Consider the following 56153-nt stretch of genomic DNA (forward strand, 5'->3'; position numbering starts at 1 on the left):
GCCCACCACAGGGGCTTCGGAACGAATCAACGGCACGGCCTGACGCTGCATATTCGCACCCATCAGAGCACGGTTGGCGTCATCATGCTCCAGGAACGGAATCATCGCCGTCGCCACCGACACCATCTGCCGCGGCGACACGTCCATGTAATCGACCTCGGTGGCCGGGACGAATTCCATTTCCTCGTTACCGCGGCGGCACAGCACCCGGTCCTCGACGAAATTGCCGTCGGCGTCGACCGCGGAGTTGGCCTGGGCCCGGACGTGCCGGTCCTCCTCGTCGGCGGTGAGGTACACGACCTCATCGGTGACGCGGCCGTTCTCCACCTTGCGGTACGGGGTCTCGATGAACCCGAACGGATTCACCCGCGCGTAGACCGACAGCGAACCGATCAGGCCGATGTTCGGGCCTTCCGGGGTCTCGATCGGGCACATGCGGCCGTAGTGCGAGGGGTGCACGTCGCGGACCTCGAGGCCCGCGCGCTCACGGGACAGACCGCCGGGGCCCAGCGCCGAGAGGCGGCGCTTGTGGGTCAGACCCGAGAGCGGGTTGTTCTGGTCCATGAACTGCGAGAGCTGGGAGGTTCCGAAGAACTCCTTGATCGCGGCCACGACGGGACGGATGTTGATCAGGGTCTGCGGCGTGATGGCCTCGACGTCCTGGGTGGTCATCCGCTCGCGGACCACACGCTCCATCCGGGACAGGCCGACCCGGATCTGGTTCTGGATGAGCTCACCGACGGTACGCAGACGACGGTTACCGAAGTGGTCGATATCGTCCACCTCGACCGGCACCTCGACGCCGCCGGGGGCGGTCATCGTACGGTCACCGGCGTGCAGGCGCACCAGGTACTCGATGGTCGAGACGATGTCCTCGCGGGTCAGCACGGACCCGTCGATCGCCTCGCCCGGGTGCAGACCCAGTTTCTTGTTGATCTTGTAGCGACCCACGCGCGCGAGGTCGTAGCGCTTCTCCTTGAAGAACAGGTTCTCCAGCAGGGTCTGCGCGGACTCCTTGGTGGGCGGTTCGCCCGGGCGTAGCTTGCGGTAGATATCGAGCAGCGCCTCGTCCTGGCCGGCCGTGTTGTCCTTCTCCAGGGTGGACATCATGATCTCGGAGAACCCGAAACGCTCGGTGATCTCCTCGGTGGTCCAGCCGAGCGCCTTGAGCAGCACCGTCACCGGCTGACGCCGCTTGCGGTCGATCCGCACACCGACGGTGTCGCGCTTGTCGACGTCGAATTCCAGCCACGCGCCGCGCGACGGGATGACCCGCACGCTGTGCAGATCCTTCTCGGTGCTCTTGTCGACGGAGTGATCGAAGTAAACACCCGGCGAACGCACCAGCTGGGAGACCACGACACGCTCGGTGCCGTTGATGATGAAGGTGCCCTTGTCGGTCATCATCGGGAAATCACCCATGAAAACCGTCTGGCTCTTGATCTCGCCGGTGTTGTTGTTGATGAACTCCGCGGTGACGAACAACGGCGCCGCGTAGGTCATGTCCTTGTCTTTGCACTCGTCGATCGAGGCCTTGACCTCTTCGAACCGAGGATCGGAGAACGACAGGGACATGGAGCCGGAGAAGTCCTCGATCGGCGAGAGCTCCTCGAGCACCTCCTCGAGCCCGCCGACCAGCCCGCCGTCACCGCGAGCGGCAGCGCGCTCACGCCAATCCGGCGTGCCGACCAACCAGGCGAAAGATTCCGTTTGTAGATCGAGAAGTCCGGGCACCTCCAGCGGCTCCCGGATCTTCGCGAAAGACACCCGCAACGGAGCCCCGGGGATACCCCCGGAAACTCCCAGCTTCGTATTGGCGCTTGTCTGGGTGGAGACTGCCAAGATGCGTCCTTCCAGCACCTCACGCGCGTCGCGTGGTGGTCCGCGACCGTCGCTTGTCTGCTACATTTTGGGATTCTCGCTGGTCACGACCCGAACGAGACTCGAACAGCAAACAACGGAAGCAACACCGGAAGGGTGGGACTTTCGTAGTGCGATCAAGGAATGGACAGGAGGCAGCCAGCGCAACGTCCAAACCTACACCTACCTACACGGAGGTGTCAAAGTACCACCCCGGCGAAGCGTTGCGTGGCTGACGCGCCGGGCCGGTTCCGCTGGCTGCGTTCCGGTCCACGGGCGGAGCCTCCGACAACGAATTCGGCGCTGGCGGTCGTCCACTACCGACGGCGGCCGAAGCCGCCACCAATAGCGTGACTGGTCCGGCGAAACTCGTCAAGTGGCCGTGCCGACCTGGCGTCCTTCGGAAGGGCGGCCGCAGTACAAGATCACCAACGCGTCGCCGCATCGGCCCTGTTCCGGCCGGATACGGCGGCCGCAGCGGCCCGGGAACACCCACCCCGGACACGAAACAGCGCGCCGGGTACGAACCCGACGCGCTGCTTTCGGAAACAAGCTTTCTTACACCTTGGGGTACTGCGCGGTGTCGAAATCCGACCCGGGGAAATCGTTACCGCGGTCGCCGGCGCGCTGGCCCGAGTTGTAGGACATGGCCATCGTCTCGTCGTTCTGATCGAGCGACTCGCGGATGGCCACCTGCGCGGCATGCGGCAGAGTGTGCATGATCTCACGTACCCGGTTCTTCCGGCGTTCCACCGCCTGGCGCACCGGCATCCCCGGCTGGGCCTTCATCTGCGGGATGATGCCCTCGACCTCTTCGGCGCCACCGTGGTGATGGCCGGCGTCCACCATCGCCTGCTCGCGCGCCATCTGGGCCTCGTCCTTCTCCTCGGACATACCGATGGGGCCGATCATGCGGCCGTTGAGGAACTGCTTGACCACCGGCTCCTCGCTGGTGAGCAGGACCTCGCGCGGGCCGAACATGACCAGCTGCCGGCGGAACAGCATGCCGATGTTGTCCGGCACGGTACGGGCCAGGTTGATGTTGTGGGTCACGATGAGGATCGTGGCGTCGATCTGGGCGTTGATATCGATGAGCAGCTGGCTCAGATACGAGGTGCGCACCGGGTCCAGACCGGAGTCGGGCTCGTCGACCAGGATGATCTGCGGGTCGAGCACCAGCGCCCGGGCCAGGCCGGCTCGTTTGCGCATACCGCCGGAGATCTCGCCGGGCAGTTTGCCCTCGGCACCGAGCAGACCGGTGAGCTCGAGCTTCTCCATGACGATCTTGCGGATCTCGGATTCGGACTTCTTCGTGTGCTCGCGCAGCGGGAACGCGACATTGTCGAAGAGGTTCATCGAGCCGAACAGCGCGCCGTCCTGGAACAGCACGCCGAAGAGCTTCCGGATCTCGTAGAGCTCCTTGTTGGAGCAGGTGGTGATATCGGTACCACCGATGAAGATGGAGCCGCGCTCGGGCCGGAGCAGGCCGATCAGCGACTTCAGGAATACGGACTTACCGGTACCCGACGGGCCCAGCAGCGCGCTGACCTCACCGGCAGGCAGGGTAATAGAAACGTCCTGCCAAATCCGCTGTGAACCGAACGACTTGGTTACACTCTCGGTCCTGACCTCGACGCCCACGCCAACCTCCACATTTCTCAGCGAGCTACCCGCTTTGCACCACAGACCCGGAAGCGGTGCGTCACGTCACAGCGAGTCCGGCCACTGTAACCCATGGCACGCCCATAGCACACCCGACCTGACCGAAGAGTAACCATGCTTGCCGAGTTCGATACCGCAGAACCGCCGTTAACCAGCGCACGAGAAAAGCGGTCGTAATACGAAGAAAACGGGCGGTCCCCCGTGGGGAACCGCCCGTTTCCGGCAGTGCCGGTCGGTATTACTTGACCGAAACCTTGGCGCCGGCGCCTTCCAGCTTCTCCTTGGCGGCCTCGGCGGCTTCCTTGGCCACCTTCTCCAGGATCGGCTTCGGGGCACCCTCGACGAGGTCCTTGGCCTCCTTCAGGCCCAGGCCGGAGACGATCTCGCGGACCACCTTGATGACCTGGATCTTCTTGTCGCCGGCACCCTCGAGGATGACGTCGAACTCGTCCTGCTCCTCGGCGGCCTCGGCGGCGGCCGGGGCGGCACCCGCGGCGGCGACGGCGACCGGAGCAGCAGCGGTGACCTCGAACTTCTCCTCGAACTTCTTCACGAAGTCGGAGAGCTCCAGCAGGGTCATGTTGCCGAAGGTTTCGAGCAGCTCGTCAACGTTGGCCATTGATATTTCCTTTCGATAGTGAATGTCTGCGCGGGCGAGCCGGAGTCGACCGTTCCGCGAATGAGGACGCGGGTCTTACTCCGCGGCGGCTTCGCCGCCGTCGGCCTGCTTCTTCTCCTGCAGCGCGGCGGCCAGGCGGGCCACCTGCGAGGCGGGAGCGTTGAACAGACCGGCGGCCTTGGCCAGGTTGCCCTTCATGGCACCGGCCAGCTTGGCCAGCAGGACCTCGCGGGACTCCAGATCGGCGATCCGCTCGACCTCGGACACGGACAGCGGAGCGCCGTCCATGTAGCCGCCCTTGATGACGAGCGCCTTGTGGTCCTTGGCGAAGGTCTTCAGCGCCTTGGCGGCGTCGACCGGCTCACCGGAGATGAACGCGATCGCGGTGGGTCCGACGAACAGATCGTCCAGACCCTCCACGCCGGCCTCGGCCGCAGCGCGCTTCACCAGGGTGTTCTTGGCGACGGAGTACGTGGCGTCGGCACCGAGCGCGCGACGCAGTTCGGTGAGCGCGCCGACGGACAGGCCACGGTATTCCGTGACGACTGCGGCCGTCGATTCCTTGAACTGCTCGGCGATCTCCGCGACCGCGGCAACCTTTTCGGGTTTCGCCATACTTCGCCTCCTCTCTGATGTCGGTATGGATATGCCCTACCGAATCAGGGGCCGGCAAAAGAACAAGCGCCCCGAACGCAGAGCGTTCCGGGGCGCGAAAAAAGTATAGGCACGGATGAGCGTGCACATTCTCCAGCCTCGGCTCTCCCTGCGTGGGCCGCCGGCACTCTTGCCGGACCTTCGACCGATTTCAGACGAAATCGGCGACCAACGGTCTTCGGTAGAACGGATTGGTGGTGCCGAACTGGTCGACAACCTGATCGAGCATAGCCGGACACTGCCTCATCTGGCAAAACGGATGCGATAGCCGGATTGACCGGAGCGCGCCGGCTCCCGTCCGCCTAGCGGATACCGGACTCGATGCGGTCGGTGCCGGAGTCTCGACGGCGCGCGGCCAGCCGGCGCACCACCTCGGCCGCGTCGGTCCGGAACACCGGGGAGACGACGAGCCCGTCTTCTCCGATATCGGTCCGCGAGAGGGGCAGGCGCACACAGCTCTGCTCGTCCACTTCGGCCCCGACATAGCCGAGCACACTCGCCAGCGTCGCCGCGGCCCCGTCACCCCGGCCCGGCGCCGCGACGGTGAGCCAGGCGGCCGGCTTTCCGTAAAGATCGCCGGTACCCACGGTCCAGTCCAGGAGGTTCTTGAGACTGCCCGGCAGCGTGCCCGCGTACTCCGGGGTACAGAACAGCACCGCGTCCGCGGCCGCCAGCTGCTCTCGTAACTGCCGCACTGCGCCATGGGCGGGCTCGGGGGCCTCGGGCACGAACGCGGGCAGATCAGTCAGACCGCCGTACCAGCGTGTCTCGACCCCCTCCGGCGCCACGGCCTGCACTGTGCGCAGCGCGGCCGTATTGGTCGACCCGGCGCGTGTACTCCCGGAGATCAGCAAAACCACAGTCACGCAATGCGGCAACCGCCGGCCGCACGAAAATAGTCCGTGCCCCGACGGCCGGGTAGCCGCGGCCGACGGCGACGCCCCGGCATCGACCGGCCGCCCGGACCCACAGCCGCCACCGGAAACGGCGCGGGGGGCGCCCGGATACGCGAAACGGCGGGAGCGTCGGATGACGCTCCCGCCGTTTCGCGGTTCTGTATTCCGGAGAGCGCTTACGCGTCCTCTTCCAGGAGGTTGCGGGTGCGGTTCGGGTCCACCGGGATGCCCGGTCCGGTGTTCGTCGAGACCGTCACCTTCTTGACGTAGCGCCCCTTGGCGGTCGACGGCTTGGCACGCAGGATCTCGTCCAGCGCGGCGCCGTAGTTCTCCACCAGCTTGCTGTCATCGAACGACGCCTTACCGATGACGATGTGCAGGTTGGCCTGCTTGTCGACCCGGAAGTTGATCTTGCCGCCCTTGATGTCGTTGACCGCTTTGGTCACATCGGTGGTGACCGTGCCGGTCTTCGGGTTCGGCATCAGACCGCGCGGGCCCAGGACACGCGCGATACGGCCGACCTTGGCCATCTGGTCGGGGGTGGCGATCGCGGCGTCGAAATCCAGCCAGCCGCCCTGGATCCGCTCGATCAGATCCTCGGCGCCCACGGCGTCGGCACCGGCGGCTTCCGCCTCGGCCGCCTTCTCACCGGCCGCGAACACGATGACGCGGGCGGTCTTACCGGTGCCGTGCGGCAGGTTCACGGTGCCGCGAACCATCTGGTCGGCCTTACGGGGATCGACGCCGAGCCGGATGGCGACCTCTACGGTCGCGTCCGTCTTGGTGGTGGAGGTCTCCTTGGCCAGCCGCGCCGCGGCCAGCGGCGAGTAGAGCTTGCTGCGGTCGACCTTCTCGGCGGCGGCGAGGTACGCCTTGCTTCGTTTTGCCATGTTTCTCTGTCCTGTTTCTATTGGCGGCGTTCCCGGGGCGCTTCGTGGTTACGCAGGCTACCGCCTACGCGCCCGGCGCTCACGCCGCAATGTCGTGGTTCAGCTGTGGTTATCGGGCCTGGCCGGCCCTCCCACCGGAAGCGGGATCGGCGAAATCAGCCGTGTGTGCTGTCGGGTGCGCACACCCGTCGGCGGCACACTCAGCCTTCGGTGCCGGATGGAAGGCTTCGCTACGCCTACGTGGTTACGCTGCGCTACCTACTCCGGCGCTGACGCTCAGCCTTCGACGGTGATACCCATCGAACGCGCGGTGCCCGCGATGATCTTGGCCGCCTGATCGATATCGTTGGCGTTCAGATCTTCCTGCTTGGTCTTCGCGATCTCGCGCACCTGGTCCATGGTCACCTTGGCGACCTTGTTGCGGTGCGGCTCGGGCGAACCCTTCTGCACACCGGCGGCCTTCAGCAGCAGCTTCGCGGCCGGCGGGGTCTTCAGCTTGAAGTCGAAGGACCGGTCCTCGTACACCGAGATCTCGACCGGGATGACGTTGCCACGCTGCGACTCGGTCGCGGCGTTGTACGCCTTGCAGAACTCCATGATGTTGACGCCGTGCTGACCGAGCGCCGGACCGACCGGCGGAGCCGGGTTCGCGGCGCCGGCCTGGATCTGAAGCTTGATGATCCCGGCGAGCTTCTTCTTCTTGGGGGGCATCTTTCTTTCCTAGGGTGTGGTGTTCCTTGCTCTCTGCAAGCTCCGACCCGGGACCCACGGCCCCGGGAAACACAGGCGCCGCCTAGATCTTGGCGACCTTGGTGAATTCCAGCTCGACCGGGGTCTCGCGTCCGAAGATGGAGACGAGCACCTTGAGCTTCTGCTGTTCGGCGTTGACCTCGGAGATGGTGGCGGGCAGGGTCGCGAACGGACCGTCCATCACCGTCACCGATTCGCCGACCTCGAAATCGACCTCGATGGTGGGCTTGGCCTTGACCTCGCCGCCGACGGTCTCGGTACCGGCCGCGGCGGCGGCCGGCGCGGCCGCCTTCTTCTGCTGCGAGGCGGGAACGAGGAATTTCACCACTTCGTTGATGGTCAGCGGCGAGGGGCGCGAGGTCGCGCCCACGAACCCGGTGACGCCCGGCGTATTGCGGACCGCACCCCAGGACTCGTCGTTCAGATCCATCCGGACCAGGATGTAGCCCGGCAGCACCTTGCGGTTGACGCTCTTGCGCTGGCCGTTCTTGATCTCGGTGACCTCTTCGGTGGGCACCTCCACCTGGAAGATGTAGTCCTCCAGGTCCAGGTTCTGCACACGGGTCTCGAGATTGGTCTTCACCTTGTTCTCGTAGCCGGCGTAGGAATGGATGACGTACCAATCACCGGGAGCGCGCCGCAGGACGGCCTTCATCTGCTCGACCGGGTCCGGCTCCTCCGCGTCGGCGGTTGCGGGTGCGGCCTCGTCGGCAGCCTCGGGCTCGGCGTCGGACGCCGGCTCCTCGACGGATACGGCGGCCTCCTCGGCCGTCTGATCGTCGACCGGGAACTCGTCGGTGGTGTCGTTCTCCGGGGTGCTCACTGGGCACTCGCTTCCTGTGTCGTCACGTGCATCCTCTGCGTGCCGGGTTCGGGCGCGGCGGGGACTTGCGTCCGGCCCGCGGCGCGGATCGGTTCACGGCGCCGGTGTCACCTGGCTAACCGAACAACCAGTCGACACCCTTGATGAACGCCAGATCCAACCCGCTGATGAACGCGACCATGAAGATCACGAACACCAGAACAACGGTCGTATAGGTGACCATCTGCTTCCGGTTGGGCCAGATAACCTTCCGCAGTTCCGCGATCACCTCACGCAGGAACTTGAACAAACGCACGAACGGATTGCGTGACCGTTCGCGTTCGCCGCGGCCGGACTTCGTCTCGGCCTTGCGGGTGGGCCGATCCAAGGTCGCGAGCGAACCGGTATCGGACGCGGAGGACGAGACGGATCGACCACGGCGAGCGGAACGCTTTCCGCTCGGCCGCTGCACGGCGGCGGTGTCATCGCCGTCGTCGGCGCCATATCCGCCGCGGCGCGTGTCCCGCTCGTCGGTCACGTCGATCCTCTCTCGTCGCCGTTATCCAGGGCAGGGGCGACAGGACTTGAACCTGCAACCTGCGGTTTTGGAGACCGCTGCTCTGCCATTTGAGCTACGCCCCTTCGGCTGAACCGGACTGTCGTAGGGTCCAGCCACATGCGATATTCAGTTGTCGGTGCTGGTGTCACACAACACGCGCGCCGCCCCGGCAGGTGCCGGCCCCGTCGGCGGGGCCGGTGCGACCCGTCGGTCCGAGCCTACTCAGCCGGTACGGCCACTGGTCGGAAACCCCGCCTGGAACCAGCCTTGCAGAGCAGCGCGCATCGGCTGGTGACCCCAGAAACCCGAGTGTACGGCACGGTCGGCGGCAGAAGCCAATCAGGGTCGCTCGACCAGGTCAGGACAACCGGACGGTCGCGGTGGCCCGGCCGAAAATCTTGCGCCCCTCGGATTTCGCCACGATGGCGATCACGGCGGTCTTCGTTTCCGGATCCATGGACTTGATCTTGCCGGTGAACTCGACCTCGGCCGGCTCGGTGGCGCTCACGAACACGGGACTGGTGAACCGGACGTTGTACTCCGTGACCGCGCCGGGATCGCCCAGCCAGGATGTGATGAAACCGCCACCCAGGCCCATGGAGAGCATGCCGTGCGCGACACAGTTGTCCAGATCCACCATCTTGACGACCTCGTCACTCCAGTGGATGGGGTTCGCGTCGCCGGAGACACCGGCGTAGTTCACCAGGTCACCACGGGTCAGCTGGACGATGCGGGTGGGCAGTTCGTCACCGACGGAGACGTCGTCGAAGCGCCGGGCGAACCGGGTCGGCACCACGTCGCCGACGGCGGGCGCCGGAACGACGTGCCGGGTGCGCGGGGTGTGATCGGGGACCGCCGCGTCCATTCCGTGCATGAGCACCTTGCGGACTGCCTCGTTGAGATTCGGGTCGATATCGCCGCCACTACGGCCGACCAGAGTCGTGTAGGTGGTGAGCACGAGCTCGTCGTGCTGGTCGGTGACAATGTTCTTGGTGACGATGATGTCGCCGCCGAATGCCTGCCGGAAAGAGTGCAGGTGCACATCGCAGATCAACTGGTCGCCGACCACGATCGGGCGGTGGAACTCCAGGATCTGGTCGGTCTGCATGATCTGGCTCAGGTCGTAGCCGGTGACGACCGTCTCGAACAGTTTGCGCTGTGCCAGGATTCCAACGAGGGAGATGAAGGTGAGTGGGGCGACCAGACCGTCGTAGCCGTACTCGAGGGCGACATCTTCGTCCCAGTGCGCCGGATGGCCGTCCTGTACGGCGCGCGCGTATTCGCGCACCTTCTCGCGGCCGACCTCGTAGTAGTCGTCGACACGATAGTGGTGACCGACCATGGCGGCCGCGTGGGCGGCGGGATCGAAATCCGTATCCGTCGCGACCGCTTCGTCTGTACCGGTGTTGATTGTCACGGGAGGACTGTACCTATCTGACCCCGCAGCACGGAGTCTGCACGGCGGCTGGGCGTCGGGCCCGTAGATAGAGTCGGCGTGACCGAAAGGGCCGAGCAGCCGCCTGATCATCACCGCGACCGGCGATCGGCCGCAGTGTCGGTGGTTCGCGCAACCACCACAGGACCAGGACGCCGCCGTCGAGTAGGAATACGAACCCCGCAGCGCCCCGGCCGCCGGACCGGGGTCCGGCGAAGACCTACCACCGTGGTGCTGTGAACATCCGACACGCCGTAACCGCGCGCGGACGCTCGGGACCCGCTGCTACCGCAGCGGCCTCACGCGAGGATCAGCGAGATTCGCGATGCGCCCGGTGCGTACCACAGTTCGGGCAGAACTTCTTCAGTTCCAGCCGGTCCGGGTCGTTGCGCCGGTTCTTCTTGGTGATGTAGTTGCGATGCTTGCACTGCTCGCAGGCCAAGGTGATCTTTGGCCGGACATCGGTGGACTTCGCGGCCACGATATGCCTTCTTTCCGGTCAACCAGAGGGTCAATCAGTATGGGTAGCGATGGCCGGACTCGAACCGGCGACACAACGATTATGAGTCGTTTGCTCTACCGCCTGAGCTACACCGCCTTATACGCCATCTGCGACGGCGACGCCGCGGCTTGGAGTGCCGAGTCGGGACACCACCGGCAATCCGGCGAGCCCCCTAACGGAATCGAACCGTTGACCTTTTCCTTACCATGGAAACGCTCTGCCGACTGAGCTAAGGGGGCACGACCTCTCGGCAGCGGGAACCGACGAAGTCCTACCCGTTGCCTCGAAGACTTGAACGAGAGTACACACTGACCACCGAGAGCACCAAACCGGGTGGTCAGAGCTTGTTTCTGACGAGCGAACCTGCTTCCGCCGAAGCCCGGACCACTCCGGACGAAGAAAACCCCCGCCGGTTTTCACCGGCGGGGGTTTCCTGGTGGCAGGTGTAGGATTCGAACCTACGTAGGCTTTCACCGACAGATTTACAGTCTGCTCCCATTGGCCGCTCGGGCAACCTGCCTCGTACCGCACTTTCGATCTTCCGATCACTTTCCCAGTGCGCAGAGCAGGATACAACGAACCCGCACCCCGAATGCAAACCCGCTGGCCAGATCCCCAGAACTGCCCCGATCACCATGGCCGCACAGCGGCGCCGCACCGACCAGGTAGCTTGCGTAAGCACCCAGGGTGATCCAACAGTGAACAGGAGCGCAGTGTGGCCGATTCATCATTCGACATCGTCAGCAAGGTCGAGCGGCAGGAGGTCGACAACGCCCTGCACCAGGCCGAGAAGGAACTGAACACCCGCTACGACTTCCGGGGCACGGGCGCGGGCATCGAATGGTCCGGCGAGGACAAAGTGGTACTCACCGCGGAATCGGAGGAGCGGGTGAAGGCCGCGCTCGAGGTGTTCAAGGAAAAACTCATCCGCCGCGATATCTCGCTCAAGGCCTTCGACGCCGGCGAACCCGTCGCCTCCGGTAAGATCTACAAGATCACCGGGACATTGGTCCAGGGCATCGATTCCGAGCACGCCAAGAAGATCTCCAAGAAGATCCGCGACGAAGGCCCCAAGGGGGTCAAAGCGCAGATCCAGGGCGATGAATTACGCGTCACCAGCAAAAAACGTGACGATCTGCAAGCCGTCATCGCACTGCTGAAGGGCGACGATTTCGGAATCGCTCTGCAATTCGTGAACTACCGCTAGCGGGCCCGCCTTCAGCGGCCGGCCATCTGCTCCAGACGGGCGATCCGTTCCGCCATCGGCGGGTGCGTCGAGAACAACCGGGCCATCCGATCACCGGCCCGGAACGGATTGGCGATCATCAGATGCGACTGCGCGGTCAGCCGGGGTTCGGGCGGCAACGGCGCCGCCTGCACCCCGAGCTCCAATTTGCGCAGCGCCGACGCCAGCGCCAGCGGATCGCCGGTCAGCTCGGCGCCTGATTCGTCGGCCTGGTACTCCCGCGACCGCGACACCGCCAGTTTGATCAATCCCGCGGCGATCGGGCCCAGCAGAGACACCAGCAGAACACCGAAGATATTCGGCCCGGAATCACCCCGATTCCCGCCGAACGCCGCCGCGAAATACGCGAAATTCGCCAACCCGGAAATCACCGCGGCCATAGCCCCCGCCACCGAGGAGATCAAGATGTCCCGGTTGTAGACATGGGAAAGTTCGTGACCCAGCACGGCCCGTAATTCGCGCTCGTCCAGGATCTGCAGAATACCGCTGGTACAGCACACCGCCGCATGCCGGGGATTACGCCCGGTGGCGAACGCGTTCGGGGCATTCGTGGGACTTATGTACAGCCGCGGCATGGGCTGTCGCGCAGTGGTCGCCAGCTCACGCACTATCCCGTAGATGGCCGGCGCCTCGATCTCGCTCACCGGCTGCGCCCGCATGGCCTTCAGCGCGAGCTTATCGCTGTTGAAATAGGCGTAACCGTTCATCGCCACGGCGATGAGTACGGCGACGACCAGAATGGTCGTGTTCCGGAACGCTGCCCCCGCCAGGACTATCAGCGCGGAGAGCCCGACCATGAGCCCGAACGTTTTCATCCCATTCGCAAACCCGTGCCCGTGCATAGCACTCCTGTATACGTGGCGCGCGACCGGACGCGCGAGTTTCGGCCAGAACCGCTACAGGAGGAGAACGAGCTCTGGCCCTACGGAGTTCCTGCTGTGTTTTTTGGCGGCGCCTTCGGCGCCGCGGGGTCGAGGCCCCCTCGGTCCCGCCGTTCAGACCTCGAGACTTGCGATGTGCGGTGGGCCGTCCATAGAGCGCGACCATTGAGCACCTTCGGCCAAGGAGCGACGGGACTCGCCACTTTCCCGGCCACGCCGAACTCGGCACCAAGAGGGTGCTGCTACTGGTGAAAGCGATCGGACGCCAGGCCGCCTGAGCGGTCGAGTCGGCATCCGTTCCGGACATCGAATGCCGACGCAACCCCATGTGTCGAGTCTTACGAGACACCTCAAAGGGTTGAGGCCCGTCTCGCCGTTTCGGCCTCGAAAGCGCCCGCGCGAAGCGCAAGTCTCGAGGCCGAAACGGCGAGACCAAGGGGGCCTCAACCCCGCGCGCGCCAGCGCGCCAAAAACACAGCACCTTCGCGAGCGAGCCCACCTCTCACCTTCACGACCGAGCCCACCTCTCACCTTCGCGAGCGAGCCCACATCCCACCTTCACGAGCAGCCCACATCCCCACCTTCACGGACGTTCCCGCGCCAGGCACCGAATATTCAGCCGACCCGTTCGATGGTGTACTGGACCAGCTTGACCAGGGCGTCGTTGGCGGGCCCCGCGGGGAGGGCCTTCAGTTCCGTGTGAGCGATGTCGGCGTATTCGCGAAGCTTCTCCTTGGCCCGGGTCATACCCGGCGAACGACCGAGCAGTTCCAGAGCCTCGGCCACCTCGGCATCCGATTCCAAAGGTTTCGCCAGCAGGGTGCGGAGACGGTCGCCGTCGGGGCCCTCGTCGCGCAGGGCGTACAGGACGGGGAGGGTATGGACGCCCTCGCGCAGATCGGTGCCCGGGGTCTTGCCGGACTGGGCCGATTCGGAGGAGATATCGATGATGTCGTCGGAGATCTGGAAAGCGGTACCGACGGCGTCACCGAGGCGGGCGAGGCGCTCCACATGGTCGGTGTCGGCCCCGGAGAAGGTCCCGCCGAAACGGCCGGAGGCCGCGATCAGCGAACCGGTCTTCTCCCAGACCACGCGCAGATAGTGGGCGACGGGGTCGCTCTCTTCGCGGGCGCCCATGGTTTCGCGCATCTGGCCGGTGACCAGTTCGGCGAAGGTTTCGGCGATGATGCGGACGGCGTCGGGGCCGAGGGTGGAGGTGAGCCGGGAGGCGTGCGCGAACAGGTAGTCCCCGGCGAGAATGGCCACACTGTTGCCCCAGCGGGAGTTGACGCTCGTCGCGCCGCGCCGCATGGTGGCCTCGTCCATGACGTCGTCGTGGTAGAGCGTGGCCAGATGGACGAGTTCGACCACGGTGCCCGCGGTGACGAGGTCGGGATCACCGGGACGGGGGCCGAGCTGGCCGGTGAGGATGGTGAACAGCGGCCGGAATCGCTTGCCCCCGGCCTTGGCCAGGTGCAGCGCGGCCTCCTGGAGGAAGGCCGCCCCGGAGGACAGTTCCTCTACCAGCAGTTTCTCTACTTCGTCGAGGCCGTTGCGTACGGTCTCGGCGAGCGCGGGGTCCCCGAGGTCCACCCCCGCCACCACCGTGCCGGCTTCGCTCACAGCAGATGTGCTCATACCTTCTCCCAAGGATGCGTCCGACCCCACGGTGATGAACCTAGCGTGTTCACGTCGGAACGCCCATGAACACCATCACTGTATTGCTCGAGCATGAGCGTGGGCCCTGCGTGGTCACACTGCGCTACCGCCTCCGGGCCTGACACGCTCATGCAGTGCACCGTACCGCCATCGACATCACCGTCGGCGACCTGTAACTATTGACCGCATGGGTGCACCCGAAGCCACACCTTCCGAAGCCGACCGGGACGCGCTGCCCGCCCACGTCGAGGTGCTGGTGGTGGGGGCGGGCCCCGCGGGTTCGGCGGCCGCGGCGTGGGCCGCGCGCGCGGGTCGCGATGTGCTGCTGGTGGATTCCGCGATCTTCCCCCGGGACAAGACCTGCGGTGACGGCCTGACCCCGCGCGCCACCGCGGAACTCGAACATCTCGGGCTGGGGGAATGGGTGCGCGCGCACACCGTCAACCACGGTCTGCGGATGACCGGTTTCGGAGCCGAGGCATTGCTGCCGTGGCCGGGTGGTTCGTTCCCCACCTACGGCAGTGCGATCCCGCGCACCGAACTGGACGACAAACTACGCGATACCGCGGTGAAATCCGGGGCGCGGATGCGCGACGGCGCGAAGGTCGTGGCAGTGGCGCGCGACGGCAACCGGGTGACCGGGGTGACCGTGCGGGTCGGCGCCGCTGCACACGAGATCGGCTGCCGGACCCTGCTCGTGGCCGACGGGGTGCGCTCCCCGGTCGGCAAGCTGCTCGGCCGCACCTGGCATCGCCGCTACGCCTACGGGGTGGCGGCGCGCGCCTATATCTCCTCCGGCCGCAGCGACGATCAGTGGATCACCTCACATCTGGAGTTGCGCAATGCCGAGGGTGACCTGGTGCCCGGTTACGGCTGGGTTTTCCCACTGGCCAACGGCGAGGTGAATATCGGCGTCGGCTCGCTGGCCACCGAGCGCAGGCCCTCCCATATCGCCTTGAAACCGCTGCTCGAGCATTACACGGAGCTGCGCCGCGACGAATGGGAACTGAGCGGCTCGGTGCGCGCGGTCTCCTCGGCGCTGCTGCCGATGGGCGGCGCGGTCTCCGGTATCGCGGGCCGCAACTGGGCGCTGCTCGGCGATGCCGCCGGCTGTGTGAACCCGCTGAACGGCGAGGGCATCGACTACGGCCTGGAGGGCGGGCACATGCTGGCCGGGCTGTTGGACGAGCCCGACCTCACCCGGGTGTGGCCGGAACTGTTGCGCGCGAAATACGGCCGCACCTATTCGGTGGCGCGGCGGATCGCCGGTCTGGCCACCCACCCGCGGATGGTCCCGCTCGGCGGCCCGCCGGTGATGCGTTCGAAGTTCCTACAGCGCACCGCGGTCCGGGTGATGGGCAATCTGGTCACCGACGAGGATGTGGATTTCACCGCCCGCGCGTGGCGCACGGCAGGCCGGGCGTCGATGCGGTTCGACGACCTCGCGCCCTTCGGCTAGGCCGCCGTGGTGGTGCGGCCGGTACCGCGGGATCTGCTCCCGCATCTGCGGCGGGCACGTGATCTCGTCGATCGTGAATACGCCCGGTCGCTGGATCTGGACGGTATGGCCGCGGCCGCCGGGGTGTCGAAATACCATTTCCTGCGCTGTTTCGCGGCCACCTACGGCAGGACCCCCGCGGTGTATCTGGCCGAACGCAGGATCGAGCGGGCGCAGGATCTGCTGCGGGCGACCAACACCACGGTGACCGAGGTCTGTCTGCTGGTCGGCTACAGCAGTCTGGGTTCGTTCTCCCGGAAATTCACCGAACTGGTGGGTGTCTCACCCTCGGAATACCAGGCGAAATTCGCCGACGGAGCACCTCGTATCCCGGGCTGTTACATCTTCATGCACGGGTTGTCCGACCGCCGGCGCGATACCGCAATTTCGGAGAAGCCGGGCGGCCCGGCACGCCCATAGTCTCGGACCATGCCTCCGATCATTTCGAATATCTCGCTGGTCACCGTGTACGTGACCGATCAGACAGCCGCCAAGAACTGGTACATCGACACCCTGGGCTTTGTGGAGACCGCCGATATCCAGATGGGGGACAACGGTTTCCGCTGGGTGACCGTCGCGCACCCCGATCACCGGGAACTCGAGGTCACACTGATGCTGCCCGGACCGCCTTTGGACGAGAACCTCGCCGATGCGATCAGCCGATCGCTCGCCAATGGCAGCCACGGCTCGCTGGGGCTGAATACTCAGGACTGTCGCAAGGCCTATGCGGAACTCACCGCGAAGGGCGTCGATTTCGTCCAGCCCCCATCGGAACGGCCCTACGGTGTGGAAGCGGTGCTCCGGGACAATTCGGGGAACTGGCTGGTGCTGGTCGAGCCGAAGGAGTTCGATCCCACGGCCGCCGCGGCGGAGGACGCTCCCTGCGCCGCATCCTGATCCCGGGCGAGCCGCCGTGCTCGAACGCCGGGGTATGTCCGGGGCCGCGCGCTGCCGCGCGGCCCCGGAGAGCTGTCAGACCTGGGCGCGATCTTCGAACCATTTGATGATGTATTTGCGTTCGCTTTCGGCGACCCGCCGCTGCAACTGCTCGGCGAGCGGTTCGATGGCCCCGCCGACCAGCGGGACCTTGACCTTCACCGAACCGGAGATCACCACCTCCGAACCCTCGGCGGTAGGGCGCAGTTCATAGGTGCCCTTCATCTCCGAGGAGATGGCCGAGGAGGTGCCCTCGAAGGTGCCCGCGGCAGTCGTCCCGTCGAGGGTCTGCCAATTATCGATGCGGGTGACGATCAGTTCGCTCTTGAGCACCTTGCGCACGATGCCGGGGATCTTGTCCTGCCGGATCGTCTCGCTCATCTGGATCCGGGCGGTGCCCGGGCCACCGGGGTGCGACAGATCGAGGGTGGCCGTCGGTGCGCCGGCGAACCGGTCTCGCCACAGTTCTTCTCCGGTGAGCGCGGCGTGCAGATCGGACACCGGGATCGGATAGGACAACGTGAAGCCGAATTTTCGGGCCATGAGCGCTCACCCTAGCCGACCCCGCTAGCCTGTTGCGGTGCCGGAAACCAGCCGCCGCGGACCGCGCGACCCCGGTAACCCGGGCGACGATGGTTGCGTCGGCGCAGCCGCCCCGGCCGCGAACGATTCCGGAGGAGGCAGCGTGCCCCAGCAGGCAGAAATGGTCGCGCCGCCGGTCGCGGCCCCGGAACCCGGGGTCGAACCGGTACGTGCGGCGCCCCCGGCCGCCCGGTCCGCGCGGGCCGAGCGCCTGCGCAAAGTATGCGTCGGCGTGGTGATCACCGCGGTGTCGGTGAGCGTGCTGGTGGTGCTGCTGTTCCTGGCGGCCTGGCGCAACGACTACCTGATCGAATCCGACAAGGGCGAAACCACCGGCGAGGTGCTGTCGGCCGGCCGCCTCCGTTCGGCGGTGATGTACGTGACACCTGACGGCGTCACCCACAATCCCAAGGTCGGGGTGCTGTACCCGACCAACCTGACCGCCGGTGAGCGGATCAATGTCGAATACAACCGCGCCGATCCCGACCTGGTCCGGGTCGCGGGCCGCGATGTCCGCGTCGCTGTCCTGCCGGCACTGTCGGTCCTGGCCGTGACCTGGGCCCTCACTCTGCCGACGCTGTGGCTGCTGATGCGGGCGGCGACCGGTTCGATGAGTGTTCGCCCGATCTTCGATCCCGCGTCATATCGGCCACGCGTCCCGGGGGACCGCGGCCGCTCAGACTGAGCGAGTGCGCGTAGCCATCGTTGCGGAGTCGTTTCTGCCGAATATGAACGGCGTCGTGAACTCGGTGCTGCGGGTGCTGGATCATCTGCATCGGCATGGGCACGACGCCCTCGTCATCGCGCCCGATACGCTGCGCGGACAGCCGCCCGCGCCCCGGCACCACGGCAGGTTCCCGGTGCACCGCGTCCCGGCGGTGATGGTGCCGAGGATCAGTTCGCTGCCGGTGGGCCTGCCACAGCCGGGCATGGTCGGCGTACTGAACGATTTCGACCCCGATGTGGTGCATCTGGCCTCACCGTTCCTGCTCGGGGCGGGCGGGATGGCCGCGGCGCTGCGGCTGGACCTGCCCGCGGTGGCGGTGTACCAGACCGATGTGGCGGGTTTCGCGAAGAGTTACGGGCTGGGTCTGGCGGCCCGTGCCGCCTGGGGCTGGACCCGGCGGATCCACGAGGGCGCGGTCCGGACGCTGGCGCCGTCGAGCGCGGCGGTGGAGGACCTGGCCCGGCACGGGATCCCCCGGGTACACACCTGGGGTCGCGGCGTCGATACCGTGCGGTTCACCCCGGTCGCACGTAGCGCGGAGCTGCGCGGGCAGTGGCTGGGCGGCAGCCGGAAACTGCTGGTCGGTTTCGTCGGCCGGCTGGCCCCGGAAAAGCATGTGGATCGGCTGTCGGTACTGGCCCACGACCCGTCGGTGCAGCTGGTGATCGTGGGCGACGGCCCGGAGCGGCAGAAACTCGCCGGTCTGCTGCCCGGCGCGATCTTCACCGGCGAACTCGGCGGCGACGAGCTCGCCCGCGCCTACGCGAGCCTCGACGTGATGGTGCATCCGGGTGAGCACGAGACCTTCTGCCAGGGCGTGCAGGAAGCGCTGGCCTCCGGGGTTCCGGTCGTCGGTCCCGACGCCGGCGGCCCGCGTGACCTGATCGCGCACTGCCGCAACGGCTATCTGCTCCCGGTGCCCGATTTCACCGAACTGTTGCCCGGCACCGTCGCGGCGCTACGTGATGGGCAGCTGCGCGAGCGGTTCGCCGGGGCGGCCCGCAAATCGGTGCTGCACCGCACCTGGCCCGCCATCTGCGCCGAGCTCATGGACCATTACGCCGAGGCGATCGGCACCGGATACCGGATGTCCCGCTCGGCGTGACCCGACGCGGCGGATCGGTCCTCGCCCATTAGGGTCGAGATGTGGTGAAAACACAATCGGTCCGGGCCTCGCTGGACAAACAACCGCACGAGGTCGCGTCGATGTTCGACGGGGTGGCGCGACGATACGACCTGACCAACACCGTCATCTCGGCCGGCCAGGACCGCTACTGGCGCCGGCTGACCCGTAAGGCCATCGATCCGCGCCCCGGCGAGCAAGTGCTCGACCTGGCCGCCGGCACCGGGGTGTCCACCGTGGAACTGGGCCGCTCCGGCGCGTGGTGCGTGGCCGCCGATTTCTCGCAGGGCATGCTGGCCGCCGGCCGTTTCCGGAAGGTGCCGATGGTCGCCGGAGATGCCATGGCGCTGCCCTTCGCCGACAATTCCTTCGACGCGGTGACCATCTCGTTCGGGCTGCGCAACGTGGCCGATACCGATCTCGCGCTGCGGGAGATGCTGCGGGTGACCAAACCCGGCGGCCGGCTGGTCATCTGTGAGTTCTCCACCCCGATCGTTCCGGGGTTCAAGACCCTGTACATGGAGTACCTCATGAAGGCGCTGCCGCGGGTGGCCCGGGCGGTGAGCAGTAATCCGGACGCCTACGTCTACCTGGCCGAATCCATCCGGGCCTGGCCGAACCAGCGGCAGCTGGGCCGCCGGGTGGCCGATGCGGGGTGGTCCGGGGTGAAATGGCGGAATCTGACCGGCGGCGTGGTCGCACTGCACCGGGGCTACAAACTCGGCGGCTGAACGGCTCGGTCTCGGGCGGGTTCATCTACCTCACAGCTGTGATTTCCGCCGGTGAAGTGGAATGTCATCCGCCGATAACACCGGGCAAACCCGAGGAAATCGGCCGCGGGGACGATCGGATGCATGTCCGAGGTGAGCAATAAACGGCGGCCGGACACGACCCGAACGGCGTGCTCCTACTGCGGGGTCGGCTGCGGCATCGAGGTCACCACCTCGGTGGACGGTACCGGCGCGCCGGTGATCGCCGAGGTCAGCGGTGACAAACTGCATCCGGCGAATGCCGGACGGTTGTGCACCAAGGGTGCGACCCACCTGGAGTTGATGCGGGCGCCGGGCCGGATGTCGACCGCCTATCTGCGGCCCGAACGCGGCGTGGCGCCGCAGCCGGTCGAGGTGGACGAGGCGGTCCGCGAGACCGCGGCGCGGTTGCGCCGGATTCTGGCCGAGCACGGCCCCGACGCCATTGCGCTCTACGTCTCCGGGCAGATGTCGCTGGAGGCCCAGTATCTGGCCACGAAACTCGCCAAAGGTCACCTGCGCACGATCCATCTGGAGGCGAACTCCCGGCTGTGTATGGCCAGTGCGGGCACCGGCTACAAACAGTCGCTGGGCGCCGACGGGCCGCCGGGTTCCTACGACGATTTCGAACACGCCGACCTCTTCTTCGTAATCGGCGCGAATATGGCCGACTGCCATCCCATCCTTTTCCTGCGCATGGCGGACCGGCTCAAAGCGGGTGCGAAATTGATCGTGGTGGATCCGCGGCGCACCGATACCGCCACCCGCGCCGATCTGTTCCTGCAGATCGCCCCCGGCACGGATCTGGCCCTGCTCAACGGTCTGCTGTATCTGCTGGTCGAAGCCGGGGATATCGATGCGGAATTCATCGCCGAGCACACCGAGGGCTGGGATGCCATGCCCGAGTTCCTCGCCGGATACCCACCGGAGAAAGTGTCGGAGCTGACCGGTCTGGCCGAGGCGGATATCCGTACCGCCGCGCGCTGGATCGGTGAGGCCGGGGAATGGATGAGCCTGTGGACCATGGGGCTCAACCAATCGACCCACGGCACCTGGAATACCAACGCACTGTGTAATTTGCACCTGGCCACGGGCGCCATCTGCCGTCCGGGTAGCGGTCCGTTCTCGCTCACCGGACAGCCGAATGCCATGGGCGGCCGCGAGATGGGCTACATGGGTCCCGGCCTACCCGGGCAGCGGAGTCTGCTGAACCCCGCCGACCGCGCCTTCGTCGAGGACGCCTGGGAGTTGCCCCCGGGAACACTACGCACCCAGGCGGGACCCGGCACCATCGAGATGTTCCGCGAGCTCGCCGCGGGCACCATCAAGGCGGCCTGGATCATCTGCACCAACCCGGTGGCGACCGTGGCGAACCGGAAGACGGTGATCGCCGGCCTGGAAGCGGCGGAACTGGTGATCACGCAGGACGCCTACACCGAAACCGCAACCAATACCTACGCCGATATCATGCTGCCGGCCACACTGTGGGCCGAGTCGGACGCGGTGATGGTGAATTCGGAGCGCAATGTCACCCTGCTGCGGAGTTCGGTGCCACCGGCCGGCGCGGCCCGGCCGGACTGGCAGTTGATCGCGCAGGTGGCCACCGCCATGGGATTCCCCGGCTTCGAATACGCGTCGAGTGCCGAGGTGTTCGACGAACTGCGCCGTTTCGCCAATCCGGCCACCGGCTACGACCTGAGCGGGATGAGTTACGACACCCTGCGGGAAGGCCCGATGCAGTGGCCGTGCCCCGACCCGGCCCGGCGCCGCAACCCCATTCGCTACCTGAACGACGGTACGAGCGGGCCGCGCTACACCGACGCCGGAGGCCACGAGCCCCGGCTGGCGTTCGCCACGCCGAGCCGGCGCGCCGTCTTCTGGCCACGCCCGCATATGCCGCCCGCCGAAATGCCCGACGACGATTACCCGTTCCTGCTCAATACCGGCCGGTTACAGCATCAATGGCATTCGATGACCAAGACCGGCCGCGTCGGCAAACTCAACAAGCTCAACGGCCAACCGTTCGTGGAGGTCCATCCCGACGACGCCCGCGGCCTCGGACTGGAGCCGGGGGATGAACTGGAGATCACCTCGCGGCGCGGGCGCGCGGTACTGCCCGCCCGGGTCGGTGACCGGGTGCGGCCGGGCGGCTGCTTCGCGCCCTTCCACTGGAACGACGAACAGGGCGAATACCTGACCATCAACGCGGTGACCCACGACGCGGTCGATTCCGATTCGCTGCAACCGGAATTCAAGGCCTGTGCGGTCGCCTTGCGCCGGGTCGCACCGATGAAGCGGGCGGACGGGCCGGGAACAGTGGGCAGCGCAGCGGAATCCCCCGCGACCGTCCATCCCCTGGCGGCGATGCTCGGCCTCGATACCGCGAGCACTCCGACGCTGAGCGAAACCGAGCGGATCTACCTGGGTGGTTATCTCGCCGCGCTGCAGTCGCTGCCGGTCGCCGGGCAACCGGTCCTGCCCGTGTCGGCGCCGTTGTCGGAGCACAGCCGGCTGTGGGTGGACGGACTGCTGGCCGGTATGTACTCGCGCGGAGTGCCGGTGGATCCGGCGCACAGCGCACCGGCGGCGCCGGGCCGGACCATAACGGTGCTGTGGGCCTCCCAGACCGGTAACGCCGAGGATTTCGCCGCGACCGCCGCCGCACGGCTCACCGAATCCGGGCTCCGTCCGCGACTGCTCGATATGAACTCCTGCGAGCTCGAGGTGCTGACCGGGGACGTGCTGGTCATCACCAGCACCTTCGGCGACGGCGGCCCGCCGGACAACGGGGCCGACTTCTGGACCCGGCTCGCCGCGAGCGCTGTCCGGCTCACCGGTATGCGGTACGCGGTGTTCGCGCTCGGCGACTCCTCCTACGACGATTTCTGCGGTCACGGCCGCAAACTCGACACCCTGTTCGCCGACCACGGCGCGACCCGGCTGCTACCGCGCCAGGACTGTGAACCCGATTTCGGAGAGGCGGGCGCGCACTGGCTGGACGCGGTGATCGCCGTGCTGTCCGAACCGCGCGGATCCGATTCCGCTGCCGGTGGCGGTGGCGGTGGCGGCGGTGGCGGTGGAACCCCCCACGAAGCCGCCGGCGGCGCCACCGCGGTCGGTGTCCTGGAACGGATCGCTCCCGCACCACTACCGGTGCGGCAGGCGGCGCCCACCACATTCACCCGCACCGCACCGGTCTACGCGCCCCTGCTGGAGAACGAGGTACTGACCACACCGGACGCCGCGAAGGAGGTCCGGCGGATCAGCTTCGACCTGACCGGGCTGGACGCCCGGTACGAGGTGGGCGATTCGCTCGGGGTGCGCTCGACGAACTGTCCGTCACTGATCGGGGAATGGCTGGCGGCGACCGGTCTGGACGGCCGGCGCACCGTCCCCGCCGACGATACCGAGATCTCACTGGAGCAGGCCCTGCGCACTCGCTACGACATCACCAAGGTTTCACGCGATCTGCTGGAGTTCGTGGCCGGGCACAACCCGAGCAACCGGCTCGCCAAGCTGCTACGCCGCGACAACCGTAACGAACTGGCCTCCTATCTGTGGGACCGCCAGCTGGTGGATGTGCTGCGGGACTTCCCGGTCCGGGCCGATCTGGTGGAATGGCTGGACGTGCTGAAAAAACTGCAGCCGCGCCAGTATTCGATCTCGTCGAGTCCGTTGACGAGCCCCGGCCGGGTGGACCTGACCGTGGGTGTCGTGCGCTATGGCGACCCGGCGGCGGCGGGCTCGGCGGCCCGGCGCGGCGGCGTGTGCTCGACCTTCCTCGCCGACCGGGCCGCGGATGCGGCGGTACCGATATTCCTCCAGCGCGCACCACATTTCCGGCCCCCGCTGGACCCCACCGTCCCGATTATCATGGTCGGCCCGGGCACCGGCATCGCCCCTTTCCGCGGTTTCCTGCACGAACGGCGCGCGCTGGGAGCGACGGGACGCAATTGGTTGTTCTTCGGCGATCAGCACGCGGCGCAGAATTTCTACTACCGGGCCGAGTTGGAGGACATGTTCCGCACCGGCCACCTGTCCCGGTTGGATCTGGCCTTCTCCCGGGATCAGCGGGAACGGATCTACGTGCAGCACCGCATGATCGAGCACGGCGCCGAATTGTGGTCGTGGCTGCGCGACGGCGCCCACTTCTATGTCTGCGGCGACGCCGCGCGGATGGCCGCGGATGTGGACGAGGCACTGCTGCGAATCGCCCGCGTCCACGGCAAACTCGACGAGGACGGCGCGCTGGCCTTCAAGAAGCAGCTCACTGCCGAGAAGCGTTACGTCCGGGACGTGTACTGACGACCGGGTTCAGGCGGCGGGCGGGTTGAGCCGGGCGAAATCGGGCAGGCGGTAGTACGGGTAATAGGGGTAGGGCGGCGTGAGCGCGCTGGCCTTGTTCAGCCGGGCCAGCTGGTCGGCGGTGAGTTCCCAGCCGACGGCGCCCAGGTTCTGGCGCAACTGTTCCTCGTTACGCGCACCGACAATGACGGTGCCGACGGTGGGCCGGGTGAGCAGCCAGTTCAGCGCGATCTGCGGTACCGATCGGCCGGTCTCGGCGGCGACCTGGTCCAGCGCGTCGACCACGTCGTAGAGGTGTTCGGTATCCACCGGCGGGCCCGCCTCGGCCGTTTTGTGCAGCCTGCTGCCCGCGGGTAGCGGTTGTCCCCGCCGGATCCGGCCGGTGAGCCGGCCCCAGCCGAGCGGGCTCCACACCACCGCACCGACCCCTTCGGCCAGGCCCAGCGGCATGAGCTCCCATTCGTAGTCCCGGCCGGCCAGCGAGTAGTACACCTGATGGGCGATATAGCGGGGCAGGCCGTGACGGTCGGCGGCGGCCAGCGATTTCATCAGCTGCCAGCCGGCGAAGTTGGAGGCGCCCAGATAGCGGATCTTGCCCGCGCGGACCAGCTCGTCGAGTGCGTGCAATACCTCCTCGACCGGCGTGTGGGCGTCGAATGCGTGCAGCTGGAAGAGATCGATGTGATCCACACCGAGCCGTTTCAGCGAAGCCTCCACCGCGGCGATCAGGCGTCCACGACCCGTTCCGGCGTCGAAGGGGCCCGGGCCGGTGGGCAGTCCGGCCTTCGTGGACAGCAGCAGCCGATCGCGCCGGCCGCGGATCGCGGCGCCCAGCACCTCCTCGGACGCGCCGTCGGAGTAGACATCGGCTGTATCGAACATCGTCACGCCCGCGTCGAGGCTGATGTCGACGAGCCGGCGCGCCTGGTCGATATCGGTGTCTCCCCAGGCGCCGAACAGTTCGCCGCGTCCGCCGAAGGTTCCCGCGCCGAAGCTCAGCGCGGGGACGACCAGACCCGAGGCACCCAACCGCCGGTATTCCATCTCGACTCCTAAAGGGTCTATGGTTTCGTTAACGAGTTCGAACATACACCTTTGGTGCAATTAATGAAACTGGAGTCCCGTTATGAATGCTGAGATGGCCGCCCCCGGCTCGGTGCGCCCCGGCGGCCGTACCGCGCGCGTCCGCGCCGCGGTACTGCAGGTCGCCGGCGACCTGCTGGCCGAACACGGTTTTGCCCGGCTCGACCTCGCCGAGGTCGCCGCGCGCGCCGACGTCGGCAAGACGACCGTGTACCGCCGCTGGCGCACGCCGACCGGGCTCATCGCCGATCTCCTGGTGGATATGGCCGAACAGTCGCTTCCGCGCGCCGATACCGGCTCCCTGGTCGGCGATCTGACCGCCAATGCCCGCCTGGTCGCGAAAACCCTCGCCGATCCCCGGCAGGGCCGCCTGTTCCGCGCCGTGATCGCCGCCGCGACCTGCGACGAGAGCACCGCCGTGGCCCTGCGCCGGTTCTACGACGTCCGGCTCGCCGAATGGTCGCCGTGTATCACCGACGCGGTCGCCCGCGGCGAGGTCCCGGCCGGAACCGACCCACGCGCGGTCCTCACCGCCGTCTCCGGCCCGCTCTACTACCGGTTGCTGGCCAGCGGCGACCCTATCGACGACCATGCCGCCCGGACAGCGGCCGCATCCGCGGCGAGCGCGGCCGCGGCCGGGATGTTCGGGCCGGCAGGGGACCGACCGATCGTCGCCGGGCGGCCCCTCACCGCGCCCGGGGAATCCAGAACGGATCGCGTCCGGTGAGCCCCAGCACCCGGTGCAGAGCCGGAGCTCCGGGTCCGACCGGTACCACCGGGCCGAAGAGTCCGGGCGTGCCCTCCGGCGGCGTGTCCTTCAGGAACTCCAGCAGCGTCGCGAGGTCGGTATCGGAAACCTCGACGTCGCGACCGGTGGCCCGCGCCAGATCCCAGGAGTGGATGACCAATTCGTCCAGCGCCACACGCGCCGTGACCCCCGCGGGCATGGTCACGCCACCGGCCTCTGTCTCGCCTTCCCAGGCCGCGGGTTCCTGCCAGGCTTCGGCGAGCGCCTTCAACTGCGCGGGTATGCGGGCGCGCCAATCCGGTGCCAAGGCCGCGTCGGAATCGAATTGCGGCGCCGCCGATCCGCCGACTGCCTCCTTGGTCGCGGCCGCGCGGAACGCCTCGGCCAGGCCACCGACATGTTCCAGGATCGCGCGAACCGGAAGATCGGCGGGAGTACGGGTGTCGAGTTGCTCGTCGCCGATCGTGGCGACGATATCGGCGAGCGCGGCGGCCGCCTGCGACAGATCGAATTCGGGTTGCATCGGTGCTCCTAGGGTCGGTGGATCCACCTGTACCGACGAGCCCGGCGGGCGGAATTCACCGGCCACGCCGCAAACGATGCCCGGTGGCCACCGGCCGGGCGCACACCCGACCGAACCGGGATCGGAACCAGCAGCTACGGACGCCGGCGGCCGCGGCGGCTGCTGCGCTACGCCCGAGCGCCCACATTCGTGCGGACCGCAGTGTGCAGATCACGCAACCCGGCACGATCGGTGATCACCTCGAGCACGCGGAACCCGTTCGCCGGCCCGGAGAGCTCGGTCGCCAGTTCGTCCAGCCCGACCTGCCGGTGCGGGATCCGGTAGGCCGCGCACAGGGCCGACAGATCCATTCCGTGCGGGGTGCCGAACACCCGCTCGAAAACCCCGGCGTACTGCGGATCGCCCTGTTCGAGGAGTTCGAAGATGCCGCCCCCGTCGTCGTTGGCGACCACGATGGTCAGATCGTCCGGACGGGGTTCCCCGCGCCCGATCAGCAGACCGGAGGCGTCGTGCAGGAAGGTGAGATCCCCGATCAACGCAACCGTGCGACCCGAATGGTGCAGTGCCGCACCCACCGCCGAGGACACCGTACCGTCGATCCCGGCGACACCCCGGTTGGACAGCACCCGGACCCCGGGCCGCGGTGTGGATACCAGCGCGGCGTCGCGCACCGGATTCGATGCCCCCAAGAGCAGTTGATCGCCCTCGCGCAGCGCGTCCATCACCACCGCGGCCACATGCAGGCCGGTGGGTTTCGGATGCCGCGACAGCTCCTCGCGCACCACCGAACGGGCCCGCTGGTCCAGATCGCGGCACCGGGCCAGCCACTGCGGATCGGGCGTGCCGGTCGTCACCGCGCGGGTACCGGTACCGACCACATTGCCCGAGACATCGGGCCAGCGCGGACCGGTGGTCAGCGCGTACACGGTGACCTCGGGATCGGCCAGCACCCGGGACACCTGCCGGTGCAGCGTCGGCCGGCCGGTGATGATCGCCTGACGGGGCTTCAGCAGCGGCAGGGCCAGCGGGTGCAGGGCCGGACCGTGCACCGGCGCGGTGGGTTCGGCGACCGTCGGCAATGCCGCCAGTTCGGTGCGCAGACCGGCACCGTGCCCGGAGATCACCACGGTATCGGGGGTGAGGTCGATTTCGAGCGGGACATCGAGGGTGGCGTACTGCGTTGCCGTCCAGGGCTGCTCGGTGCCGCGCCCGGCCGGGATGTTCTCGCCCTCCCGTAAATCCGGCACCAGCGGTTCGCGCAGCGGGATATCGAAGTGCACCGGTCCGGCATTGCCCGATCGGGTCCCGCGCGCGGCGGCGAGCACCCGGCACACCGAGGAGCGCCAGACGCTGTTCTGCGTCGGATAATCGGGGGCCGGCTCGGCTTCGGCGAGCCCGAGACTGATGGTCGCGCGGACCTGGCTGCCGAACAGACCGAGCTGTTCGACGGTCTGGTTGGCGCCGGTACCCAGCATTTCGTACGGCCGGTTGGCGCTGAGCACGATCAGCGGGATCCGAGCGTAATTGGCCTCCAATACGGCGGGCCCCAGATTGGCCACCGCGGTCCCCGAGGTCATCACCACCGGAACCGGGGCGCCCGAGGCGACGGCCAGGCCGATGGCCAGGAATCCGGCGGTCCGCTCGTCGACCCGCATATGCAACCGGAGCCGTCCGGCGGCGTCGGCGGCCTGGAGAGCGAACGCCAGCGGAGCGTTACGCGAGCCGGGGCACAGCACGACTTCCCGCACCCCACCGCGTGCGAGTTCGTCGACGACCACCCGCGCCTGCGCTGTTGACGGATTCACGCCTCCAGACTGTCAGACCACGCACGCCGCGTCTGCGTCGCCCTGCTCACACCACCGAGTCACGGCCGAACCCGGATGGCAGGAACGAGCCAGGCCCGGAGGCGGCAGCGGAGCCTGACCACGCAGGGCACTCGCTCATCCCGATCGACCCCGGCGGCTGCGCGCCGCTCGGCGCGCAGGCCGGATATCGAAAGACCCCCCGAAACTCCCCCGTCGGGGACCTCGTCGTCGAGGTCCCCCGGGTGCCGCGCGCACGCGCGGCCGTATCACACGTCGGTCAGCCGGCGTGCTTCTGCACCAGGTCGCCGACCCGGGGCAGCGCCTCGATGACATTCTTCTTGGCCGAGGAACGCATCGAGTTGTACACCTTCTGCAGGGCCGGGCGGCTGGAGCTCGCGGCGCGCGCATCGGTGACGGTCAGCAGGGACTCGGCGACCTCGTCACCCTTGGCGCTCAGCAGCTCACCGAAGGTGCCGGTGCCACCGGCCTGGAACTCGCTCCAGTACGGCTGAAGCTGCTCGAGCAGCTTGGGCGCCAGCGATTCCAGGGCGTCGGGCACGATGGACGGGCTGATCTTCTTCACCGCCGCGTACCCACCCTTCACGGCCAGACCCGACGCACCACCCTTATCGGAGACCTCGGCGTCCAGGACCTGGACGGCGTCGGCGAGGAAGGCCGGGCGCGTAGCCTCGTCAAGCAGTGATTCAGACAGTGCTGCAACCAATTTAAGGATCCTCCGGATCAGTACTCGTATGGACGGGCAACGCAACTATACGCATCACCCGCAGGAGTACTTTGCGCCCCGCATGGGTAAGCAACAGACGGAGATAGGGCCTCCGCAACCACGGAAGTGTTACGGGCCCGCGCCTTTCGGCCCCACCCTGCCCGTCGCACCGGGCGCGACCAGCAAGATCAGCCCGGCGACTCGTCACACACGGGAAGCGGAAGGCCCCGGCCCGGATACCGTTGTGGCGGTATCGCCGGGACGCCCGATCAGGGCTGCCAGGGCAGTAGTTGAACCATCAGCCCTTCACTGTCGGCCAGCACGGTGCCTTCCTCGTCGACCAGTTCGGCGCTGATGAAGGTTTTGCGGCCCTCGATGCGCTCGACCCGGCCGCGTACGGTCAGCGGAGTATCGAGGGGAGTCACCTTGCGGTAGTTCACGTGCAGGAAGGCGGTCCGGCTGATCGGACGCCCGGCGTAGTGCACGGTCATCCCGAACAGGTCGTCGAACAGCAGTGGGAGGACACCGCCGTGCGCGGCGGAATTCCCGCCGAGATGGAAACGCCGGAACACACCCTGCATCACGATGCCGTCGGGTCCGGCCGAGACCGTACGCCAGGGCAGCAGGAGCAGACTGCCGCGCCCGGGCAGTTCGATGGCCCGGCCGGCCGGACCCTGCTGCTCCGGGGCCCGGTACGGGCCGAGCAGATCGATCAGCGCGTTCACCTGGTCGCGCGCCGCCCCATACACCTCGGCGGGAGCGTCCGCGGAGACGGCGAGGTCCTGGAGCGTGCGCATGGCCTCGACGAATTCGCCGAATTCCGGGCCCACCCGGGCCGGGGTGACCTTGGGGAACCCGCCGTGCCGCTCGTACCGATCCTCGTCGACAGCGCTGTCGTCGATCGTCGGTTGGGTCTGCTCGCTCATATACGCACCGTAACCCCCGGTTATACGGTGTCCAAACATTTCGGCTCGGATGTGGTGAACTCAACGGCCCGCCGGCGGCCCCGCCGGGCCTGATGTAATCACCCTCATGACGTTCAATCCGACGCTGTGGCGCGAAGTGGCCGGGTTCGAGAACCTGACCGACATCACCTACCACCGCCACATCGAACAGGGCACCGTCCGGATCGCCTTCGACCGCCCCGAAGTGCGCAACGCCTTCCGCCCGCACACGGTCGACGAACTCTTCAGCGTGCTCGAGCACGCCCGCACGACCGCCGATGTCGGCGCCGTCCTGCTCACCGGCAACGGCCCCAGCCCCAAGGACGGCGGCTGGGCGTTCTGTTCCGGCGGCGACCAGCGCATCCGCGGCCGCAGCGGCTACCAGTACGCCAGCGGCGACACCGCCGACACCGTGGACAAGGCGCGCGCCGGCCGCCTGCACATCCTCGAGGTCCAGCGACTCATCCGGTTCATGCCCAAGATCGTGATCGCCCTGGTCAACGGCTGGGCCGCGGGCGGCGGCCACAGCCTGCACGTCGTCTGCGACCTCACCCTCGCCAGCCGTGAACACGCGCGCTTCAAACAGACCGACGCCGACGTCGGCAGCTTCGACGGCGGCTACGGCAGCGCCTACCTCGCCAAACTGGTCGGCCAGAAATTCGCCCGCGAGATCTTCTTCCTCGGCCGCACCTACACCGCCGAGGACATGCACGCCATGGGGGCGGTCAACGAGGTGGTGGACCACGCGGAACTGGAGAACGTCGCCCTGGAATGGGCCGAGGCCATCAACGGAAAGTCCCCCCAGGCTCAGCGCATGCTCAAATACGCTTTCAACCTCGCCGACGACGGCCTGGTGGGCCAGCAGCTGTTCGCCGGAGAAGCGACGCGGATGGCGTACATGACCGACGAGGCGATCGAAGGCCGCGACTCCTTCCTGGAAAAGCGCGCCCCCGACTGGACCCCCTACCCCTGGTATTTCTGAGTTCATTGGCCCCGCCTCCGGCGGGGCGGGGTCGAGGCCCCCGGAGGTCCCGCCGTTCAGGCCTCGAGACTTGCGATGTGCGGTGGGCCGTCCATAGAGTGCGGCCATTGAGCACCTTCGGCCAAGGGCAGGACGGGCCTAGACCCTTTGTGGGCCTCGTAAAACTCGGCACCGAGAAAGCGCTGCTGTTCGTGAAAGCGATCAGACGCCAGGTCGGCCGGGGCGGTCGAGTCGGCATCCGACCCGGACCTCGAATGCTCACGCAACCCGCATGTGTCGAGTTTTACGAGACACCTGAAAGGGTTGAGGCCCGTCTCGCCGTTTCGGCCTCGAAAGCGCCCGCGCGAAGCGCAAGTCTCGAGGCCGAAACGGCGAGACCAAGGGGGCCTCAACCCCGCGCGCCGGAGGCGCGCAAATAAACACAGCACCTTCACGAGCGAGCCCACATACCCACCTTCGCGGTCGGCTCCGCATTCACGGTCCGGCCCCGCGGCCACCACACCCCGGCCCCGCGCTCATCACCGTCCAACCACACGCCCCAGCCCCGCGGCCACCACACCCCGACCCCGCGCCCCGGCCCACACCGCCTCCCAGCACCGGCCCCCCGTAATCCCACGCAGCGCAAATCGGACACAACATCGCCTCAACACCCCTAGACTTTCCTGCGATGGACATCCTCAGCAGCCGAATCATCCTGCGGCCCCGGGACTACGCGACCACCCTGGCGTTCTACCGTGACGCCCTCGGCCTGGCGATCTACCGCGAATACCCGGGCGGCACGGTTTTCTTCGCCGGGCAGTCGTTGATCGAGGTGGCCGGGCACGGGGCGACCGAGTCCGATCCGGCCGGGTTCGCCGGGGCGATCTGGTTGCAGGTGCGTGATGTGGCGGCGGTGGCGGTGGAGTTGACGATCAAAGGGGTGGCGATCGACCGGGCGCCGGTGACCGAGCCGTGGGGCCTGATGGAGATGTGGGTGAAGGACCCGGACGGGGTGCCGATCGTGCTGGTCGAGGTGCCGGAGGACCATCCGATCCGGCGCGACACCCGCTGACCCGGGGTGGGCGCGAGTTTTCTGCCGGGTTGCCAACCCCCGGCCCCCCGGGCGACGATACGATCGGATGGCCGCCCGATCACCGACGCCCGGTGCGACCGCTTTCGTACCGTCCGACGAGTGAATCGCAGTCCCATGCCTGGCCCAGCCCAATCCGATCAGCCGGCTCCGGCGCCCTGTCCCGGCAGCATCGACCCCTGCTGTCCGCTTCCCGGCGGGCATGAAACCATCGCTGCCGTGAGCGAGCGAATCGCGGCCTTCCGGCGAGCCGGGGACAAGGCGTGGCCGTGACGAAAACCTTGCGTACTCTGCCCATACCCACCGGCAGCGGAGTCAGCGACGTACTGCCGCACCTGCGGCAGGTGCTGGACGGTAGCGGGTCGGCGGCCTGGCTGCCGGTTCCCGCGAGCGACCGGCGCGAAGCCCGCCGGCTGGGTGACGCGCTCGCCCCGGGCGAGCCGATCGCCGACGATATCGCGCTCGTGGTCACCACCTCCGGTACGACCGGGGTCCCGAAAGGCGCCATGCTCACCGCGGCCGCGTTGCGGGCCAGCGGTGATGCCACGCATGAACGGCTCGGCGGCCCCGGTAGCTGGCTGCTCGCCCTGCCCACTCATCACATCGCCGGATTACAGGTGTTGCTGCGGTCCTTGCTGGCCGGGACCGAGCCGACGGTGGTGGATGTGTCGGGCGGTTTCCTGCCCGAGGCGCTGGCGGGTGCGATCGCGGGTATGCGCGGTGAACGGCGCTACACCTCGCTGGTGCCGACCCAGTTGATCAAGGTCCTGGAGACACCCGCCGCGGCCGCCGCGCTGGCCGAACTGGACGCGGTGCTCATCGGCGGCGCCGCGACCCCGTCGCCGGTGTACGAGCGGGCCCGGGATGCCGGTATCAATGTCGTGCGCACCTACGGGATGAGCGAGACCTGCGGCGGCTGCGTCTACGACGGTATCCCGCTGACCGGGGCCCGGGTGCGGATCGAGGACGACCGCATCCTGCTCGGCGGCGAGATGCTCGCCGCCGGGTATCGCAATATGCCCGATCATCCGGCGTTCGCCGAACCGGGCTGGTTCCGCACCGACGACGCGGGAGTCTTCCAGGACGGGGTACTGCGCGTCCTGGGCCGGCTGGACGAAGCGATCAGCACCGGTGGCCTGCTGGTGATCCCACAGGTGGTGGAGGCCGTACTCGCCACCCATCCCGCGGTATCGGAATGCGTGGTGCTGGGCCTCCCCGACGACAGGCTGGGCCAGCGGGTGGCACTCGCGGTGGTGCCTGTGCCCGGAACCGCCCCCACGCTCGACGAACTGCGCGAGCATGTGCTGGCCGAACTGGATGCCGTGGCCGCGCCGCGCGAACTCACCCTCGTCGATGAAATCCCGCTGCTTGGACCGGGGAAACCCGATCGCGGCGCGCTGCGCAGATACCTGCTGGCCGAGTCGGCGTCCTGACCGGAGCGGGCCGCGGCGGTTCCCGCCGCGGCCCGGGCTCGGTTGATCAGGACTCGTCGTCCCCGTAATCGCCTTCGTAATCGTCCCCCAGCGGGACCGCGATGGACTGCTCGGCGATATCGGCCGGGTTCGCATGCCACTCGTCGGGGCGGCCACCGACCAGCAGCGGCTCGTCGGGCACCGGCACGTCGTCGGGCACCGACCGGGGATCGATATCGCCGTAGGGTGCATCGTCGGGATAGGCCGGTGCGGCCTGTTCGGCGCGGTCGGCCTCGGGCACTGCTTCGAAGGCGTCCGGGTCGATCGTCCGGGGCGTCTTGTCATGCTGGGCCATGATGGGCTCCTCTCCTCCGTATACGCCTCGCCGGGCGACTACCCGCCGAGAGGAAGATCAGTCCAACCTTGTCGAGAATGCCCCGGACGAGCCGATCGGGCAAGTAACGGTTTCGCGCGTCTGTGGCTGGGCCGCCCCGGACCGCGCGCATTAGGCTGCGGAGATGGCTACCGCAGCACAATGGATCGAGGGCGCCCGGCCCAGAACTCTGCCGAACGCGATCGCCCCCGTCGTGGCCGGTACCGGCGCCGCGGCCGCCATCGACGGGGCGGTGTGGTGGAAGGCACTGCTGGCATTGGGTGTTTCGCTGGCGCTGATCATCGGGGTCAATTTCGCCAACGACTACTCCGACGGCATCCGCGGTACCGACGACGAACGCGTCGGCCCGCTGCGACTGGTCGGCTCCGGGCTGGCCTCCCCCGCCGCGGTACGGGGAGCAGCGGTCGCGAGCCTCGCGGTCGGCGCGGTACTGGGGCTGGTCCTGGCGGTGCTGTCGGCCCCGTGGCTGCTGCTGATCGGCGCGGTGTGCCTGGCGGGCGCCTGGTTCTACACCGGCGGGAGCAGGCCCTACGGCTACAGCGGTTTCGGCGAGATCGCCGTTTTCGTGTTCTTCGGCCTGGTGGCAGTGCTGGGTACGCAGTACGTCCAGGCGCTACGGATCGACTGGGCCGGGGTGGCGCTCGCGATCGGGGTCGGCGCGTTCTCCAGCGCGGTGCTGGTGGCCAACAATCTGCGCGATATCCCGACCGACAGCGAAACCGGCAAGACGACGTTGGCGGTGAAACTGGGTGACACCCGCACCCGCACCGTGCATCTGGTGCTGCTGGTGGTCCCGTTCGTCCTGACCCTGGCCCTCGCGGCCCGCACCCCCTGGGCCCTGGCCGGCCTGCTGGCCCTCCCCCTGGCCGTCCGCGCGAACGCTCCGGTCCGGGGAAACCGCGCCGGCCTGGAGTTGATTCCCGCCCTGCGCGATTCCGGCCTCGCCCTACTGGCCTGGTCGGTGCTGTCCGCGGTCGCCCTCTGGCTCGGCGCCTGACCGCTCAGTCGTTGTCCGGGATCAGGATGCCGATGGCCCAGTTGACGATCGTGACGATGATCGCCCCGAGGAACGCCGCCCAGAATCCGTCGATCCGCAGGCCGTAATCGGTCACTTCGGTGATCCAGGCCGTGAGCAGGAGCATCAGCGCGTTGATCACCAGCAGGAACAGGCCGAGGGTCAGGATGACCAGGGGTAGTGACAGGAGTTTCACCAGCGGTTTGACGAAGGCGTTCACCACCGTGAATACCGCCGCCACCGCGAGCAGGACCACGATCTTCGCGCCGTTGCCCTGATCGGGCGGGGAGACGAGTTCGATATCGCCGACCCATAGCGCGGCGAGCCAGATGGCGAAGGCGGTGCCGATCAACCGGAGCACAAGCTGCATATCTCATGCTAAGCACACCGGAGGGTCGCGCGCCGGATACCGCGGGATTCCGGCCCGGCCGACAGCGTCCGGGGACGCCACCTACGCCGGGCCGGCTGCGCTCATGCCGCTTTGCCGAGGAGGGCGTCGATCTCGCCGCGCAGGCGGGTGATCCCGTCGGGGCCGCCGAGCAGTTCGGTGGCGACCGGACCGGGTGCGCGCAGGATGCCGAGCAGGACATGTCCGGATTCGATGGATTTATCCTTGCGCGCCAGGGCTTCCCGCAGCGACAGTTCCAGCGCTTTCTTGGCATCGCGCGTGAACGGGATATGCCCGAACCGCCCGGTCCGGCGACGGCCGCGGGGTTCGTCGGCGGGGATCGCCCGCTCCAGTGCGTCGGCACCGAACCCGGCTTCCAGGCTTTCGCGCACCGCGTCCAGGTCGATACCGATGGAACGCAGTGCCTCGGCGTCGCCGGGACCCAGCGGATCGTCCGTGGTCGCGGCGCTCAGCGATTGCAGCGCGCTGTGCAGTGTGAGCCCGGTCTGCTCCAGTAGCGAGCGCAGTTGCGGTTCGCCCTCTTCCAGCAGTCCGAGCAGGAGGTGCTCGACCCGGATCTCCGGGGACCCCAGTTCGCGCGCCTGCTCCTGCGCCGCGACGACCGCCGTTCTGGCGGCCCTGCTGAATCGTTCGAACATCTATCGACCCCTGTCTCTCCGGTTGTGCTTCTGATGAACCGCCTGTTTGCTGACCTCGAGCGCGTCGGCGATGGCCTGCCAGGACCAGCCCTGGTCCCGGGCATTGCCCACCTGGATGGCTTCGAGCCGCTCGAGGAGTCTGCGCAGCGCCAGCACCGCCCGTAGACCCACCGCGGGGTCCGGGCTGCCCGCCGCCGCGGCCAGCGTGGTTGCTTCTGTCATACGTCAATTTTTATTGACACTTACCTCCGATGTCAACAAAAATTGACGACAGGTGTACGCAACCGCGGCGCAAGAGCCGTGCAAGACGGAGAGGTGACCGTAGCCGCTATGACGAAACACGAATCCGCGGCCACGTTCGCGATCGAGGCGAACGACCTGGTCAAGGTGTTCGGCACCCAGCGGGCCGTCGACGGCGTGAGCCTGGCCGTGCCGCAGGGCTCGGTCTACGGCGTATTGGGGCCGAACGGGGCGGGAAAGACCACGACCATCCGCATGCTGGCCACTCTGCTGCGCCCCGACGGCGGCAGCGCCCGGGTGTTCGGCCACGATGTCGTCGCCGAACCGGGCGCCGTGCGGTCGCTCATCGGCGTCACCGGCCAGTACGCCTCGGTCGACGAGGACCTGACCGCCACCGAGAACCTGATGGTCTTCTCCCGGCTGCTCGGGCTGAGCCGATCGGCCGCCCGGCGCCGGACCGCCGAACTGCTCGAGGAGTTCGACCTCACGGACGCGGCGAACAAATCGCTGAAGAACTTCTCCGGCGGTATGCGCCGCCGGCTGGACCTGGCGGCCGGTCTCATCGCGACTCCGCCGCTGCTGTTCCTCGACGAGCCGACCACCGGCCTCGACCCACGCACCCGGGCCCAGATGTGGGAAACCATCCGCAGGCTGGTGCGGGGTGGCACGACCGTCCTGCTCACCACCCAGTACCTGGACGAAGCCGACCAGCTGGCCGATCGGATCGCGGTGATCGATCACGGCCGGGTCATCGCCGACGGCACCGCCGACGAATTGAAGGCCTCCATCGGCGGGTCCTCGCTACAGCTCACCCTGGCCGACCGGTCCCAGCTGGACATCGCCCGCCGGATCATCGCCGAGGTGCTGCGCACCGAGGCCCAGACCACGCCGGAGGCCGGGCGGCTCACCGCGGCGCTGCCCGATCCGAACGGCACCACCGATCTGCTGATCCGCCTGCGCGACCACGCGGTCGCGGTGGAGGAGATCACGGTGACCAAACCCAGCCTCGACGAAGTGTTCCTCACCCTCACCGGCCATCCGGCCGAATCCGATACCGATACCGATACCGATACCGATACCGAACGGACCGCAGCATGACCACGACACTGACCGAGCCCGCGCCCGTGGTGGCGCCGCCGGTGCCGGCTCCGGCCGCCCGTATCGGCCTGCGCAGAACCTTCGACAACACCTTGACCATGGCCTACCGGGGTCTGCTCAAGATCAAGCACAATCCCGAGCAGCTCTTCGACGTGGTGATCCAGCCGGTGATCTTCACGCTGATGTTCACCTACATCTTCGGCGGGGCGATTTCCGGGGATGTGAAGAGCTATCTGCCGGTGATCATTCCGGGCATTCTTGTCCAGACCGTGGTGATGACCTCGGTGGTGACCGGCGTACAGCTCAAGGAGGACATGGAGAAGGGCGTCTTCGACCGCTTCAAATCCCTGCCCATCGCCCGGATCGCCGCGCTGTCCGGTGCGCTGACCGCCGATATGGTGCGCTACGGCATCGCCTCGGTGCTGACCGTCGTAATGGGTTTCCTCATGGGCTTCCGCCCGGAGCCCGCCGGTGTTCTGCTGGCGGTGCTGCTGGTCGTGGCCTGCTCCTTCGCCACCAGCTGGATCTGGGCCTTCTTCGGCGTGATCGCCAACAAGGCCTCGGCGGTACAGGGCTACTCCATGCTGGTCATGTTCCCGCTCACCTTCGCCTCCCCGGCCTTCGTGCCCAAGGAGACGATGCCGGGCTGGCTGCAGGCCTTCATCGACGTCAATCCGGTCTCCCACCTGGTCTGGGCCTGCCGGGACCTGATGAACACCGGGCATATCGGCATGCACGTCGTCTGGTCCCTGGTCGGCGCCGCGGCGATCGTCGCGGTCTTCGCGCCGCTGACCGTCCGGGCCTATATGCGCCGCGCCTGATGACCGCGGCCGCCGGGCCCGCTCAATCGGCCACGAGCCGATCGAGCGGGCCCGGCGTCCTCGCCGCGATCCCGCCGACCAGCTCCAGAATCCGCGCGGCGGCCACATTCCTGCGCGACCGGCGCGCGACCGTCAGTGCCGCCGCCAAACGCGACGCGCCGATCCGGTCCCGCCACAGCGCACAGTGACGCTCCCACCGGATCACCGGATAGTCCTGCCGGCCCGACACCACCTGCGCCAGCGCGAGCAGCTCGACCGCGGCCTCGGTCCGCTCGTCCAGGGCCAGCAATCCCGACCCCAGCGCACAGGCCACCGCACCGATTTGCGGCAGGTCCGGGACGCCGTCGAGCCGGTCCAGTGCCATACCGGCGAGTTCGGGCACCATTGCCGCCACCGTCTCGGCCTGCCCGGCGAGCACATGCGCGGCGACGGTCGTCGCGCACATCAGCAATGCCCCCGGACCCGGGGTGAATTCACCTTCCTGCCAGGCCAGCAGGTCCAGCGCGCGCCGGAAATGGGCCAATCCGGCCTCGATATCACCTTCGGCCAGTTCGACCTCGGCCAGGCCGGCCGCGATCGTGGACAGCCGATGGTTGCGGCGGATGGTCGGATCGTCGACCAGTTCCAGTCCCGCCCGGCCGGAACCGGACAGGCCCAGGGCCGCCGCGAGTTCCCGGCGCGCTCGCGCCGGCTCCCCGATACCGGCCAGGCAGACCGCCAGATAAGACCGCACCTCGAGGCTTTCGTCGTAGGCGCGGATCCGGAGCAGCAACTCGGCCGCTTCTTCGTAGTAGCCGACCGATTCGCGGTAGTGGGCGGTCTGCCCGTCCAGCGCGCCCAGATGCTGCACCACCATCGCCCGGTTCCATACCTGCGCCTCACCGGTGAGCGCCCGGGCCGCCTGCGCGTCGCGCCGGGAGGCATGGATGCGGCCCATGTTCTCCCAGATATTGGCCCGGGCCACCAGCGCGACAATTCTGATCTGCGTATCCTCGGCACGCGCTCCGTCCGCGAGCAGCCGGGCCAGCCGTACCGCGTCGGCGGGGCAGGTCAGCAGCAGCCCGAGATAACGCAGGGTCCCGGCCATCCCGACGGCGTGCCGCAGCAGCGCCCGGACTCGGAACCGGACCACCGCCAACTCCCGGAGACCGCGAGTCATGAAAGCCAGGTGCAGCGCGGTCATCGCATGGCCGAGCATGTGCAGATCCGCGTAGGTTCCCGACGCCCGCGCCGGCGGTGGTAGCGCCAGCAGCCGCGGAATCCATCCCAGCAGTTCCAGGTGGGCCCCGTGTGCCACCCACCGCATGGCGACCGCCGGGAACACGGCGTACACGGTGAACCGGTCCCGGTCCGCCTCGGCCCGGCGCAGCACCGCGACGAGGTTGTCGAGTTCGGCGACCATGAGCAGAGCCGGCCCGAGTTCGTCACCGGCGAGGTAACGCTGCGCGGCCGCCACCGCGAATTCGCGGGCCCAGCGCGCCATCCGCGACTCCACGAGTTCGACTTCGCCGCCGTTCTCGTGCTCGGCCGCGATCAATTGCTGCTCACCGAATTCGCGAACGGTCTCCAGCATCCGGTAGCGCACACCCACGGCGTGATCGGGGCCCGTGTCCTCGACCACGGTCAGCAGCGACTGCCCGACCAGTCCGTCGACGGCTGTCGCGATATCGCCGACCTCCGGATCACCGGCCACCGCCTCCGCCGCGTCCAGCGTGAAACCCGCCGGGAAACGGCACATCCGGCGCAATGTGATCTGCTGGGACGGCTCCAGCAGATTCCAGCTCCAGGCGATGACCGCGTGCAGTGTGCGGTGCCGTTCCGGTGAGGTGCGGTCGCCGGTACGCAAGAGTGCGAAGCGCTGGTCGAGCCGCCGCTCGATATCCTCCACGCTCATGGTCCGCACCCGGGCGGCGGCGAGTTCGATGGCCAGCGGCAACCCGTCCAGCGTATGGCAGAGCCGGGCCACGACCGCCGGGTCCAGCCGCACCGACGGCCGCACCGCGCGGGCCCGGGCGGCGAACAGGTCGGTCGCCGGTGAACCGGCCGGGTCGATCGCCAAGGGCGCCAGCGGATATACCGTTTCGGCGGTGATCGCCAGCGGTGCCCTGCTGGTGGTGAGCACGGTCAGCTGGGGACAGCTGCCCACCAGATCGGCGACCACCAGGGCCGCGCCTTCGATGAGATGTTCACAGTTGTCCAGAACCAGCAGCATCGGCCGGGCCGACAGCGCGTCGCGCAGCCGGCGCCCGCTGTCGGTGGGTGGGCGCACCTGCGGCAGTGCGCGATCACGGACCGTCTCCCCCAGACCCACCGCACCCGCTATCGCGGACTCGATATCCACCACCGCGTCCCGGCTGGTCCCCTCTGGACGCACCGAGGCCAGTTCCACCAGCACCACCGGCCGATCCACTGCCGAACGCGCGGCCAGTTCATTGGCCACCCGCGTCTTTCCGGCCCCGCCCGGCCCGAGCACCGTGGTCACCCGCGAAACCCGGAGCAGGCGCGCCAGTTCCGCCAGATCGTCGGCACGGCCGAGCAGTGGATTGGGCGCGGCCCGCACGCCGACCGCGCCGACCGGTGGCGCCGGCGGGGCCGGTTTCGGCCGACTCGTATCCGTGCCGGGGCCGAAACCGCCGCGCAGGATCGCGGTATTGAGTTCGGTGATCGCGGCTCCGGGATCGGTGCCGAGTTCGGTGGCCAGCGTCGTCCGCAGCGCGGCGAATACGTCCAGTGCCTCGTTGTCGCGGCCCGCGGCGGCGAGCAGGCGCATCAGGGTCCGGGCGCGGCCCTCGTCGGCGGGCCGCCGCCGCGATTGCGCGCGGGCGATCTCGACGGCCCCGTCCAGATCACCGCAGGCCTCCCGGGCCGCCCGCTCGATATCGTCGAGTTCGCCGGCGTATTCCGCGGCCAGCTCGGCGAGTTCGGTGGCCGGTTCGCTCGGCGGCAGCTCGGTACCCGGCTCACCGGACCACAGGCCGCGGGCCCGTTCCGTAATCGCCAGCGCCGCCGCCGGGTCACCCGCGGCCAACGCGGCACCGGCCCGGCGCGCCGACTGCCGCGCCGCCGTCAGATCCACCTGTTCCGGCTCCAGCGCGAGCCGATATCCGGACGGACCGGCCTCCAGCACCCCTTCGGGTAGCGCGGCCCGCAGCCGCGAGATCTGGGTGTGCAGCGCGTTCATCGGCGAGCGCGGAGGTTCCTCGCCCCAGACGTCTTCGATGAGCCGGGCGGCGCTGCGGCTGCGTCCCGGCCGCAGCGCCAGCGCGACCAGCAACAACCGGGCCCGGGTCCCCGGCAGGGCCACCAGTCCGGCATCGCGGCGCAGCGCGATACGACCCAGCAGCGTCACCACGAGCGTGTCGTCCGCGGACGCCTGGATCACCGGAGGACGGCCGTTCGAGCGGCCCGGATCGAGAACCATACCGACGTCATCGTATGCGCCGCGCCACGGTGTGACCTCGTCGTCGCCACCGCGGTCGCGGCGTCAGGCCCGCCACCGGCCGGTGGACAGGAACTCCTCCAGTACGGCGGTCGGCCCGGTCAGGTCCCAGCCCTGGCCCGCGACCCATTCGTCGCTGTAATAGGTGCCCGCGTAGCGTTCACCGCCGTCGCACAACAGAGTGACCACGCTGCCGCTGCGCCCGGCCGCCAGCATCTGGGCGATCAGCGCGCACGCGCCCCAGAAGTTGGTTCCCGTGGAGCCGCCCACCTTCCGGCCGAGGCCCCGGCTCGCGAACCGGGCCGCGGCGATCGAGGCGGCGTCGGGGACGTGGATCATCCGGTCCACCACCTCCGGGACGAACGAGGGTTCCATCCGGGGCCGCCCGATCCCCTCGATCCGCGACGGCATACCGGTCGTGTAGTCGCGCAGCCCGGTTTCGTAGGCGCCGTAGAAGGCGGAGTTGTCCGGATCCACCACGGCCAGCCGGGTGGGATGGCGGCGGTACCGCAGGTACCGCCCGATGGTCGCGCTGGTACCACCGGTACCGGCGCCGACCACGATCCACTCCGGCACCGGATGGGTTTCCAGGCGAAGCTGGTCGAAGATGGACTCGGCGATATTGTTGTTCCCCCGCCAGTCCGTGGCGCGTTCGGCGTTGGTGAACTGGTCCAGGTAGTGCCCGCCGCATTCGGCGGCCAGCCGGGCCGCCTCGGTGTACATATCGGGCGGGCGCCGGACGTAGTGGCACCGCCCGCCCTGGGCTTCGATGAGCGCGATCTTCTGCGGCGAGGTGTTGGCCGGAACCACCGCCACGAATTCCAGGCCGAGCAGCTGGGCGAAATACGCCTCGCTCACCGCGGTCGAGCCGGAGGATGCCTCGACGATCGTGGTCCCCTCGGTGATCCAGCCGTTGCACAGGGCGTAGAGGAACAGGGACCGGGCCAGCCGGTGTTTCAGGCTGCCGGTGATATGGGTGGATTCGTCCTTGAGGTAGAGCTGCACCTTCCAGTCGGCGGGCAGCGGGTACCGCAGCAGATGGGTGTCGGCGCTGCGCTGGGCGTCGGCATCGATGAGCCGGACCGCCTCGTCGGCCCAGTCGCGCGGGTTGCCGCGCGCGCAGGACTTCACGCCGGGCCGCCGGAGCTGCCCTTTTCCCCCCGCTCCGGATCCGTTTCCGGCGTGCTCTCCGCCGTGTTTCCGGACCCTTCGGCGGCGGGCTTCTCCGGCGCCGCTGTTCCGGTCTCCCCGCGCAGCCGTGCCCGCAGCTGTGCCTTGTCCCGGCGGCGGCGTTCGTCCACCGACGCGATATCGGAGTTCACCGCGGCGCGCAGGCCCTTGAACAGGGTGAGCGAGAGCGGCATCGCGATGACGATCGCGAAGAGAATGGCGACGACCAGCGGAATCTGCACGCCGATCACCGCGGTCACGGCCATGATCACGGCGGTGAGCAGCACGACCAGCGCCAGCCGGGCCAGGGTGTAGAGCGCCAGATTGCGTGCCAGCCGACGGCCCGGCGACGTACCGGGCCGGGGGGCGTTCGGTTCCTCGGATAGGTTCGCGTCACTCACCTGACCAGCGTAAGCGACGTACCGAACGCCCCTGTATCGCGTATCCGTTTTGTCCATTACCTCCGCTTTACCAACAGTAGGTGGTTCGAACACCCGGGGGTCGCGGTGCCACTATGTCGGAATCCGATGAGAGAACGTGACGAAACAGAAAGGTTTGCCATGACCGCGATCGCCATGGGGGCGCAGGAGAACCTGTTGACCCCGGGCCAGGTTGCCGCCCTGTTCCACGTAGACCCCAAGACCGTCACCCGCTGGGCGCATGCGGGACGGCTCGGCTCGCTGCGCACCCCGGGTGGCCATCGCCGGTTCCGCGAAACGGAGGTGATGCGGTTGCTCGAATCGCTCACCACCGAGGCGACCGTACGCGGCAGCTGAGCCGCATCCGCACCGACGGCGTCACCGGCAGGAGCTCGGCCGCTCACAGCACGCGGCTGAGCTCGACCGGCCCGGGCGGACCACCCGGCGGGTCCGGCGCGCCGCCCATCCACTGTGCGCGCCGGCGACCACGGGTAGGCAATCAGTGCGCGCCGCCGCGAAGGCAGAGGTATCCCAAGAGCTCACGGCCGGAGGTGGCGTAGGTACGCCTGCTCCCCGTCCGCACTTACCCCGTAGCGGCTCGTGGAGTTAACCTCGTTGGAGGAGGTGAGCCACGTGATGTACCTGTTGGCACTCATCGCGATCGTGGCGATCGTGGTGCTGTGCTGGAAGGCATTCGGCCCCGGGCAGAGCACGCCCGCTCCGGGACCGACCAGAAAGCGTGTTCTCGGCCCGGATGACGATCCCGAATTCCTCTGGCGTATCTCTCGTCAGCAGAAACATCGGGACGGCGATCCGGGGCCCGCCGAACACTGACCCGATGCCCCCGCCAACGCCTGCCGCGGGGATTTCCCGCGGTACGGAGGGCAGGTTCAATCGCTGGTGCTGTCCAGTTGGGGCAGCCCTTCGACGGCCCGTAATTTATCCGCCACCACGGCCAGGCGGTCGAGCGCCTCGGCCGGCAGCCCCACGGCGGTGCGGACCAGTCTGACCAGTGAGTCCGGTTCCAGACCGCAGATGAGCGCGTTGTTCGCGGCCACGGATGCGCAGCAATCGGCATCGCCGCTGTTATCCGAACTGAAATTCTCCGAATCCACTGCCGCTCTCCTCATTGCTCGCCGCGCTATGGAGGGGAAATGACCGGTCACACCCGGCAAACAGCAAGCCGGGCCTTGTACAGTTCAGCAAATAACTCGCCCGAACAATAGCAACCGAGCATTGCGGCGGAGTAACGATCATTACGGCCCGAGAAAGAGCCGTCCGATCAGGTCAGGCCGGAGTAGCTGTGTAGACCCGAAACGACCAGATTGATGATGAAGAGGTTGAACAGCATCGCCACGAAGCCCGCCACATTGATCCACGCGGCTTTCGTGTCCCGCCAGCCCGAGGTGGCCCGCGCGTGCAAGTACGCGGCGTAGAGCACCCAGGCGATGAACGAGCAGGTCTCCTTCGGATCCCAGCCCCAGAACCGCCCCCAGGCCGCCTCGGCCCAGATCGCCCCGAGAATGACCCCGGCGCCGAAGAGCGGAAATCCGATGATGGTGGTGCGATAGGCCAGCCGGTCCAGCGTGCGGGCATCGGGCAGGCGACGCGCGATCGTGCCCAGGATATTCGAGGATTCGGCGCCCTCGGGCTGACGCAGCCGGTACAGGAACAGCAGGCTCGCCACACCCGACACCAGGAACACCCCACTGCCCAGACTCACGATCGTGACGTGCAGCGGCAGCCAGAACGAGCGCAGCGCGGGCACCACCGGAGCGGCGTCGGTGTACAGCACCGTGCCCGCGAGGAACATCAGGATGAGCATCGGCACGAGCAGGAACACCCACATCGCCCGATACCGCGCGTCCCGCATGAACGCCAGGCCGACGACTGCCGCGGCCGCGGTCGCCATCGATACGAACTCGTACATATTGCCGAGGGGGAACCGCCCGGTGGAGAAACCGCGCAGCACGATAGAGCCCACGTGCAGGGCCACCGCCACGAACAGTACCGAGAAGGCGATATTGCCGAGCCGCTCGGACAGCGGCAGCGCCGGGGTCTCGACGATCCGGCCCGGGGTCTCGCTGCCCGCGGCGACACCACCGGCGGGCACCATCTCCCGCTCGCTCACCTGCCGGACCCGCGCCGAGGCGTACTGCACGATCAATAGCAGCAGCACCAGCGCGTACACGACGATCGACGTCTTGTAGGCGAGGTCGCTGTAGCCGGCGAGCGTATCGTCGATCGGCATCGTTACATCTCCCGTGTTCGTACCGCGGTGCTCGGTGGGCAGCGCGGCTGCCCGTGCGTGGTCGCCCACGCGGATGCTCTGGGGCGGCGATCAGTCGCCGGACGCGTCCAGCAGACGGTGCCGCAGGCGATCGAACTCCCCGCCCCAGCCGGCCTGATCGGTACGGGCCAGTCCGCCCATCTCTACTACGACGCGTCGTTGCTCCACGGTACCCTCCGGGGTCACCCGCAACCAGACCCGCCTCCGCGAAACCAGCAGTGATACCAGCAGCCCGCCCATCATCACCAGCGCGCTGACCAGTACCCACTGCTGCGCCGGGTCGTGCGACACCTGGAGGTTCACGAACTCCTCGGCGCCGTCGAACCGCACCTCGGTGCCGCCCGGCAGCTTCGTGGTCTCGCCCGGCCGCAGATTCACCCGGGCCTCCTTGGTGAGCCGGCCCTGCGCCACCATCTCCTGATCGAGCGCGAAGATCGACTGCGGGCGGCCGGTGTCCAGACCGGTGTCGCCGCGATAGACATCCACCGCCACCGCCGGATCGGTCATCTCCGGGTACACCGAGGTGAGCAGGGACCCGTGGAAACTGGCGGTCGGCGCGAACAGTCCCTCGATCGCGATCTGGTTCTGCCGCCGCTCGGCTTCGGTGGCGAACATCCCACCCGGCGGATCGATGCGCAGCACCCCGCTGGACAGGAAGGTCTGCATATCGTTGGGCTGCCACTGCACGGTCTCGGTGCGTTTCTCACCGTTCGGGAAGGTGACGGTGAACGTCGGCGCGTAACCGTGTCCTTGCAGGTAGACCCGGTCGCCGCCGACCCGCAGCGGATGGTTCACCCGGAGGGTCGTATCCCGCCAGGTGCCGGCGGCCAGATCCGCGCCCTCCTGATACGAGATATCGGAGGTGAACATCTCGGCCTGACCGTTGTCGAGATAGTCGGCCCGGAAATTCTTCACCTTCACGCACATCGGGGTCATCCCGGTGCCGTCGTTCACGTTCCCGGCCCGGAACGAGTCGAAGACCGCAGGTGAGGTCGTACAGAAACCGGGGCCGTTGTTCGCGACGACGATCACATTGCCCTCGTACCCGAACAGCTTGCCGACCGCGATGGCCACCAGCAGACCCACCAGCGCCAGGTGGAACACGAGATTGCCCAGCTCGCGGGTGTAACCCTTCTCCGCGGAGAGCGTCACCTCGCCCTCGCGCTCCCCCGGCCGGACCGCGATACGCCAACCGCGCAGCCGTGTCCGCGCACGCTCGGCGATCTCGTCCACGCTGCCGTCGAGCACGACCCGGTGGTGGTGCGGCAGCCGGGCCAGATTGCGCGGCACCCGCACCGGCGGGGTCCGCAGGGCCCGATAGTGGTCCACCGTGCGGGGCAGGATGCAGCCCACGAGGGAGATGAACAGCAGCACATAGACCGCGGTGAACCAGAAGCTGGAGAACACGTCGAACAGCTCGAACCGGTCCATCCACTCACCGAGCACCGGCCGGTCGGCGATATAGGTCGCGACCTTCTGTTCGTTCAGGCTGCGTTGCGGTAGCAGGGCGCCGGGAATCGCGGCCAATGCCAGCAGGAACAGCAGCACCAAGGCGGTCCGCATACTGGTGAGCCCGCGCCAGGCGTTGCGCACCAGCGCGCGGGCGCGGCCCAGCGGGGACTGCCGGGGCGGTAGGGCCGGGGGTGCCTCGGGATGCGTCGTCACGGTCATATCGGCAACGTCACCTCGGCGACGAAGCCGTCACGGACCCAGCCGACGAACTGGTCCCAGGCTCCGGTGACCAATGCCGCGCCCACCGCGACCAGCAGAATTCCGCCGACGATCTGGATCCGGCGGGAATTGCGCCGCAGCCAACCCACACCGCGCAGCGCGCTCGCCGACCCGAACGCCAGGATCACGAACGGCAGGCCGAGTCCCAGGCAGTAGGCGACGATGAGGGCAACGCCGCGCACCGCTGTGGTGCCCTCGGTACCGGCGGCCACCGCCATCACACCCGACAGTGTCGGTCCCAGGCAGGGCGTCCAGCCGAGCGCGAACACGGCGCCGAGCAGCGGGGCCCCGGCGATCCCGGCGAGCCGCCGGGGTTCCATCCGGGTATCACGCTGCAGCGCCGGGATCAGGCCCAGGAACGCCAGGCCCATCACGATGGTGACCACGCCGCCCAGGCGCTGCAGTAGCTCCCGGTTGACGTTCAGAGTTTGGATGAGACCGAAAACGGTAGCGGTGGCCAGCACGAACACCACCGTGAAACCGGCCACGAACAGTCCCGCCGCACCCGCGACCCGCAGCCGCCCCGACTCGGGGGCCGACGCGGTAGCCGAGTCGGCGGGGGTTTCGGTGAGCACCGCCGTGGCGGTACCACCGGCGGGCGGCGCGTTCCGATGGCTCCGGGCCTGGTCCACGGTCGCCGGCGGCGCCTGCGCACCGACCAGGCCGGCCAGGTAGGACAGATACCCCGGTACCAGCGGCACCACGCACGGCGAAGCGAACGACACCAGACCGGCCAGCAGGCAGGCGCCGAGGGCGAGCAGCAACGGCCCGGTGGCCGCTGTCTGCTGAAACGATTCCCCCACTCCTGCCAACACCGTCAACGCGAACTACGCTCCGAATCGCCCTCGGAGTTGTTCACGCGCCGCTCGTCACCGCGGCCGCCCGGCGCGGTCGAACCCCGGCCACCCGACGGGCGCGAACTCGACACCCGCCGGTCGCTGCCGGGCTGCTGGGCCGCGGGCTGTAGCTCCCACGAGCCGAGCGAGGACTTGACCAGTACTTCGGCCCGGACTCCGCGCGGTGGCCGGGTGGCCCCGTAGCGGCGTACGCCTCGGGATCGAAGACTTCTCATGATGCTCCCTCCGCGGCGATGCTCTGCACCACCGGTAAAAGATCTTCGGCGAGTAGGGCGCGCAGGAAAACCGCCGCCACCCGGTGGTCCCGATCCAATACCAGAGTTGTGGGAATGACACTGGTCGGGAAATTTCCACCGAGCGCCAGCAGTGTGCGCATGGACGGGTCGTAGATCGACGGATAACCGACGTGGTTATCGATTACGAAATCTCGTGCTTTGTCCTGCTGGAAATCACGGACATTGATCCCGAGGAAAGCGACCCCGAGATCTTTGGTCTGTTCGTAGACCTGTTCGAGCGCAGGGGCTTCACCGCGGCAGGGCCCGCACCACTGCCCCCACAGATTGATGACGACGACCTGGCCCGGGAAATCCTCCACCGAGACGTTCTCCCCGGTATCGGACATCAGCTCCGGACCCGAGAGCTTGCCGATCGTGCCACGCGTGGCCGGCGGATCGTAGAAGATATCGGTCTGCCCGCCCGGCGAGACGAACTCGAAGGTGCCGCCGGTGGCCACCGCGTCGGTACCGGTCGAACAGGCCGACGCGGTCAAGCACAGCAGTGCGGCGAGCGCCGGCAGCAGCCGGGACCCGAATACCGCGAACCCGCTCCTCTTGCGCGCTGCCTTCGAGCGCCCTGCGTGGTCACGCTGCGCTACCGCCTCCGGACGCCGACCGTTCATGCGCTCTGCCTTCCGGCGCGTGAACGGGCGCCCTGCGTGGTCACGCTGCGCTACCGCCTCCGGACGCTGACCGTTCATGCGCTCTGCCTTCCGGCGCATGAACGGGCGCCCTGCGTGGTCACGCTGCGCTACCGCCTCCGGACGCTGACCGTTCATGCGCCGTGCACCGTCGGATCCGAACCACCCGCGGGCTCGGAGTAGACGATATCGACGAGGGTGTCGCCCCGGTACACCAGTGAGGTGAGCGAGGCCAGACCGCACTGCCGGCTGCGCGGATCGTGCCAGAGGCGCTGGCCCTGCAGGAACCGGCGCAGCGTCCACACCGGCAGCTGATGGGAGACCAGCACCGCCTCGCGACCGGCCGACTCCACCCGGGCCTTGTTCACCGCGGCCAGCATGCGGTGCGCGATCTGCAGGTAGGGCTCGCCCCAGGAGGGGGTGAACGGATCGCGCAGTTTCCACCAGTGCCGGGGTTTGCGCAGTGCGCCGTCACCGACCGAAACCCGCAGCCCCTCGAAGGTGTTACCGGCCTCGATGAGGTTCTCGTCGGTGCGCACGATCAGCCCGTGCCGGCCCGCGATCGGCTCGGCCGTCTCCTGCGCGCGCTGCAGCGGCGACGCGATGACCAGGGCGATATCGTGATCGGCCAGCGCCCGCGCGACCGCCCCGGCCTGTGCCCGCCCGGTCACCGACAGACCGAAACCGGGCAGCCTGCCGTAGAGGATCCCCCGCGGATTGTGCACTTCACCGTGCCGCAGCACATGCACGATGGTTTCGACCGAATCGGCGTCGGACGCGCCGGCCGACGGCGCGGCCGCGGCGACCTCACCCGGCGTTGCGGGATCGGCGCCGGTCGCCGCGGCGGGGACCACGGGTCCCGTGGTGGATATCGGATCGTCCCGGTCGTCCGGGACGGCGGATACGCGCTCGGGATCGGGCTTGCTCACGCGCGATTTCCTTCGGGTGTGGCGCTCGCGGCCGCCTCCGCGGCGGCGGGCAGAGCTGCGGCGATTCGGTCGAATGCGGCGTCGTCGAGCGCGGCCGAGACGAACCAGGCCTCGAACGCGCTGGGCGGCGCGTACACCCCGCCGTCGAGCAGTGCGTGGAAGAAGCCCGGATAGCGCCAGGTTTCGCTCGCCTTGGCGGCGGCATAGTCGAGTACCGGTTCATCGGCGAAGAACACGCTGACCATATTGCCCGCGAACTGCACCCGGTGCGGGACCCCCGCGCCGGTGAGGGCGTCGGTGAGCAGAATCCCGAGCCGTTCGCTGTTGCGGTCCAGCGCGGCGTACACCGCGTCGTCGGCGGCGCGCAGGGTCGCGAGCCCGGCCGCCACGGCCACCGGATTGCCGGAGAGGGTACCGGCCTGATAGACCGGGCCCAGCGGGGCCAGCCGGTCCATCACCTCGGCCCGGCCGCCGAACGCGGCCGCGGGCAGCCCGCCGCTCATCACCTTGCCGAAGGTGTAGAGGTCGGCGGCCACCGGATCGAGTCCGTACCAGCCCGCCCTGCTCACCCGGAAACCGGTCATCACCTCGTCCATGATGAGCAGCGCCCCGTGATCGGAGGTGAGCCGGCGCAGTCCGGCATTGAAATCGGGCAGCGGCGCGACCGCGCCCATGTTCCCGGCCGCCGCCTCGGTGATCACCGCGGCGATCTCGCCGGGGTTCGCCTCGAAGGCGGCGCGCACGGCGTCCAGATCGTTGTAGGGCACCACGATGGTGTCGGCGGCCTGCGCCCCGGTGACACCGGGCGAGGTCGGCAGCGCGAATGTGGCGACGCCGGAGCCGGCTTCGGCCAGCAGCGCGTCGACGTGGCCGTGATAACACCCGGCGAATTTGATGATCTTGCTGCGTCCGGTGTACCCGCGCGCCAGCCGGACCGCGCTCATGGTCGCCTCGGTCCCGGAATTCACCAGCCGGACCTTCTGCACCGGAGCGACCCGCTCGACGATGAGTTCGGCCAGTTCCACCTCACCCGGTGTCGGCGCCCCGAAGGACAATCCCGACCCCGCCACCTCACGAACCGCTTCGACCACCGCAGGATGGGCGTGCCCGAGAATCATCGGCCCCCAGGAGCACACCAGATCGACGTAATCGTTACCGTCGGCGTCGGTCAGCCGACAGCCCCGGGCGGATGTGATGAACCTCGGCGTGCCGCCCACCGAGCCGAAGGCACGCACCGGGGAATTGACACCACCGGGGACAACTGCTTCGGCTCGCTGGAAAAGCTGACTGGAGGCCGGCACCGCCGTACCGGCCACGCGCAGAGAACTCACGGCCTCCAGTTTGGCAGCCGCCTCCGGCCACGTCGACGACAGGGTGTACATACGTGACATACGCCGCGGCGGCGACACCGACGGAGCCAAATACAGCCGGGTCAGGACCCGAGTGCGTACTCTCTGTCTGCATCGGAACAATCAGTGGATCATCGGCCGGGGAGGTCGTTTTGCGAATTGCCAGGAGTACTGCGGCTCTTTCTCTGGTCTCGGTAGCTTTCGGAGCCCTGGCCACCGGCCTCGGCGCGGGTACGGCGGCAGCCGCCGAACCGGTCATGGACCCCGACAACGTCCGCGCCGGATTCCGGCTGAGCCAGCCCGAGACCGCGGCGCTGGCCGCGGGTCCGATCCCGGCCCTGGTCGACCACGCCGTCCCGCCCTCCCGGATCGGCGCCGGCCTGGACAGCGACACCCGCCTGTACCGCGACGAGAACGGCGCCGTCCACGCCTCCCTGCGCCAGGTCATCCTGGAATCGGCCGACAACGGCGGTTCGGTCCTGGTGTTCTTCCACGTCCCGGGGGCACCGCACGGCCGGGTGTTCGATATCTACCAGCAGTGGCGCTGACCGGCCGGTTCAGCCTCGCCGAGGCGTCCGGACCAACCGCGTCACGGCATCGATGACGGCGGTGCCGGCACCCGCCACCAGCAGCATCGCGAGAAACAACCACGGCCCCGCATAGCGGGTCGCGGTGTAGGCCGGCACGTCTCCCGTCGCCGGGAAGTCGGTGTTCTGCACACCCAGGTTCCAGCAGAGCGCGGCGAGCGCCAGCGCGAGAACCGCCACAGCGATATCGACGGCCGGTAGGACGAGCGGACGGTTCACAGGTCTCCTCGGGTCGGCGGCTCGGACGCGATCCACCCGATCGTGCCCGCGCGGAACCCGATAATCAATCGTCGCGACCGGTACCCGGCGCACTGTCCTCGTCGACGGGGGGCGCGCCCACCACCCGGGTCAACGCCGACCGCAGCGCGCGGTGATCCTTGGCCCAGGTGCGTACCAGTTCACCATCGGTGCGGCGCAGGCCGATCGCGGTACGCCGCCGCGGGACCCCGGTCAATTCACCGAGCGCCCGGCCGCTCTCCCAGGGTTCGTCGGCATCCACCGGTAGCACCGCCACGATGGACCGGACCGGTGTCGTCTCGGCACCGTTGCGCAGAAAGCCGTCGGTGAGTTCGACGCTGACATGAGTGCGTGCCGCGTACACCTGCAGTACCGCGAACCCACTGATCAGCACGGCGCAGAAGATGAGGGCGAACCAGTGCGGCGTAACACCCACCGCGACCTCCACGGCCAGCAGCAGCGCACAGACCAGGGGTCCGTAGGCAACCGCACGCCAGCGGGCTCCGGGCTCGGAGAAGAGGACCTCTCCGGCCTCCGGGGCGGTGTCCACTCGATCAGGCATGGGCGAACCGGCCGGAAACGAGGGCCACCCGTATCAGCCGATAACGCCGGGGATCAGCAGAACCGCGACGGTGAGAACCCCGAACAGGACCAGAAGAGTCAGTACGAGCATATCCCGCCGAATACTCTGTGGCTGCTGGATCACCACTCGCATCATTGCCTCCGATCCCCGGACGGTCAGGTCTCCCGTCCTACTGACCGGGTACCCGAGGCCGCCGGTTGGCATGTCCTCTGTGACAGCCCTCACCATACATGGCGGAATACCGGGAACAAACTCCACGTTCGTTATCTGAATCGGTCACCGAGTCTGTGTCGGCAAAAACGCCCTGGTCAGCGAGGTGGGCACCGAGTCTCAACCGTTTCCGGGCGCACCGGGCCCACGCGGCGGCAGGAACCATTTCGCCGCTTCCGGGCGCTGGCAGAGGAAGATCGCACCGCCGGCCAGAACCGCCTGCACGATGGACGCCGCCCCGGACAACACCGGGCCGGCCCCCTCCACCACGCCGATGGAGAACAGCGCGATCACCCCGGAGATCACCAGCCAGACCCCGGCGAAGGTCAGCAGGGTACGTGCCCACAACTTCCCGCGGCCGAGCTGATGCACGACCAGCACGGCCAGCGCGGCCACCGCCAGGCCCAGGATCACGCCCAGTACCGCGCCCACCGTGACCAGCAGGTCGATCATCGCCGGTGTGATCTGCGGATCCGCCGCTTGCATCCGCTCCCGCAGATCCGCGCTGAACCGCTCACGGTTGGTCAGGGTGTCGACCAGGGACACGAACAACCGGCCCACACCCAAACCGATTACGCCCCACCACAGTTGCCGCGCGGTGACAATATCCACCGGCGGAGTCATGACAGCCAGAGCGCCGCCTCCGTCGCCCAATAGGTGAGCACGATATCGGCGCCCGCACGTCGGATACCGGTCAGCGATTCCAGCACGGCGGCCCGGCGATCGATCCATCCGCGTTCGGCCGCCGCCGTGATCATCGAGTACTCCCCGGAAATCTGGTAGGCCGCAACGGGAACCGGTGCGCGATCGGCCACCTCGCGCAGAATGTCCAGATACGACATGGCCGGTTTCACCATGACGATATCGGCGCCCTGCTCCAAGTCCAGCTCGAGCTCCCGGATCGACTCCCGGCGGTTGGCCGCGTCCTGCTGATAGGTCCGGCGGTCGCCCTGCAGGGACGACGCCACCGCCTCCCGGAAGGGACCGTAGAACGCCGACGCGTACTTGGCGGCATAGGCGAGAATCGCGGTATCGATGCGGCCCGCCTCGTCCAGCCCGTCGCGGATCGCACCGACCTGACCGTCCATCATCCCGCTGGTGCCGAGCAGATCGGCGCCCGCCTCGGCCTGCGCCAGCGCCATCTCCACATACCGCCGCACCGTGGTGTCGTTGTCGACCGCACCCGAGGCGTCCAGCACACCGCAATGGCCGTGATCGGTGAACTCGTCGAGGCAGGTATCGGCCATGACCACGGTGGAACCCCCCACCTCTGCGGCCAGCGCCCGCAACCCCCGGTTCAGAATGCCCTCCGGGTCGGTCGCGCCGCTCCCCACCGGATCCTTGTCCTCCGGCTTCGGCACCCCGAACAGCATCAGCCCGCCCACCCCGGCCGCGACCGCCTCGGCGGCGGCCTTGCGCAGGGAATCCAGCGAATGCTGGAACACCCCGGGCATCGAACCGATCTCCCGGGGCTCGGACAACCCATCCGCTACGAACATCGGCAACACCAGGTGCCGCGGCTCCAGACTGGTCTCCGCCACCAGCCGCCGCAACGCCGGCGTACGCCGCAGCCGCCGCGGACGCTCGATACCGCTCATGGGTTGAAGTCTAGGGGTGCCGGTGCGGGCGGGTTCGGCGCCCCTGACCGGGGCCACCGGTCAGCGGCTGCGCCGGCTCTTCTTGCGCGGGGGCGGGAGGAGCCCTTCGGCCCGCAGCCGCGCCGCGTGTTCGGCGAGAGCTTCCACCAGCGGGCCCACCTGCGCGACCTCCGGCTGCACATCGACGCGCAGGCCGAACTCCACCGCGGTCTCGGCGGTTTTCGGGCCGATGCAGGCCACAATGGTCCGGGCGTGCGGCTTTCCGGCGATACCGACGAGATTGCGGACCGTGGAGCTCGAGGTGAACAGCACCGCGTCGAAACCGCCGGTCTTGATCATCTCGCGGGTTTCCGCGGGCGGCGGGGAGGCCCGCACCGTGCGGTAGGCCGTCACATCGTCGATTTCCCAGCCGCGTTCGCGCAGTCCTTCGGCCAGGGTCTCGGTGGCGATATCCGCGCGCGGCAGCAGGACCCGGTTCACCGGATCGAAGACGTCGTCGTAGGGCGGGAAGTCGGCGAGCAGGCCGAGGGAGGACTGTTCCCCGCTGGGCAGCAGTTCCGGGTTGATACCGAACGAGCGCACCTTCTCCGCGGTGGCCTCGCCGACGCAGGCGATCTTCACGCCCGAGAACGCGCGGGCGTCGAGACCGAATTCGGCGAATTTCTCCCAGACCGCGCGGACGGCGTTGGTGGAGGTGAAGACCACCCACTGGTAGCGGCCGTCCACCAGGCCCTTGACCGCGCGTTCCATCTGAGCGGGGCTGCGCGGCGGTTCCACCGCGATGGTGGGGACTTCCTTGGGGATGGCGCCGTGGGTGACCAGCCGTTCGCTCATCTCGCCGGCCTGGTCCTTGGTCCGCGGTACGAGCACGGTCCAGCCGTACAGCGCGCGCGACTCCCACCACGACATCTTCGACCGCTGCGCGACCGCCTTGCCGATGGTGACCACCAGCGGGCCGACCAGTTCGGAGGCGGCGCTGTTCAGGGTGGCCAGGGTGGCTTCGATGGTGCGCTGCTGGCGGGTGGTGCCGCGGACGGTCACCGCGACCGGGGTCTGCGGGGCCATGCCGTGTTCGACCAGGGCGCTCGCGGTTTCGGCCAGATGGCCGGAGGTGGCGTGCAACACAAGCGGTCCGGGCGCGGCGGCCAGGGCGGGCCAATCCACTTCGCCGCGCACATCGGCCTCGGTGTGGCCGGAGCCCAGGGCGATTCCGGCGTAGCTGGGCACCGCCGAGCCCGACGGCAGCCCGGGCAGCACCTCGAAGACGATATGCGAGCGGGTAACGGTGGTGACCTCGGCGATCACCGCGTCGGTGGTGAGCGGGTCACCGGAAACCACCCGCACCACGTCGTGGCCGGCTTTGGCCTCGGCGATCAGCGTTTTGGCGACCTCGGCGGGTTCACCGAGGGCGGGCCGGACATCGACCGAGCGTTCCCCGTCGGGTTCCGGTTCGACCTCGGTGCCGATCAGGGCGAGTACCCCGGCGTCCACATCGGGATCGGTGAACGCGAGGGTGGCCCGGCACAGCACTTCGCGCGATCGGGTGGTCAGCAATGCCGGGTCCCCCGGGCCCGACCCGACGAACAGGATCCGCCCCG

General features: G+C 68.2%; 56 protein-coding genes, 4 tRNA genes and 1 pseudogene (1 of these 61 running past the window's edge). 18 read left to right on the forward strand and 43 right to left on the reverse strand.

Annotated elements, in window-relative coordinates; all coding sequences use genetic code 11:
* The 15 genes from ON38_RS22405 to ON38_RS22475 form a co-directional block, all read right to left on the reverse strand.
* Positions 1-1857, reverse strand: a 1857-nt coding sequence (locus ON38_RS22405; protein ID WP_506330622.1) for an RNA polymerDNA-directed RNA polymerase subunit B, incomplete at its 3' end; no start/stop codon positions are given.
* 561 nt (positions 1858-2418) lie between these two features.
* The gene (locus tag ON38_RS22410) at positions 2419-3501 is read right to left on the reverse strand and encodes an ABC transporter ATP-binding protein (protein WP_245564157.1); all 1083 of its coding nucleotides are present in this window, start codon (positions 3499-3501) and stop codon (positions 2419-2421) included.
* A 259-nt stretch (positions 3502-3760) separates the two neighbouring features.
* On the reverse strand, positions 3761-4141 hold the full coding sequence (rplL, locus tag ON38_RS22415; protein WP_030525645.1) for a 50S ribosomal protein L7/L12: 381 nt from the start codon (positions 4139-4141) through the stop codon (positions 3761-3763).
* A gap of 75 nt (positions 4142-4216) precedes the next feature.
* A complete protein-coding gene (gene rplJ, locus ON38_RS22420) occupies positions 4217-4756 on the reverse strand; it encodes a 50S ribosomal protein L10 (protein WP_039826905.1) in 540 nt (179 codons plus the stop codon).
* Between the two features lie 341 nt (positions 4757-5097).
* Entirely contained in the window at positions 5098-5661 is a 564-nt protein-coding gene (locus tag ON38_RS22425) for an NADPH-dependent FMN reductase (RefSeq protein ID WP_051165064.1), read from the reverse strand.
* A 206-nt stretch (positions 5662-5867) separates the two neighbouring features.
* Positions 5868-6581, reverse strand: a complete 714-nt coding sequence (gene rplA / locus ON38_RS22430; RefSeq protein ID WP_039826906.1) for a 50S ribosomal protein L1 — start codon at positions 6579-6581, stop codon at positions 5868-5870.
* Positions 6582-6857: 276 nt separating this feature from the next.
* Positions 6858-7292, reverse strand: coding sequence for a 50S ribosomal protein L11 (gene rplK, locus ON38_RS22435; protein ID WP_039826907.1), 435 nt, complete (start codon positions 7290-7292; stop codon positions 6858-6860).
* 82 nt (positions 7293-7374) lie between these two features.
* Positions 7375-8154, reverse strand: coding sequence for a transcription termination/antitermination protein NusG (gene nusG / locus ON38_RS22440; protein ID WP_039826908.1), 780 nt, complete (start codon positions 8152-8154; stop codon positions 7375-7377).
* Between the two features lie 115 nt (positions 8155-8269).
* A complete protein-coding gene (gene secE / locus ON38_RS22445; protein ID WP_039826909.1) occupies positions 8270-8671 on the reverse strand; it encodes a preprotein translocase subunit SecE in 402 nt (133 codons plus the stop codon).
* Between the two features lie 31 nt (positions 8672-8702).
* Positions 8703-8775: transfer RNA gene (locus ON38_RS22450), tRNA-Trp, on the reverse strand.
* Positions 8776-9050: 275 nt separating this feature from the next.
* Positions 9051-10103, reverse strand: a complete 1053-nt coding sequence (locus ON38_RS22455) for a fused (3R)-hydroxyacyl-ACP dehydratase subunits HadA/HadB (protein ID WP_039826952.1) — start codon at positions 10101-10103, stop codon at positions 9051-9053.
* 334 nt (positions 10104-10437) lie between these two features.
* The gene (gene rpmG, locus ON38_RS22460; RefSeq protein WP_011211653.1) at positions 10438-10608 is read right to left on the reverse strand and encodes a 50S ribosomal protein L33; all 171 of its coding nucleotides are present in this window, start codon (positions 10606-10608) and stop codon (positions 10438-10440) included.
* A gap of 44 nt (positions 10609-10652) precedes the next feature.
* Positions 10653-10725, reverse strand: a tRNA-Met gene (locus tag ON38_RS22465).
* Positions 10726-10795: 70 nt separating this feature from the next.
* A tRNA-Thr gene (locus tag ON38_RS22470) sits at positions 10796-10868 on the reverse strand.
* A gap of 195 nt (positions 10869-11063) precedes the next feature.
* Positions 11064-11149: transfer RNA gene (locus ON38_RS22475), tRNA-Tyr, on the reverse strand.
* 195 nt (positions 11150-11344) lie between these two features.
* On the opposite strand from ON38_RS22475, the gene ON38_RS22480 reads away from it, so the two are divergent.
* A complete protein-coding gene (locus ON38_RS22480; RefSeq protein WP_039826910.1) occupies positions 11345-11836 on the forward strand; it encodes a YajQ family cyclic di-GMP-binding protein in 492 nt (163 codons plus the stop codon).
* 11 nt (positions 11837-11847) lie between these two features.
* Here the strand turns inward: ON38_RS22480 and htpX are convergent, their stop codons facing one another.
* Both htpX and ON38_RS22490 read right to left on the reverse strand, forming a co-directional pair.
* Positions 11848-12717 carry a zinc metalloprotease HtpX gene (gene htpX / locus ON38_RS22485; RefSeq protein ID WP_039826911.1) on the reverse strand — a complete coding sequence of 290 codons (870 nt, stop codon included), beginning with the start codon at positions 12715-12717 and terminating at the stop codon, positions 11848-11850.
* A gap of 654 nt (positions 12718-13371) precedes the next feature.
* Complete coding sequence (locus ON38_RS22490) at positions 13372-14394, reverse strand: polyprenyl synthetase family protein (protein WP_039826912.1); 1023 nt, start codon at positions 14392-14394, stop codon at positions 13372-13374.
* Between the two features lie 208 nt (positions 14395-14602).
* Here ON38_RS22490 and ON38_RS22495 point away from each other — a divergent pair, with 208 nt between their 5' ends.
* The 3 genes from ON38_RS22495 to ON38_RS22505 are packed head-to-tail and all read left to right on the forward strand — an operon-like array spanning position 14603 to position 16810.
* Positions 14603-15874, forward strand: a complete 1272-nt coding sequence (locus ON38_RS22495) for a geranylgeranyl reductase family protein (protein WP_039826913.1) — start codon at positions 14603-14605, stop codon at positions 15872-15874.
* Between the two features lie 9 nt (positions 15875-15883).
* Entirely contained in the window at positions 15884-16333 is a 450-nt protein-coding gene (locus tag ON38_RS22500) for a helix-turn-helix transcriptional regulator (RefSeq protein WP_039826953.1), read from the forward strand.
* Positions 16334-16351: 18 nt separating this feature from the next.
* A complete protein-coding gene (locus ON38_RS22505) occupies positions 16352-16810 on the forward strand; it encodes a VOC family protein (RefSeq protein ID WP_051165071.1) in 459 nt (152 codons plus the stop codon).
* 75 nt (positions 16811-16885) lie between these two features.
* On the opposite strand, the gene ON38_RS22510 is transcribed toward ON38_RS22505, so the two are convergent.
* Positions 16886-17392 (reverse strand): DUF2505 domain-containing protein, encoded by a 507-nt coding sequence (locus ON38_RS22510; RefSeq protein WP_039826914.1) that lies wholly within the window; start codon positions 17390-17392, stop codon positions 16886-16888.
* Positions 17393-17552: 160 nt separating this feature from the next.
* Here ON38_RS22510 and ON38_RS22515 point away from each other — a divergent pair, with 160 nt between their 5' ends.
* From ON38_RS22515 to ON38_RS22530, 4 genes are all read left to right on the forward strand, one after another.
* Positions 17553-18116 (forward strand): DUF3592 domain-containing protein, encoded by a 564-nt coding sequence (locus ON38_RS22515; RefSeq protein ID WP_245564159.1) that lies wholly within the window; start codon positions 17553-17555, stop codon positions 18114-18116.
* Between the two features lie 4 nt (positions 18117-18120).
* A complete protein-coding gene (locus ON38_RS22520; RefSeq protein ID WP_083873018.1) occupies positions 18121-19263 on the forward strand; it encodes a glycosyltransferase family 4 protein in 1143 nt (380 codons plus the stop codon).
* A gap of 41 nt (positions 19264-19304) precedes the next feature.
* Positions 19305-20012, forward strand: coding sequence for a demethylmenaquinone methyltransferase (locus tag ON38_RS22525; protein ID WP_039826916.1), 708 nt, complete (start codon positions 19305-19307; stop codon positions 20010-20012).
* A gap of 123 nt (positions 20013-20135) precedes the next feature.
* Positions 20136-24335: a bifunctional nitrate reductase/sulfite reductase flavoprotein subunit alpha gene (locus ON38_RS22530; RefSeq protein ID WP_039826917.1), complete on the forward strand. Its 4200-nt coding sequence runs from the start codon at positions 20136-20138 to the stop codon at positions 24333-24335.
* 9 nt (positions 24336-24344) lie between these two features.
* Here the strand turns inward: ON38_RS22530 and ON38_RS22535 are convergent, their stop codons facing one another.
* Positions 24345-25379 carry an aldo/keto reductase gene (locus tag ON38_RS22535; protein WP_039826918.1) on the reverse strand — a complete coding sequence of 345 codons (1035 nt, stop codon included), beginning with the start codon at positions 25377-25379 and terminating at the stop codon, positions 24345-24347.
* Positions 25380-25461: 82 nt separating this feature from the next.
* On the opposite strand from ON38_RS22535, the gene ON38_RS22540 reads away from it, so the two are divergent.
* A complete protein-coding gene (locus ON38_RS22540) occupies positions 25462-26145 on the forward strand; it encodes a TetR/AcrR family transcriptional regulator (protein WP_083873019.1) in 684 nt (227 codons plus the stop codon).
* Here the strand turns inward: ON38_RS22540 and ON38_RS22545 are convergent.
* From ON38_RS22545 to ON38_RS22560, 4 genes are all read right to left on the reverse strand, one after another.
* On the reverse strand, positions 26105-26689 hold the full coding sequence (locus ON38_RS22545; RefSeq protein WP_039826919.1) for a TIGR03086 family metal-binding protein: 585 nt from the start codon (positions 26687-26689) through the stop codon (positions 26105-26107). The genes ON38_RS22540 and ON38_RS22545 overlap by 41 nt on opposite strands.
* 167 nt (positions 26690-26856) lie before the next feature.
* A complete protein-coding gene (gene menD, locus ON38_RS22550) occupies positions 26857-28494 on the reverse strand; it encodes a 2-succinyl-5-enolpyruvyl-6-hydroxy-3-cyclohexene-1-carboxylic-acid synthase (protein WP_039826920.1) in 1638 nt (545 codons plus the stop codon).
* Positions 28495-28771: 277 nt separating this feature from the next.
* Complete coding sequence (locus ON38_RS22555) at positions 28772-29218, reverse strand: DUF6918 family protein (protein WP_039826921.1); 447 nt, start codon at positions 29216-29218, stop codon at positions 28772-28774.
* 269 nt (positions 29219-29487) lie between these two features.
* The gene (locus ON38_RS22560) at positions 29488-30144 is read right to left on the reverse strand and encodes a PaaI family thioesterase (protein ID WP_051165065.1); all 657 of its coding nucleotides are present in this window, start codon (positions 30142-30144) and stop codon (positions 29488-29490) included.
* 106 nt (positions 30145-30250) lie between these two features.
* Between ON38_RS22560 and ON38_RS22565 the strand changes: the two genes are divergently transcribed.
* The 3 genes from ON38_RS22565 to menE all read left to right on the forward strand — a co-directional run bounded on the left by ON38_RS22565 (position 30251) and on the right by menE (position 33646).
* Entirely contained in the window at positions 30251-31144 is an 894-nt protein-coding gene (locus ON38_RS22565; protein ID WP_039826922.1) for a 1,4-dihydroxy-2-naphthoyl-CoA synthase, read from the forward strand.
* 667 nt (positions 31145-31811) lie between these two features.
* On the forward strand, positions 31812-32195 hold the full coding sequence (locus ON38_RS22570; protein ID WP_039826924.1) for a VOC family protein: 384 nt from the start codon (positions 31812-31814) through the stop codon (positions 32193-32195).
* Between the two features lie 287 nt (positions 32196-32482).
* A complete protein-coding gene (menE, locus tag ON38_RS22575; protein ID WP_039826958.1) occupies positions 32483-33646 on the forward strand; it encodes an o-succinylbenzoate--CoA ligase in 1164 nt (387 codons plus the stop codon).
* Positions 33647-33692: 46 nt separating this feature from the next.
* On the opposite strand, the gene ON38_RS22580 is transcribed toward menE, so the two are convergent.
* Positions 33693-33980 (reverse strand): Rv3202a family protein, encoded by a 288-nt coding sequence (locus ON38_RS22580; RefSeq protein WP_039826925.1) that lies wholly within the window; start codon positions 33978-33980, stop codon positions 33693-33695.
* A 163-nt stretch (positions 33981-34143) separates the two neighbouring features.
* On the opposite strand from ON38_RS22580, the gene ON38_RS22585 reads away from it, so the two are divergent.
* Positions 34144-35016 (forward strand): 1,4-dihydroxy-2-naphthoate polyprenyltransferase, encoded by an 873-nt coding sequence (locus ON38_RS22585; RefSeq protein ID WP_039826926.1) that lies wholly within the window; start codon positions 34144-34146, stop codon positions 35014-35016.
* Positions 35017-35020: 4 nt separating this feature from the next.
* Here the strand turns inward: ON38_RS22585 and ON38_RS22590 are convergent, their stop codons facing one another.
* The 3 genes from ON38_RS22590 to ON38_RS22600 form a co-directional block, all read right to left on the reverse strand.
* Positions 35021-35404, reverse strand: a complete 384-nt coding sequence (locus ON38_RS22590; RefSeq protein WP_039826927.1) for a phage holin family protein — start codon at positions 35402-35404, stop codon at positions 35021-35023.
* Positions 35405-35505: 101 nt separating this feature from the next.
* On the reverse strand, positions 35506-36081 hold the full coding sequence (locus tag ON38_RS22595) for a Clp protease N-terminal domain-containing protein (protein WP_039826928.1): 576 nt from the start codon (positions 36079-36081) through the stop codon (positions 35506-35508).
* On the reverse strand, positions 36082-36303 hold the full coding sequence (locus tag ON38_RS22600) for a hypothetical protein (protein WP_039826929.1): 222 nt from the start codon (positions 36301-36303) through the stop codon (positions 36082-36084). It abuts the gene before it with no gap.
* Positions 36304-36411: 108 nt separating this feature from the next.
* On the opposite strand from ON38_RS22600, the gene ON38_RS22605 reads away from it, so the two are divergent.
* Positions 36412-37419, forward strand: a complete 1008-nt coding sequence (locus ON38_RS22605) for a daunorubicin resistance protein DrrA family ABC transporter ATP-binding protein (protein WP_039826930.1) — start codon at positions 36412-36414, stop codon at positions 37417-37419.
* Entirely contained in the window at positions 37416-38240 is an 825-nt protein-coding gene (locus ON38_RS22610; protein WP_039826931.1) for an ABC transporter permease, read from the forward strand. The genes ON38_RS22605 and ON38_RS22610 overlap by 4 nt, the downstream gene beginning before the upstream one ends.
* 22 nt (positions 38241-38262) lie before the next feature.
* Here ON38_RS22610 and ON38_RS22615 read toward each other — a convergent pair whose 3' ends face one another.
* The 3 genes and pseudogenes from ON38_RS22615 to ON38_RS22625 form a co-directional block, all read right to left on the reverse strand.
* Positions 38263-41661: an AfsR/SARP family transcriptional regulator gene (locus tag ON38_RS22615; RefSeq protein ID WP_039826932.1), complete on the reverse strand. Its 3399-nt coding sequence runs from the start codon at positions 41659-41661 to the stop codon at positions 38263-38265.
* A gap of 63 nt (positions 41662-41724) precedes the next feature.
* On the reverse strand, positions 41725-42810 hold the full coding sequence (gene cds1, locus ON38_RS22620; RefSeq protein ID WP_039826933.1) for an L-cysteine desulfhydrase Cds1: 1086 nt from the start codon (positions 42808-42810) through the stop codon (positions 41725-41727).
* Between the two features lie 77 nt (positions 42811-42887).
* Positions 42888-43250, reverse strand: a pseudogene (locus tag ON38_RS22625) (DUF4229 domain-containing protein); the annotation flags it as partial.
* Positions 43251-43409: 159 nt separating this feature from the next.
* Between ON38_RS22625 and ON38_RS22630 the strand changes: the two are divergent.
* Both ON38_RS22630 and ON38_RS22635 read left to right on the forward strand, forming a co-directional pair.
* Positions 43410-43625 carry a BldC family transcriptional regulator gene (locus ON38_RS22630; RefSeq protein ID WP_039826934.1) on the forward strand — a complete coding sequence of 72 codons (216 nt, stop codon included), beginning with the start codon at positions 43410-43412 and terminating at the stop codon, positions 43623-43625.
* Positions 43626-43901: 276 nt separating this feature from the next.
* Positions 43902-44102 (forward strand): hypothetical protein, encoded by a 201-nt coding sequence (locus tag ON38_RS22635; RefSeq protein WP_039826960.1) that lies wholly within the window; start codon positions 43902-43904, stop codon positions 44100-44102.
* A 56-nt stretch (positions 44103-44158) separates the two neighbouring features.
* Here ON38_RS22635 and ON38_RS36185 read toward each other — a convergent pair whose 3' ends face one another.
* The 8 genes from ON38_RS36185 to hemL all read right to left on the reverse strand — a co-directional run bounded on the left by ON38_RS36185 (position 44159) and on the right by hemL (position 51322).
* Positions 44159-44383, reverse strand: coding sequence for a hypothetical protein (locus ON38_RS36185; protein ID WP_030525604.1), 225 nt, complete (start codon positions 44381-44383; stop codon positions 44159-44161).
* 167 nt (positions 44384-44550) lie between these two features.
* Complete coding sequence (gene ccsB / locus ON38_RS22640) at positions 44551-45519, reverse strand: c-type cytochrome biogenesis protein CcsB (protein WP_039826935.1); 969 nt, start codon at positions 45517-45519, stop codon at positions 44551-44553.
* 90 nt (positions 45520-45609) lie between these two features.
* Positions 45610-47229, reverse strand: a complete 1620-nt coding sequence (gene resB / locus ON38_RS22645) for a cytochrome c biogenesis protein ResB (protein ID WP_039826936.1) — start codon at positions 47227-47229, stop codon at positions 45610-45612.
* A complete protein-coding gene (locus ON38_RS22650) occupies positions 47226-48110 on the reverse strand; it encodes a cytochrome c biogenesis CcdA family protein (protein ID WP_039826937.1) in 885 nt (294 codons plus the stop codon). Before ON38_RS22650 ends, resB begins: the two co-directional genes overlap by 4 nt.
* Complete coding sequence (locus ON38_RS36190; RefSeq protein ID WP_157181844.1) at positions 48107-48361, reverse strand: hypothetical protein; 255 nt, start codon at positions 48359-48361, stop codon at positions 48107-48109. Before ON38_RS36190 ends, ON38_RS22650 begins: the two co-directional genes overlap by 4 nt.
* Positions 48358-49044, reverse strand: coding sequence for a TlpA disulfide reductase family protein (locus tag ON38_RS22655; protein ID WP_083873022.1), 687 nt, complete (start codon positions 49042-49044; stop codon positions 48358-48360). The genes ON38_RS36190 and ON38_RS22655 overlap by 4 nt, the downstream gene beginning before the upstream one ends.
* 152 nt (positions 49045-49196) lie before the next feature.
* Entirely contained in the window at positions 49197-49814 is a 618-nt protein-coding gene (locus tag ON38_RS22660) for a histidine phosphatase family protein (RefSeq protein ID WP_039826962.1), read from the reverse strand.
* A gap of 173 nt (positions 49815-49987) precedes the next feature.
* Positions 49988-51322, reverse strand: a complete 1335-nt coding sequence (gene hemL / locus ON38_RS22665) for a glutamate-1-semialdehyde 2,1-aminomutase (protein ID WP_051165074.1) — start codon at positions 51320-51322, stop codon at positions 49988-49990.
* A gap of 170 nt (positions 51323-51492) precedes the next feature.
* Between hemL and ON38_RS22670 the strand changes: the two genes are divergently transcribed.
* Positions 51493-51888, forward strand: coding sequence for a hypothetical protein (locus ON38_RS22670; protein ID WP_039826938.1), 396 nt, complete (start codon positions 51493-51495; stop codon positions 51886-51888).
* Between the two features lie 9 nt (positions 51889-51897).
* Here the strand turns inward: ON38_RS22670 and ON38_RS22675 are convergent, their stop codons facing one another.
* From ON38_RS22675 to ON38_RS22700, 5 genes are all read right to left on the reverse strand, one after another.
* Positions 51898-52146: a hypothetical protein gene (locus ON38_RS22675; protein ID WP_039826939.1), complete on the reverse strand. Its 249-nt coding sequence runs from the start codon at positions 52144-52146 to the stop codon at positions 51898-51900.
* A 64-nt stretch (positions 52147-52210) separates the two neighbouring features.
* The gene (gene mce1N / locus ON38_RS22680) at positions 52211-52726 is read right to left on the reverse strand and encodes a transport-regulating membrane protein Mce1N (RefSeq protein ID WP_051165066.1); all 516 of its coding nucleotides are present in this window, start codon (positions 52724-52726) and stop codon (positions 52211-52213) included.
* Between the two features lie 351 nt (positions 52727-53077).
* Positions 53078-53569, reverse strand: coding sequence for a hypothetical protein (locus tag ON38_RS22690; RefSeq protein WP_245564158.1), 492 nt, complete (start codon positions 53567-53569; stop codon positions 53078-53080).
* Positions 53570-53577: 8 nt separating this feature from the next.
* Positions 53578-54555 (reverse strand): porphobilinogen synthase, encoded by a 978-nt coding sequence (gene hemB / locus ON38_RS22695; protein WP_039826941.1) that lies wholly within the window; start codon positions 54553-54555, stop codon positions 53578-53580.
* Positions 54556-54615: 60 nt separating this feature from the next.
* Positions 54616-56153, reverse strand: partial view of a bifunctional uroporphyrinogen-III C-methyltransferase/uroporphyrinogen-III synthase gene (locus ON38_RS22700; RefSeq protein WP_039826942.1) — the 3' portion only. Its footprint extends 25 nt past the window's final position; the window shows 1538 of its 1563 coding nt (coding positions 26-1563); the start codon falls outside the window, past its right edge — the gene reads right to left on this strand; the stop codon is at positions 54616-54618.

The sequence above is a fragment of the Nocardia testacea NBRC 100365 genome (assembly GCF_000308775.1).
GTDB lineage: Bacteria > Actinomycetota > Actinomycetes > Mycobacteriales > Mycobacteriaceae > Nocardia > Nocardia testacea.

What these genes read in the sequence shown, in the direction of transcription:
- ON38_RS22530 (WP_039826917.1), top strand. Translation starts at nt 20,136, where the DNA reads ATGTCCGAGGTGAGCAATAAACGGCGGCCGGACACGACCCGAACGGCG.
- rplA (WP_039826906.1), bottom strand. Translation starts at nt 6,581, where the DNA reads ATGGCAAAACGAAGCAAGGCGTACCTCGCCGCCGCCGAGAAGGTCGAC.
- ON38_RS22605 (WP_039826930.1), top strand. Translation starts at nt 36,412, where the DNA reads ATGACGAAACACGAATCCGCGGCCACGTTCGCGATCGAGGCGAACGAC.
- rplL (WP_030525645.1), bottom strand. Translation starts at nt 4,141, where the DNA reads ATGGCCAACGTTGACGAGCTGCTCGAAACCTTCGGCAACATGACCCTG.
- ccsB (WP_039826935.1), bottom strand. Translation starts at nt 45,519, where the DNA reads ATGCCGATCGACGATACGCTCGCCGGCTACAGCGACCTCGCCTACAAG.
- ON38_RS22590 (WP_039826927.1), bottom strand. Translation starts at nt 35,404, where the DNA reads ATGCAGCTTGTGCTCCGGTTGATCGGCACCGCCTTCGCCATCTGGCTC.
- ON38_RS22565 (WP_039826922.1), top strand. Translation starts at nt 30,251, where the DNA reads ATGACGTTCAATCCGACGCTGTGGCGCGAAGTGGCCGGGTTCGAGAAC.
- ON38_RS22560 (WP_051165065.1), bottom strand. Translation starts at nt 30,144, where the DNA reads ATGAGCGAGCAGACCCAACCGACGATCGACGACAGCGCTGTCGACGAG.
- ON38_RS22540 (WP_083873019.1), top strand. Translation starts at nt 25,462, where the DNA reads ATGAATGCTGAGATGGCCGCCCCCGGCTCGGTGCGCCCCGGCGGCCGT.
- ON38_RS22535 (WP_039826918.1), bottom strand. Translation starts at nt 25,379, where the DNA reads ATGGAATACCGGCGGTTGGGTGCCTCGGGTCTGGTCGTCCCCGCGCTG.
- ON38_RS22615 (WP_039826932.1), bottom strand. Translation starts at nt 41,661, where the DNA reads ATGGTTCTCGATCCGGGCCGCTCGAACGGCCGTCCTCCGGTGATCCAG.
- ON38_RS22490 (WP_039826912.1), bottom strand. Translation starts at nt 14,394, where the DNA reads ATGAGCACATCTGCTGTGAGCGAAGCCGGCACGGTGGTGGCGGGGGTG.
- resB (WP_039826936.1), bottom strand. Translation starts at nt 47,229, where the DNA reads ATGACCGTGACGACGCATCCCGAGGCACCCCCGGCCCTACCGCCCCGG.
- rplK (WP_039826907.1), bottom strand. Translation starts at nt 7,292, where the DNA reads ATGCCCCCCAAGAAGAAGAAGCTCGCCGGGATCATCAAGCTTCAGATC.
- hemB (WP_039826941.1), bottom strand. Translation starts at nt 54,555, where the DNA reads ATGAGCGGTATCGAGCGTCCGCGGCGGCTGCGGCGTACGCCGGCGTTG.
- ON38_RS22585 (WP_039826926.1), top strand. Translation starts at nt 34,144, where the DNA reads ATGGCTACCGCAGCACAATGGATCGAGGGCGCCCGGCCCAGAACTCTG.
- ON38_RS22630 (WP_039826934.1), top strand. Translation starts at nt 43,410, where the DNA reads ATGACCGCGATCGCCATGGGGGCGCAGGAGAACCTGTTGACCCCGGGC.
- ON38_RS22610 (WP_039826931.1), top strand. Translation starts at nt 37,416, where the DNA reads ATGACCACGACACTGACCGAGCCCGCGCCCGTGGTGGCGCCGCCGGTG.
- ON38_RS22545 (WP_039826919.1), bottom strand. Translation starts at nt 26,689, where the DNA reads ATGCAACCCGAATTCGATCTGTCGCAGGCGGCCGCCGCGCTCGCCGAT.
- htpX (WP_039826911.1), bottom strand. Translation starts at nt 12,717, where the DNA reads ATGCACGGGCACGGGTTTGCGAATGGGATGAAAACGTTCGGGCTCATG.
- ON38_RS22595 (WP_039826928.1), bottom strand. Translation starts at nt 36,081, where the DNA reads ATGTTCGAACGATTCAGCAGGGCCGCCAGAACGGCGGTCGTCGCGGCG.
- ON38_RS22510 (WP_039826914.1), bottom strand. Translation starts at nt 17,392, where the DNA reads ATGGCCCGAAAATTCGGCTTCACGTTGTCCTATCCGATCCCGGTGTCC.
- ON38_RS22655 (WP_083873022.1), bottom strand. Translation starts at nt 49,044, where the DNA reads ATGAACGGTCGGCGTCCGGAGGCGGTAGCGCAGCGTGACCACGCAGGG.
- mce1N (WP_051165066.1), bottom strand. Translation starts at nt 52,726, where the DNA reads ATGCCTGATCGAGTGGACACCGCCCCGGAGGCCGGAGAGGTCCTCTTC.
- ON38_RS22580 (WP_039826925.1), bottom strand. Translation starts at nt 33,980, where the DNA reads ATGGCCCAGCATGACAAGACGCCCCGGACGATCGACCCGGACGCCTTC.
- ON38_RS22495 (WP_039826913.1), top strand. Translation starts at nt 14,603, where the DNA reads ATGGGTGCACCCGAAGCCACACCTTCCGAAGCCGACCGGGACGCGCTG.
- rplJ (WP_039826905.1), bottom strand. Translation starts at nt 4,756, where the DNA reads ATGGCGAAACCCGAAAAGGTTGCCGCGGTCGCGGAGATCGCCGAGCAG.
- ON38_RS22515 (WP_245564159.1), top strand. Translation starts at nt 17,553, where the DNA reads ATGGTCGCGCCGCCGGTCGCGGCCCCGGAACCCGGGGTCGAACCGGTA.
- ON38_RS36190 (WP_157181844.1), bottom strand. Translation starts at nt 48,361, where the DNA reads ATGAGAAGTCTTCGATCCCGAGGCGTACGCCGCTACGGGGCCACCCGG.
- ON38_RS22600 (WP_039826929.1), bottom strand. Translation starts at nt 36,303, where the DNA reads ATGACAGAAGCAACCACGCTGGCCGCGGCGGCGGGCAGCCCGGACCCC.
- ON38_RS22570 (WP_039826924.1), top strand. Translation starts at nt 31,812, where the DNA reads ATGGACATCCTCAGCAGCCGAATCATCCTGCGGCCCCGGGACTACGCG.